This window comes from Nonomuraea sp. H19 (genome assembly GCF_052068215.1).
Taxonomy (GTDB): Bacteria; Actinomycetota; Actinomycetes; order Streptosporangiales; family Streptosporangiaceae; genus Nonomuraea.
Genome location: NZ_JBQHCV010000020.1, coordinates 1 through 55,270, shown reverse-complemented (window position 1 = coordinate 55,270; position 55,270 = coordinate 1). Strand labels below are relative to the sequence as shown.

The window sequence follows — 55,270 nt, the reverse complement described above, 5'->3', positions numbered from 1 at the left end:
GGTCTCGCCACCAGAAGCCGATCAGCGCGTACGACATGGCGCCCATGACCTCCCACGCCATCAGCAGCAGCACGAGGTCCGTGGCGGTGACGGTGACCAGCATCGCGCCCATGAAGATCAGCATCAGGCCGAAGAACCGGCCCGTGGACTCGCGGATCTCGCCCGCCGCGAAGACGAGGACCGCCAGCGCGATCACCGACACGGTGACCACCATGACCGCCGACAACCCGTCGACCGCTAGCCCCGCCTCAAAACCGGCGAACAGCTCGACGGTCATGACAGGACGCTCGATCGCGACCAGGATGGCCACGAGCACGGTCACCAAGGCGACGAGAAGTGCGATCGCAGGAGCGGCCCGGCGCACGAGGATCAGCGCACCACCGCAAACGATCGGAAGCGCCGGCAGCAGCACGACGAGGAAGCTCATCCCTTCAGGTCCTTCGCCTCGTCGGTCATGTCCACCTCCCGCGCCCGGAAGAGCGCGGTGACGACGGCGAAGCCCATGGCCATCTCCAGGGCCATCACGGTGATCGCCACCAGGACGAGGACCTGACCGTCGGCGGTCTCGGGAGCCAGGAAGTACCAGAACGCCCCACCGGCCACGATCAGACCATTGATCATCAGCTCCAGGCCCATCATCAGCATCACGATCGACTGCTGGGACAGCGCGCCGTACAGACCGACCGCGAACAGCGCGGCGGCCAGCAGAAGAAAGGCTTCGAGCGTCATCCGGAATCCTCGCGGGGATCGGGAGAGCCGCACGAACCGTGTCCGGCGTGGTGGTCGGCAGCGGGCAGAACCGGGCCCATGCCCATGCCCATCCCGGAGCCCGGTCCTGGGTCGAGGGGGCGACGGCGCTTCAGGTCCTCTCCGTAGCGGTCGTACCGCCCCCGATGAGTGGCGAGCACAACGGTAGAGATCATTGTCGCGAGGATGGCCACGCCGATGACCATCATGACGAGCATCTTCGGCCCCATGATCGCCAGCCCGAGCGCGTGCGTGGGATCTCCCGGGGGCTCGCCCCTGCGCTGCGGCCAGGAAGTGCGGAAGATCCCGACCGCCAGCAGGACGAAGACCGCCCCTGAGATGATCACGGCTCCGCGGTTGTTGTGAACCATCTTCATCGGCATGAGTCCCGCCGGATTCATCATGTACATGATCATGAAGACCGCCATGATCAGCATCTCCATGACCATCATCAGAATGATCAGGACGCCGAGATACTCGAGGTCGATGAGCAGGAACACCACCCCGACCGCCAGCAGGGAGGCGAGCAGGGCGAAGGTCGCCCGCGCCATCGAATCGACGACGAACACCGCGATCCCCGCGGCCACGGAGACGACGGCCAGGATCCAGAAGGCGACGGCCATCACAACACCACGATGCCAACGATCAGCAACTGAAGGAGCGACAGCGGAATCAGCACCAGCCAGGACACCTGGGTGAAGCGATCCATCCTGATGGCCGGCACGCGATGCCGTACCCAGACCAGCAGCCCGAGCACGGCCGTCGTCTTGATCAGCACCCACAGCCAACTCGGCAGCACCGGGCCCGCGCCACCACCGAGAAACAGCGGTACGGCCGCCGCGGCGGCCACCACCAGAAGCGCATAGCGTCCCGCCTGGAAGATCAGACGATCAGGCCCCGACAACTCGGCACGCACGCCGCCCGCGAGGTCACTGCCGATCGGCTGGCTCATCGGACCCCAGAACGCCATCGCCAGCGCGGAGATCAGATAGATCAGAAAGGCAAGCGGCATCCACACCGCGAACCAGAGCCCCTGCTGACTCTGCACCGCATCGCTCATCCGCAGCGATCCCGCACCGAGTGCCACAGTGATCAGCGCGAACATGTGCGGCAGCTCGTAGGCCAGCCCCTGTGCCACGAACCGGTAGGCGCCGACCAGCGGATACACCGAGTTGGCCGACCATCCGGCGAGCCAGAGCGACCCCCAGACGCATACCTCCATGGCGTTGAACCAGACGATGCCCACGGCAAGATCCGCCACAGGGGCATCGCCCAGCGGGATCACGATCCCGGCCAGCACCGGAGCGACGATCAGGCTGATGACGCCGATCCGCAGGAGGAGCGCGTCGGGCAGGAGCGTACGCCGGCGCTGCTGGACCAGCAGCCGGATCGTCTCGCCGAACGGGGCGCTCGCCCGGCCCCCACCCAGCGTCGCGTCGAGACAGGCGGCGGCGAGCCCGAGGGCGGCGAGTGCCAGCGGAAGGGCGAGAACTGCGGCGTCAAGCATGGGCGACCGCCGGATCCGGATCGAGGCTGGCGATGATCAGCCTCGCCGCAGCCAGCTCGGCGCCGACGAGAAGCCCCGGATGCAGGGCGTTCCTGACCGGGGGTGCACCGTCGAGGGGCGTGTCGTCCTCGAGGGAATCGATCGCCGCCCACGTCCAGGTCAGCCATTCCTCCAGCCTGGACACCGCGTCGCCGTCCTCGGTCGATCCGACGTAGCGCAACATCCAGCGCAGGGTTCTGGAACGACGCACCTGTCTTTCGAAGCTCCGGTACGGCGCGGCGAGCGCGGCGCGCGGCGCGTCGGCGAGCAGGCGATCCCTCAGCGTCCTGGCGCGCCTCGCGGCAGTGGACCACCCGGAGACCGACAGCAGCCGGCCGAGGCTGTCGAGGTGGGCGGCGGCCCGCCGGCGCCCTGCCTCGGCACGCGTCACCGGATGCCCGGCCGCCGCCCTGTCCCAGGGCTCCGCCCAGTACGACTCGCCGCTCCCCAGCCACCTGACCGTGGCCTCCTGGATCACGTCGCCTTGCAGGACGCTCTCCACCACCAGTCCGCACGGCCAGTCCGACAAGATCGGCCCCATGGGCACGTGCAGGCGATCCAGGCTCAGCCCGTCACGGTCGGCGCCACGATCCGCCATGGGCAGGCCGCCGGGATTGCCCATGTGGTGCTCGTGGTGACCGCCCCCATGCGCGTCATGTTCCGGATATGAACCATGTCCGTGATGGGGCGGTGAATGGCGCTCTCCACCGGGCGACCACGGCTCGTCCGCGCGAGCAGCGGCATCCCTCCACTGCGCGTCCTTGTCGGCCAGGTGCACGACCGCACGATCCAGGAACTGGCCGATCGACTCTGGAGAAGCGTCGCCGGGAAGATCGACTCGCGCGCGCGGCCCTGGCATGTCGTCCCAGACCTTCCGGATGGCCTCTTCGAACTCTTCGCTCGGACCGCCGCAGACGACCAGGAGGTTGGCCTCTCCCGCCGGGTCGCCGGGCCGCCACCGTCGCCGCGCGATCTCGGCCTCGCTGAGCAGCCGGGTCCGCGTGCCGTGCTCAGCGGAGACGACGAGTGGCCGCGGATGGCCCGCAGCCCGCCTTAACAGCCACTCGGTCAGACCCACCGGAAGGCCCCTTCCCGCCAGGCATAGACCACGCCGACCATCAGGAGGCCGAGGAAGATGAACATCTCCACCAGAGCCACGGTGCCCACCTCGGCGACGACGAGCGCCCAGGGGTACATGAAGACCATTTCCATGTCGAAGGCCAGGAAGACCAGGGTGACCGCGTACCAGCGCACGTGGTAACGAGAAAGGGCATGTTCTCGAGGCCGGGCTCCGGACAGGAACGGACCCGCGCCGAGCGTTCCCCGGGGACTGATGACCAAGGAGACCAGATAGATCGCGAGCACACCGACAGCGAGCAGGGCCATCAGGCTGAGAACGGCCGCCCAAGCTGCCATGGATCTTCCCCCAGAAAGACTACTAAGATCCGTAGTTCCCTCTATGGCTTCCGGCAATCATTCAAACGGGAAACCCCTCTACGGTATCTCCTCGGGCTCCAGGCCTATGAGGAGATTGAAGGCGCCGGTCAACAGGTTCAGCGAGACCAGGCCGACGATCTCAGCCAGCACCCGGTCACTCCATCCGAGGGCACGCAGCTCGGCCACATCCTCATCAGTGATGGACGAGGGCTCAGCCAGCACGCGGACAGCCAAAGCGATCAAGGCGGCCTCGCGCGCATCGGTGGAGGTGCCCTGCCGCGCCAGCGCGATGTCGGCTTCGCTCAGGCCCGCCGCCTGCGCGGCTTTGGTGTGCGCCGACAGGCACGTCCCGCAGCCGATCCACTCCTGCACGGCCAAGGAGATCTTCTCGCTCAGTGAGCGGGGGATCTTCACCCGTTTCATCGCGCGGGAGAAGTCCAGGTAGCCCTGGAGCAGGGCGGGCGAATGGGCCATCGTGGCCACCATGTCGCCCACTCCGCCATGCCGGGCGACGATGTCGCTCAGCAGCTCACGGGACTTTTCGGGGGCGCCTGCCGGATCCAGCGCTTGAAGTCGCCTCATGGTTCCTCCTCGTTCTCCGGCAAACAATATACCCCCCATGGGTATTAAGGAACCCGGATCATTCAGCCCTCGAGAGCCGCACTCCCCGTCGTCCGCACGGATGGGCCTGACCGCCCGGGCGCCGCTCGCGCCCGGACGGTCATGGCATCAGAGCCGATCGAGGATCTTCTGCAGCTGCCCCACCTCGGCTTGCTGGGTTGTCTCGATGGTCTTGGCCAGCTCCTTGGCCTGCGGGTTCGACCCGTTGGCCTGCTCGGTGCGGGCCATCTCGATCGCCCCGTTGTGGTGGGCGATCATATGCTGGACGAACAGCTTGTCGAACTGCTTGCCCTTGGCGGCTTCGAGCTTCTTCATGTCCTCTTCAGACATGACTCCCGGCATGTCGTGACCCATGGCATCCTCGGGCGCGGGCTTGCCCCACTCCGTCAGCCAGTCCTCCATGGTCTGGATCTCCGGCTCCTGAGCCGCCTTGATCTTGGTGGCAAGCTCCTTGACCTCCGGGTCGCTCGCGCGCGTCGGCGCGAGGTCGGCCATCTCGACCGCCTGCTCGTGGTGCGGGATCATCATCTGCGCGAACATGACGTCCGCGTCATTGAAGGCGGCTGACGGCTGCGCACTGCTCGTGGTGGCGGCAGGCGCGCTGCTGCTGCCCATCCCCTCGTGTCCGGCCATGGAGTCGCCGTTGCCCCCGCAGGCGGTCAGCAGAGCGAGCGCGCCCGCGGCGACGGTGAAGGAGATCTTGCGGTTGATACGCATGGTTGTTTGGTCTCTCGATTTGTCGGAACTGTCGGCCTTTTTGCGGACAGCCTCGGAGCCCGTCCGCACGGGTCATCGGCCTATATGCGCAAGATCGAGAGACTCGCCAGGGTCAGGGACGTGGGCTTGGGCGGAGGCCGGGCAACCTGCCGGGCAGGTGGCCGCACCGCCCCGCCCTCACCGAGTCGTCGCCCCGCTCTGATCGAGGCGGCCATGAGCAGCACGATCACGAGCGAGGTCAATATGGCCAGGCACACGCTGGTCGGATCCAACCCCGGCATCCCGTGCTCGGGAACGAATGCCAGGATCCCCGCCGGAAGGGAGGGAAGTGTCTTTTCGGCGACGACCATGCCGTGTGCATCGGACGGGTAGCCGGCGTGCCCGCCGTCCAGATGTCCGAGGGTGTGCATGCCGTAGACACCCAGGGCGAGGACGATGAGCAGGAGGCCACGCGCGAACCGCAACGCAAGTCGTCGCGGCACGACTCCCATCGGCCCTCCCTCGGTGATCGGCATGTCACGAGACCCATCAGTGTACTAAGGAGCCTCGTAGCACCGGCGCAAGCCGGCCGGATGCCGCCATGCAGAGGTACGACACCCGGCGCTCGGCCGTTCACCAAGAAGCCACATTTCTCGCCAGGCGCCCGGGTCAGACGGCGGTCAGCTCGTAGCTCGCCTCCTCGACCGCCCCGCGGACGAGCGTCTCGTCAATGGCCTCGTCCCCCGTCACGGTCACCTTGCCGGTGGCCAGATCCACGTCGACGGCCGTCACGCCGGCAATCTTGCCGACTTCGGACTTCACGGTGCCCACGCAGTGGCCGCAGGTCATCCCGCTCACGGTGTACGTAGCGCTGGTCATCTCGACCCCCTCGAAATAAATACCCCGGATGGGTATTGGTCGCCTGCACCATACGCCGAAAATCCCACACGAGCAGCGCCCACCCCGTAGGGGTATGTGAGATCTATTTCACGTCGGCGCAAATACCCCCTCGGGGTATGGTGCATCGCATGAGAGAGCTGAACTCAATCGCAGTCGTCGGAGCGTCGCTGGCCGGTCTCCGTGCCGTCCAGGCGCTGCGGCGGGAAGGCTTCGGCGGCACGATCACGCTGATCGGCGCGGAACGGCATCTCCCGTACAACCGCCCGCCGCTGTCGAAGAGCATGCTGAAGGGAGACGACGAGGTCACGCTTCCCGGCGCGGAAGAGCTCGGTGACCAATGGCTGAAGGGCCGCCACGCGGTCCGGCTCGACACCGCAGACCGGCTGATCACCCTGGACGACGGCTCGGAGATCCGCTACGACGGGCTCGTCATCGCCACCGGCGCCCGCCCTCGGCGCCTGCCCGAACGCCCCGAAGGCGTGCACACCCTGCGCACGATCGAAGATTCACTGGCCCTGCGCGCCGAACTGGCCGCCGGACCCGGCAGCGTGGTGGTCATCGGTGGCGGCTTCATCGGTGGCGAGGTCGCCTCGACCGCCCGCTCCCTCGGGCTCCCGGTCACCCTCGTCGACGCGGCCCCGTACCCGATGGAGAGCGTCGTGGGCGCCGAGGCGGCGCGCTGGCTCGCCGGCCACCACCGGGACAACGGCGTGGAGCTCGTCAGCGAGACCCGCGTGACCGGATTCGACGGAACCGGGAGGGTGACGGGAGTGCGGCTGAGCAACGGCCGGACGCTGCCCGCGAGCCTGGTCATCGCCGGTACGGGCGTGGTGCCGAACACCGACTGGCTGGAGGGCAGCGGGCTGACGTTGAGCGACGGCGTGGTCTGCGACGAGCGCCTGTTCGCCCTCGGCGCGGCGGACGTGGTGGCCGCCGGTGACGTCGCCCGCTGGCCGCACGGCCTGTACGGCGGCGCGCTGGTCCGCGTCGAGCACTGGTCGAACGCCAACGACCAGGGCACCGTCGCAGCGCTCAATCTGCTGGCCGGCCCCGAGAACGCCAAGCCCTTCGCCGACCTCCCCGCCTTCGCCACCCACGTGCACGGCGCCCGCATCCAGACGGCCGGCCTGCCGCACCTCGCCGACACCAGCCGCATCGTCGCCGGGTCGCCGGAGGAGGGCCGGTTCGCCGTCGCCTTCGCCAGGGACGAGGTGCTCATCGGTGCGGTCGGGGTGAACTCGCCCAAGGACCTGATCAGGATCAAGCGCGCCATCGTGGCGGGCGACAGCCTGGACTCCCTGGCATAACCGGGCAGCCGGCGGCCCTGGTGCGGCTGGCGACGGGACAAGTGCCGGCTTTCGCCTCCAGCTCTGCTACGAAAAAAGATAGTAGGAGGACGGCTGCGCACAGGGGCGGAGAGCTCCTGACATCAGCGACATCGTCACGTTTCAGTGCGGGCGGCGCAGCCCGGTCAGAGTGACTGCGACGAGGCGGCGGGCAGCGGCTTCGGATGGCAGACTGCCGGCTGCGGACAGGGCGTGAAGGCAGTAGCTCGCGAGTTCTTGGGGGGCGACGTCGTCGCGCAGGCCGCCGGCTGCGGCGACCTCCGTCAGCAAGTCTCGGAACAGGTCGATGAGCTGCTGCTGCGCATGGGCGACGTGGTCACCTCGGTGCAGGAGCGCGGCGAGTTCTTCGGTTCCGTGTCGTCCACGGTAGTGGCAGATGAGGGCGTAGTGCTCGAGCACCGCCTCAAGCCGCTCGCCGGCGTCGCCAGGCTGGTCCCGAAGTTCGGTGAGCTGTTCAAGGTGGCTGGTGACGTGACGCTCGTGGTGGGCGGCCAGGATCGCTTCGACGTCCGGGAAGTACTTGTACAGCGTCGCGCGCCCGATGCCGACCTTCTCGGCGATCTGCGTCATCGTCACCGACATCAACCCGTGCTCGCTCACCAGCGCCCAGGTCGTCTCCAGGATCGCCTCGCGCACGGTGTGACGGTGCGCCTCGATGGTCTCGCTCCACAGCTTCGGCACCAGCTGAGTGTACATGACGCCTATGGTGCGACACTGTGCTTTCATATAGACATTGCGTCTCGCAAAACGTTAATGTTCCGAGCACCCCGCCGACCACGCATACCGGAGGAATCTCATGGCTGACGCACCCCACTCCCCTGGGGCCGACCGTGGATCACCTCTTCCGCCCAGGGCGCCACGCTGGGTGAAGGTGTCCGCCATCGTCGTCGGCATCCTGATCCTGCTGGCCGTGATCGTGAAGCTCACCGGCCTCGGAGGCGATCACGGCCCCGGCCGGCACATGGGTGCCGGCGGCACACCGCCGGCCGACGTCATGGAAATCCATTCCTCCGCTGGTGGCGACTTGGGCCACGCGGCATCGGAGGTCAGCAGCTGATGCTCATGCCTCCGCTCATCCGCAAGATCGTGCTCACCGCACACGTCGCCACCTCGGCCGGCTGGGTCGGCGCGGTCCTCGCCTACCTTGCGCTCGACATCACCGCCGGCAGCAGCCAGGACGTTCACACGGTGCGTGGTGCGTACGCCGGGATGGGGGTGATAGTCGTGTACGTCATCGTCCCGCTGGCCCTGGCGTCGTTGATCATCGGGATTGTCAACGCGCTGGGCACTTCATGGGGCCTGTTCCGGCACTACTGGGTGCTGGTAAAACTGCTGCTCACCGTCTTCGCCACCACCATCTTGCTGATAGAGACGCAAACCGTGAGCTACCTGGCTCAAGCCGCTACGTCCAATGCCGATCCCCGAGAGCTGCCCGGCACGCTGCCCCACTCCGTCGGAGGACTGGTGGTGTTGCTCATCGTCGTGGTCCTCTCGGTGTTCAAACCGCGGGGGGTGACCCGGTACGGGTGGCGTAAGCAGAACGAGCAGCGGCGCACCCGGTCTACGGTGCCCGTCGGATAGCCGCAGCGGCTCCGTCGGCTTCGGCCGAGCCGACCGACCTATTCCGCACGAAACGGTGATCTGGCGACGCAGCGCGAGAATATCGACGCTTTTGCCCCGAATCACCTATCGGCAGGAGCCGCAGTGTGGCGCCATGACCTGGGCGGGTGACGATGGCCGGCAGGCGCAACAACAGTCTCTCTTTCCGGCCTCGGGTCAACACCGCCGTGCTCGCCGTCGAGTATCGCGACATGATGAGGAGCAGGCCCAACTCGGATGGTTCCAAGGGACTTCCTGGTATGCGGATTGACGCGGAGCAGGGTGCTTCGAGGCCGTTCGCGCGGTCGAGTCCGGTCGACCAGCGGTGCTCGTGGAGCTCGATGGCACCTCCGCTGCTTCGACGCGCGGGGGCGACCTCTGGCTTAGGTGCTGCCCGGCTACCGCGGCACCTTCATCATCGAGCCCGCTGATGAATCCTCTCCACAAGCTCTGCGGCCCGGGCCTTGATGAACGCGACCCCCTCTGCGCCCCAATCGTGGGGCTTGGTGTCCACGACGCAGATGGTGCCCAGGATCTCCGTCCGGTCGATCAACGGGGCGCCCAGGTAGGCGCGAATCCCGATCTCGTCCACCACCGGATTGTTGGCGAAGAGGTGATAGTCCATCACTTCGTCCAACGCCATCGCATGTTTCCTCGTCACCACGTACATGCAGTAACCGTGGTCGCAGGCCATTGTCCGGAACGGATCCGTCTCGGGGTCGACGCCCCGGTCGCGCGACGAAGGATACAACCCGGCGAAATACTGCCGTTCTGGGCCGATGATGTTGACCATGGCGAATGGTGCCTCTAGCTCGTGGGCCAGGCCCCGGGCGAACTCGTCGAACTCAGGATCAGGCTCCTCCCGGATGCCCAGTTCCTGGAGCCGGGCAGCGCGGCGGGGCGCTTCCTCGTCCATGGGAGTCACAAGGCGGAAGGCGGGAAGGCTCATCACAGGCTCCTGTCTGCTTACCTGACCGTTCCTGTCGTGGATTGCGGCCATCCGCTCGGAGGATAGCAAGGCGATCACGGAACCGCGGCGGCGGCGAACGGACCGGTGGGGCCGGTCAACCTCCACGACCTCGGTTGTTGCCTGCTGCAGGTTGCGCAGCGGACCGGCGCCTCGACGATCTCGGCCCGGACTTCTACGGCCTGCACATCGGCCCTCAACGCAGAACCCGCAGCCTCATCCGCCAACTCGAACGCAGTACTGGTGCCGACGCCGTTCTTGCCTGGGGCTTGCCGCGGGCTGCAGGCCAGCCACTGACTCCCGCATCAACCGCAGGTGCTGCCCCCCTGCTGATCACACGCCGTATCGCCTCAAATACCGGATGGCCGATATTGTTCTGATTGACTCAGTATGGTGACCCCTATTGACCGATCACCCTTGCACCAAGGACGCCCGATGTCTGCGCCTCTCCTGCCTCCCACCGCCCCCGAACGCCAAGACGCCGGAAGCCGTGGCAGGCCACGCGGCCGCGGTAAACGTCGTCCAACCAACGTTCATGCGTTCCATCTGGGCATCTCCATCCTTCCAGCAGGCCTTATGGCGTGCCTGGGGCTGATCGCGGTGACGGTGCTGATTGTGGCGGAACCCTCGTCGCGGCAGGCTTGGCCGACACTGGCCGTCATTGCGGGGGGAGCGGTGGCCATCATGTGCGTCGCGGTCGTCGCGGCGGACAAGGCGACTCAGCGGGAGCGACAGATATCGGGTCGTTCGGCCTCCCGCCTCAATGACTTGGAGCCGCGACTCGGCGACCTGGGGTTTTCGGTGTCGCGCAGCCGGCAAGAACTGCACGGCCTGGCAGAGCGGATCGCGGCCGGCGACGTTCCCGCACGACGCGGCGTCGACTTCCGGCCGGTGGCGACCGGAGACCCCATCGCGCACCTTGCGCAAGAATTCCAGAAAGCTCAGAACGAGGCCTGGAACGCTGTGATCAACGCAGCGAGCCGGAAACCCAGTGGCCGTCCCGCGCAGCGAGTCGAGGTCTTCGTCAACCTTGCCCTGCGGATGCAGTCACTGTCTCATCGGGCGATGCGAGGACTCGACGAGCTGGAGAACCAGGTCGAGGATCCGGAACTGCTCAAGGGCCTGTTCAGGGTCGATCACCTCACTACTCGCCTGCGCCGACAGGCCGAAAGCCTCGCTGTGATCGGTGGGGCCGTCTCGCGGCGCCAGTGGAGCAGGCCGGTGACCACGTACGAAGTTCTGCGCTCGGCCATCGCCGAGGTCGAGCACTACAGCCGGGTCAAAGTGATGCCACCGGTCGAGGGGGCCCTGGACGGCAGCGCGGCCGCGGACGTCATCCATCTGCTCGCCGAGCTTGTCGAGAACGCCACCAAGTTCTCGCCGCCGCACACGCAGGTACTCCTCCGCGCAGAAGCCGTAACTGCCGGCTTGGCCATCGAGATCGAGGACCGCGGCCTCGGCATTCCCCGAGAGACCCAGCGTCGGCTGAACGACCTTCTCACCGCTCCGGAACGAATCGACGTCGACGAACTGGTGCAGGACGGCCGTATCGGACTGCTCGTGGTATCCGCCCTCTCACATCGGCACAAAGTCGTTGTCAGGCTGCAGACCAACCTCTACGGCGGCACCCAGGCCATCGTCGTGATCCCGAATGAGTTGATCGGTTCAGAGACGCAGGAGACCGGCGCACGACAGGCAACGTCACCCGAGCCCGCCGGACCCACGCCCGCCCTGTCGGCCAGTACGCCAGGCTCGCTTTTCTCGCCGATGCCTTCCTCCGGTTCCAGAAAGAACACCCCAGTGCGTAGCCGCCATGATGCCGGTGCCCGCCCTGACGGCCCGTCCGAGGCTTGGAGGAAGCAGAGCGCTGGCACGCCGGCCCGGCAAGCGGAGGAACGGAACGACCTCGGTCCTCCAAGAGGTGCCGGCCGACGCCCGGAACTGCCGAAACGTCGCCCTCAGGCGAACATGGCAGCCGAGCTTCTCAACGCTCCCGCACCCCTGGATGACGATACGGACCCGGGCCTCGATCACGGGCTGATGGCGTCATTCATGAAGGGGATGCGCAGTGGCCAGGACGAAGACCGGTAAGACGGGACCGGTAACACCGGTCTGTAGAACATTACAAGCCTAGAAGGAGCGTCCCTTTGAGCACCGTCTCTTCAAACAAGACTCCGGATCTTGCCTGGCTATTGAAGGGTCTGTCCCAGGAGGTCCCTGCCATTCGTGGCAGTGTGCTGCTGTCCTCGGACGGACTGATGAAAGCCACCCACGGCCTGGACCGCGACAGCTCAGAATATCTCGCGGCACTCGCCTCCGGACTTTTTTCCATGGCACGGAGCGCCTGTGCCAAATTCGATGGCGGCAACGAAGTCCGCCAGGTCGTTACCGAACTCAAGTCCAGCCGGCTGTTCATCTCGTGGGCCGGCCACAACTCGGTTATCGCGGTGCTGGCGGGGGGAGACGCCGACCCGGCCGTCGTTGGTCTTGAGATGGCTCGGCTGATCAAAGCCGTCCGTCCCTTCCTGGACACAGCGATCCGCCCGCCGGCGACTGGTTCTGGTGACAGGAACCGATGAACATAGCCGGTGACGACGAAGTATGGCTTGATGACGAAGCCGGCCCCCTGATACGCCCATACACAGTGAACGCGGGCCGCACCCGCCCGACCGTGGAACTGGATCTGCTCTCATTAGTGGTCACCACGGGACGGGCCGGCCCGGACGTGGATCCGGAACATCTCAAGGTTCTCGAACTGTGCCACACTCCGGTCTCGGTCACCGAGGTGGCGGCGTACATACGACTTCCTGTGATGGTCACCAAGGTCCTCCTCGCGGATCTAGTGGACTGCGGAGCCATAGCTACCTGGGCCTCGTCTTCTTCGTCCAGCCACGTCACCGACCGAGTTCTCTTGGAGAAGCTGCTCGATGGTTTACAACGAATCTGAGGTTTTCCCCACCCAGGTGAAGATTCTGATCGCTGGTGGATTCGGCGTCGGAAAGACGACCTTCGTCGGCGCGGCGAGCGAGATCGAGCCGCTCAATACGGAAGAACTCATTACTGCGGCCAGCATGGGTATCGACAACCTAAGCAGGACAGAGGACAAGTCCACAACCACAGTTGCATTTGACTTCGGCCGTATCACCATCCACCAGCATAATATTGTGCTCTACCTGTTCGGAACGCCTGGGCAGGAGCGCTTCTGGTTCATGTGGGACGAGCTGTCCGCGGGAGCACTCGGTGCCATTGTGCTGGCCGATACCCGTCGGCTGCAGGAATGTTTCGCCGCCGTTGACTTCTTCGAGAATCGGGGCATCCCATTCCTCGTCGCGGTCAACGAATTCGATGACGCGTTCCCCTATGAACCGGCAGAGGTGCGAGCCGCACTCGAGCTCGACTCGCGCACGCCGATCATGTTGTGCGACGCACGGAATACCCGTTCCGCGATGTCGGTACTCCGGTCACTGATCCAGCATCTGCTCGCCGCAGCGCCTTCCCATTCCACCTAATCAATTTCCGCATAGTTTATGGCAGACCTGTGGGCTTGATCCGGTTTGACGCATATGAGTGCGTTACACATCAAGGCCCGCCGACAGCCACCGACGAACCATCGGCGGGCATCATCGACTCGCAAAGCGTCAAGGGCGCCGACATTGTGGCCCGCGACACCCGCGGCCACGACGCGAACAAGAAGATCAACGGCCGCAAGCGGTGCCTATCTGGATCTGCAGAGCCAACTGGCCAACTCCGCGGACGCGGTGACCGAGCCGAGGCGTTCGAGCTGGGCGGGTCGATGCCGTCGCCGATCGCCGCCAGGCTCTCCCACGGAGAGGCGTAGGAGCCCGACGGCGTGGCCCTCCCGGCCACGTTCGTGCCGGTCTGACCACCGCCATGGTCGGTCACCGCGGCCGATCAGCCCCAAGCGCCACCCGGACTCCGGGCGTCGTTCAAGACCATCACCCGGCACGTCGACGATTACGCCGTCCAAGCTCGACTTCCTCGGGCGTGGTGAAACTTGCCACAAACCTACAGAAACCCCATGACCAAAGATCACTAGCCGAGGGAGTCTCATAACGGCGCAGGCAAACCGCTAGGCCGACAGCGTGAGGCGGTTCCAGCGGACGCGCTGCGTATCGGTGGGAGCGCAGATGATCAGGGGTGCCCCCGTGCGGAGGGCACCCTGATCACCGGTCGATGAAAGTCATGGTGTCGATGCCACCAGCAAGGGCGGGGAGAGGTAAGGGAAACCTGTGCGGAGCGTCCCCGTGGCGGAGTTGGGGTCGAGGCCCATCGCGATCGGTGTGTTGAGCACCAACCCGAACATGACTTCCGGCGTGCAGTCGGTCAGGCTGCGGCCGTTACGCCTGTTGGGAGTGAACTCCGCCGTGGTTCCGATCTCGTATCGCAGAATGTCGGGAAAGAGCAGGTCGCGAACGTGGCGACCATAGCCAGCGGGGTTCTGGTGGGTGCCCATGACTCCGACCACGTCCGCGACCAGCTTTTCTACGAGCGCCCCGTAGATGACGCGATCCTCGCGCGGCTGGGTGGTGTTGTATTCGCTGGAGCGTTCGGTGTCGTCCGGATTGAAGATGGTGTTGACCAGTGGCTGGGCGCATCGATTGATCTGGCGCCAACCGCCCGCGTCGGTCGGCAGGACGCTCGTCCCCCAGAAGCCGATGGAGGTCGTCTCGAACGCGGCGTCCGGGACCTCGAGCACGATGGCGCTGACGTTGGTGCCGCTGAAGACGTTCTGCGGGTTGTCGCGGTCCCAGCCGTCCAGGTTGAGCGGGCTGCCCGTGGTGACGGCCTTCACGACGGCGCCGACGACCGAGCCTTCGATGAAGAAGGGGTCCCCGGCCAGCCCTGCCCAGACGCGTACTCCAGCCTCACCGAGGATCTCCTCTTCGGTCCGTCCCGTGGCCACGGTCACCCCGGTGGCGTCGCGGTTCCGCGCGTCCGGTCCGTCGAGCCTGCGAATCTCGATCGACTGCCTGCCATCGGCTTCGCGGGCGCCGAAAGTGGCCCGGTAGGTGATGTCCTCGACCGCGTCGCCATCCGCATCAATCTTGAACTCGTAGAGCGCTTCTGGATGGAAGCCGTCAGACCCGGAGAGTGGGTTCACATTGATGACGAAGACGGTTCCCGATGTCCCTCGGAAAAGATAGACATCGCTGATGTCAAGGCGCTTGTCCTGGCGGGCAAGTGGTGAGTCGAGATGGTGAGACATGGAGCTCCTTAGAAGCTAATGATTGGTATCATGGGTGCGAGATGATCTGCGTCCACCAGATGACCTTGCCGATGCCAGATGAGGCCACCTCGAAGCCCCAATCCTTTGCAAGGGCGTCCACAATGGTCAGCCCGCGATATTGCTCATCGTCATATGCGGCTCGGATCAACAGGGGTGGGCGAGAGTCAGGATCAGAGATATCGAAACGCAGCGTGTCCCCGGACAGGTTGATGCGAAAGGTTATGAAGCCCGCTCTTCGCAGCTCGGGATGTACGTGCTTGGCGGCGTTGGTGGCTACTTCGGAGGTGATCAACTTTGCGTCGTCGATGATTTCCGCTTGCACTCCCCAGAGCGACAGAGCGTTTTCCGCCATTCGACGTGCGACGATCGGCCTGAAGCCGTCCAGGTGCCATTCGCAGGACGTCGTCCATTCCTTTATTCCCTGGATCATCTGCCACCACTGAATTCGGAACACTCAATCGTTTGTTATGGCGAATCGATGTTATGGCGATTGAGGGCGGTTCTTCCGGTTTCTATCTGCACAGTGATGCGGTCAGCCGGTTTCATACTGCTGAGTCAGCCCGGTGTGAATACCTTCCGTCAGGGGAGCTGCCGCGGGTTAGGCGGTGTCCTGCTGCGACAGGATGGCTGGATCCAATATGCGGAAGGCCAGCACAATGTCGTGCCGCGCGGAAGGCGCATTCAGCAAAGACCGGGAAAGAATGCCTTCAACGCGGATCAGGCGCTTGCGCGCGGCTGGCACGGTTAGTCCCAGCATCGACGCGGTCGTGTCCAGCCGGGCATTGCTCCTCAGCCAGGTCTGTAAGGTCTCGAGAAGACGCGGGTCACCCTCGCGGAGCGGGGTGAGATACGACTCCGCCCAGTGGAATACTGCAGGAGCGCCGAGGAGCGCGTCCAGCGTCACTTCGCCGGGTTCGTCGCTGTCGGGCCGTGACGGTGGCTGAGCAAGGAGGCGCAGCGCGAGCTGGGTTTCCGCCTGAGTTGCGAGATCGCTCAAATCGCAGCCCAGGAGTCGCTCGATGTGGCGCAGCCGGGCGGACAGCGTGTTGCGGTGGATCTTCAACTGACGCGTCGCTGCGCTGGAGAAGGTGAGCCAGGACGTGAGGGTCCCCTTCAACTCCTCGGCGTCGGGATCCTGGCGGCGTTCGGGCCGATAATCCAGCAGGCGGCGCAGCGATCTAGCCGCCCATCGGCGGCCTCCCGCACCCATCAGCGATGCTATGTCCTCGCGCGAACTGAATGTCGCACACCGTGCGTCGATTCCCCTGGCGACCGCGAGGGCATGAAACGCCTGTTGGTACCCTGCCGCCACGTCGCGCAGGTTCACGAATCGCCCGGCTCCGACGTAGGACCCCGGGTTGCTCGCCACCAGGGCACGCAACGCCTGGTCCAACGGGTTGTCCGCCTCTTCTGAGTCGGCCGGGGCCAGGATGATGAGGTGGCGGGCATAGACGGGACAGGACACGATCCACGCGCGGCCCTCGGTGACCTCGGCGCACCTCCTGGCGTAATTACCTCTGCGGTTCGCCGGGCACTCCACGATGTAAACGCGGGTGAGATCGGGAAGCCGCGCCCCCAAAGCCCCGGCGACGCGTCTTGCCGCCTGGACGTGGCCGAGCATGAGCAGATGCAGGACCGCCTCGCGGCTGTGCGACTCCGCCAACTCGACCTGGCGAGAGTGTCGGCCGAGCTCTTCCATCCGCCACCGAAGCCACAGCAGGCCCGCGGTGTCGGAGACCAGGCTCCGCATCCCAGAGGGGAACGGTTCGTCCCTGGCGACGATGAGAACCGGGTTCGGCTCCTGACTGCCGATGGACATGATGTGGGCGACCTGCGTGCCCAGGCTGATGGCGGCGGACCGGGTCTGCCTGGTGACGACGCGGCGGATGTCCTTCTCCGCCCGGGAGAACATCTCCCCCGGGGGGCCGGGGAAGGCGTACAGCGGAGAACCGGAGGGGTCGACCAGCATCGCATGCCCGGAAATCTGCCGAGCCAGCCATTGCAGAAGACGGCTCAGGCCATCCGGCTGCAGCGCAATGCGCTGCATCGCCTTCAGTTGATCGGTGTGCTCATGGAGCTCGCGCCGCTGCTCCTGGCGGATAACAGGGTGGATTCGGGCACAGACGTGTAGCGCGTCATCCGACACGGTGAGCAGCGGGACGCCGTGTTCTCTGGCGGCCAGCAGCGATTCCGACAGGGCGTCATCTCCGACGGCTCCCGCAAGGATCACTCCGGCGGCGTTTCCTACGGCCGGCCAATCGATGCGCGGCCCGGCAGGCAGGACGAGCAGCACATCGTTCAGCGCGTGAAGCGGCGTTCCGGCTTCCGCGGCCGTCCACATCATCCCCTCGGCGACCGCCGCCACCGGCCTCCCGCCATACTGAACCACGTCCTCACGATCCACGAACCGCAGGCCCAAATCGGGCTGGCTCACCAAACCGCTGAGAGTCGGCATGCGTGCTCCTCTCCGGCGCCGGCAAAGGGGCCGGCTCGTGTGGTCGCGGCCCACACCGGGCAAGCCGCACCCAAGTGCTCAATCACACAAAAGTAGCGCTCGATTACAGCGAGCCGTGACGGTGGCTATCCCCGAAATCTCTTGACGAGATCCGCGCGGAGGCGTCGGAGCGGGGCCTGTCGGCGTGTGTCGCCGAGACGTTGCGATGCAAGCTCGACCGGGACCGGTTGAGAGAACCGGTGAACTGGCTACAGGAAGAACCTGGTCCGGTCCCCGAAGACGAGCGCGCGGCGGCGATCGAGGAACTGGAAGATCGAAGCCGAGCACGAGCGCCGCCGTGCCGGTGGAAGCAGAACGCAGCAGAGGTCCTCAACATCGCCGGGCTCGACGCCGACGCCGATTCCGGACGTCTGGGCCCAGAACGTACTAACAGGGTGTTAAGAGGTCGGAACTTTTCCGCGAAGAGCCGAGCATCTCCGGTTTGTACGACGAACTTCCCGTATTCTTAAGTGGTGACCACGATAGGACCGCCAGGAGCGCGTAGCGAGACCGAGGCCGGCATGGGCGACCTGTCCGCGCAGGTGGGCCGCATCGCCGCACCGCTGCGCCAGCAGGTGCTCGACGTGCTGCGCCAGGCCATTCTCACCTTCCACTTCGCCCCCGGCCAGCGGCTGATCGAGCGTGAGCTGATCGAGGAGATCGGTGTCTCGCGCACCACGATCCGCGAGGCGTTGCGCGAGCTGGCGGCCGAGGGGCTGGTCAAGACGATCCCGCAGAAGGGCGCCGTCGTGGTGGCACCGTCGCCTCAGGAGGCGGTCGAGCTCTACGAGTTGCGCGCCGCGCTGGAGGCGCTGGCCGTGCGCCGGTTCACCGAACTGGCCTCCGACGAGCAGGTGGCCGAGCTGCGCAAGGCACACGAAGAGCTGGCCGAGGCGGCAACCAAGGGCGGCGGCACGATGCGGGTGCTCAAGGCGAAGGACCGCTTCTACGACGTGCTGCTGCGCGGCTGCGGAAACCGCTCGGTGCACACCACGCTCGCCAGCGTGCAGGCGCGGCTGAGTCTGCTGCGCGCCACGTCGCTGGCGCAGCCGGGACGCATAACGCGTAGCGTCCAAGAACTGGCCACCATGATCGGCGCGATCGAGGCGCGTAACGCCGAGGCCGCCGTGCGGGCCTGCAACCACCACATCGAGCAGGCCAAACGGGCCGGTCTCGAAGGCCTGGCCGCGCCCGGCGGAGTGCCGTTGAGCGGCGCGGCGAAGTGACCGTGCCCTGCCGCGACGGCGTGGTCGTGGTCAGCCGAAATTTCGCCGTAACAAGTCATTGATTGTATGACGAAACACCCGTAGCCTCGTGCCGTGGAGCACGAACCCTCGTGGGCGAAGAGGCACGAAGCCCGCCTTGAGTCGGCCGCCATGCTGGCCGACCTTCGGCAGCGTGTCCTTCAGGCGGTGCGCGAGGACATCTACACCTACCGGCTGAGGCCGGGGCAGCGGCTCGACAGAAACGCGGTCGCGGCCCGCACCGGGGTCTCCGGGCGGACGGTGCGCGAGGCGCTACGGGATCTCTCCGAAGAGGGGTGGCTGACGTCTCCGGACGACGACCCGGTCGTCCGGGCGCCCTCGCGCGACGAGGCCGCCGAAGTCGACGAGGTGCGGCGCGCGCTCGAAGAGGTCATGGTCTACCGGTTCGTGGCACAGGCCTCCGATTCCCAGGTTCGGGCCCTCCACCACGCGCTGGCCGAGTTCGAGGCGACCGCCGGACGGCCCGCGGACCCCGCGGCGCTGATGCGCGCGCGCGACCACTTCTACGGCGTGATCCTGCGGGCCGCCGGCGCGATGAGCACCTTGAACGTGCTGGTCAAGCTGCGGGCGCAGATCATCCTGCTGATGTGCGCCGCGCTGTGTCTGCCTGGCCGGCCCCAGGCCGCGGCGGCCGAGCTGCGGGAGATCTACGAGGCGCTGGCGGACCGAGACGCGGACCGGGCCGCCGAGGCCTGCGCGACGCACCTGGCCCGGTCCTACGAAGCGGCGTTCCAGGCGATCGAGGCCACCGGCATCCCCTCGCACAGCTAGCTCGCCTCACATCACGTAGCCGCCGTTCGGGGACAGGGTCTGTCCCGTGTAGAACGCCGATTCGTCACTCGCCAGGAACAAGATCGTGTGCGCGATCTCGTCCGCGGAGGCGGCCCGGCGTAGCACCCCCAGCTCGACGACGGCTCGGCGAACCTGGACATCCTGCGGCAGCATGGGCGTGTCCGTCGCCCCAGGCGCCACCGCGTTGACGCGAATCCCGTCGGCCGCCACCAGCGCGGCCACCGCGCGGGTCATCCCCAGCACGCCGGCCTTGGACGCCGGGTACATCGCCGGCAGGGGGAAGTTGGCCAGCGCTCCCACGCTGGAGATGTTGACGATGGAACCGCCCGGCGGACTGTTGCCACGCATGACGCGCACGGCGGCTCGTACCGAGTAGAACGTGCCGGCCAGGTTCACCGCGATGACGTCCGTGAAGTTTTCATCCGTGAGGTCACAGATGTCGGCCTGCGCGCCGGAGATGCCCGCGGCGTTCACCGCGACGTCGAGCCGTTCGAACTCGGCGAGGGCGCGCTCGTACGCGGAGTCCACCTGACGGCTGTCCCGTATGTCGGCACCGACGGGGAGCACGCCGTCGCATCCGGCCACCGCTCTGGCCGTTCGTCCGGCGTCGAGGTCCACCGCGACGACCCGGGCGCCCTCGTCGGCGAAACGGCGGACCGTGGCCAGGCCGATGCCCGAGGCGGCGCCGGTGACGAGTGCGACCCTGCCGGCGAGGCGACCGCCGGTGGGCTCCCGGCGGCCGCCGCTCGATGACACGCTCACGCCGCGGAGCTTTCGAAGAACTTGGCGAGGTACGCCTCCGGCATCCACGGCTCGCCGTCCTTGACCTCGCCGAGATCGCTCGGGGTCGCGCCGTCCGGCAGGTAGTCGGCCAGGTTGTCCTTGGTGATCAACGACGGCTCGCGGGTGATCGTGCCGACCTTGGGGCCTGCTCCCTGGAGCACCATCATCCCGGCGGTGAACCAGGCCTTCGCCTGCTGCGTGCCGTTGCCTCCCGTGCCGGCGCTCTGGTATCCGCCCGCCTCCAGCTTCTTCCAGTAGGCCAGCGAGGAGGCGGACGCCCCGGCGTCGACCACCTTGGGCGTGTCCCGCCCGGTCGACTCGAAGGCGGCGTAGACACCGGAGCCCATCACGCCGAGCTGCGCGACCATGCTGATCTGCTGCGGGTGGCTGGACAGGAACTTCAGCAGCTCGGCCTTGGCCACGGGCGGCACGAAGGCGCCGTTGACCTCGCCGAGCACCTTCATGTGGGGGCAGGCGGCGAGGACGTCCTTGACCGCCTTGTAGCCGATCGTCTCCGTTGACAGGCCCTGGAAACCGCGGACGACCACGACGTCGCCCTTGCCACCGAGCTGCTTGGCGACCAAGGCCGTCGGCTCGGCGACGTTCAGATAGGCGTTCTCGGTCACGTTGACGGCGTACTTGGAGCGGATGGTCGAAGACAGCGCGACCGTCACGACGCCCTTCTTACCGGCCGCGTCGACCGCGGCGATCATCGCGTCGCCCGAGAGCGGCGTGACGTAGATGACGTCGACGCCGGAGCCGGCCAGCTCGTTGAAGCCGCGAATCTGCTCGGCCGGGGTCATCGTCGCCGGGTCGGTCATGATCCTCTTGACCAGGTCCCCCTGGACCAGGCCCTTGGCCTTCGCCGCGGCGAAGCTCGCGTCCATCTGCTTGACGACCGCCGCCGCGAACGCGTTGGAGGCCGGCAGGTACGACAGGCCCACCTTGGCGGGGCGGCTCAGCGGCTTCTTGTCCCGCCACGCGCTCGCGAGCACCTCCTCGCCATAGGCGTTGTAGGCCTTCTGGAGCTCCGCGGGCAGCGCCTTGACGGCGCCGTCAGGATCGTTGGGTGCGATGGTCGGCACCTGGCCGCAGCCACCGGACGCATTGCCCTTGACCTCCGTCGTGCCGCCGCTGACGGTGCCGCTCGATCCGCCGCAACCGGCGAGCAGCGCTGTGAGAGCGATCCCGATGGATGACGCCGCGACGCGCGTGCGGGCGCTCCGATGGACAGACACCTTCATGGAAGTACCTTTCGGGGGGTTGGTGGTGACGCAGATGAAGATCAGACTTGGTCGCGGAGCCGTCGCTCCCGGCCGTAGACGGCCATCGCGGCGAGGATGACAACGCCGTTCAGGATCTGCTGGTCCGCCTCTCCGAAGCCCAGCCCGACGAGCACGGTGGAGACGACGGTGAGCAGCAGCACCCCGACAGTGGTGCGCGTGTAGCTGCCGGGCCCGCCGAACGCGGTCCCCCCGAGAACCACCGCGGCGATGCTCTGGAAGAGGTAGGGGTTGCCCAGCCGGTTGTCGACGTTTCCGGCGAAGCCCGCGAGAAGGACGCCGGCCAGGACCGCGAGCGCCGCGGAGACGGCGTACACGGTGACCCAGATCTTCCGCGTGCTGATGTGCGCAAGCCTTGCGGCGATCGGGCCGGTACCCGTGGCCAGGAGCCGGCGACCGGGCAGGGTCCGGTGCAGCGAGACGGAGACCACGGCGATCGCGAGCACCCAGATGACCACGACCGGCGGCACCGGGATGCCGAAGGTCGACGACATGGGGGAGCTCAAGCGGGCCACCCCGGCAGGGGCGCCGGCGCCGTAGCCACCTCCGCTCAGGACAGCGGTCACTCCGACGGCGATCGAGCCCGCCGCGAGGGTGACGATGATCGGGTGGATGACGAAGCGGTGGCACACGTACCCGACGAGGCCGCCCATCGCGGCGCCGCAGGCGACGGCGACGGCCGGCACGACAACGACCGGCACGCCGGGAACGTCGCTGAACCGGGTCACGGCGACCGCACCCACGACGATGAACCCGGCGAGGGACAGGTCGATGCCTCGGATCAGCACGACCAGCGTCTGCCCGATCGACGCCAGGCCGGCCAGCGCGCAGAGGACGAGGACCGACCGGATGCTCGCCGGCTCCAGGAAGCCCGGCATCGAGAGCGCGCCCCAGGCGAACACGGCCGCGGTGAGCAGGAGCTGGACGAGCGGAAAACGCCGCTGCAGGGAGAGCAGCCGCTGTCCGGCCGAGGGGGTCGAGCGGACCGGAGAGGTCGCGGCGTCGACGCTGGGGGCGGCGCCGGCGAGCGAGCCCTGCTGGGTGGTCATCATGGCTTTTCCTTTTGTTCTGCCGCCGTGATCGCCCCGAAGAGCACCGCGCCGATGAGCAAGGCCCCGTAGATCACCTGCAGCCAGGTCTGCGAGACCTGCAACACCCCGAGCAGGCTCTGCAGCAGATAGATCGCGGCGGCACCCGCGAGCGCGTTGGCGATCCCGCCGCCCCCGCCCTGCAGCGGGATGCCGCCGAGCGCGACCGCGGCGATCGCGATCAGGGTGTACGCGGCGCTCGTGCCGGACTCGGCCGTGGAAACCAGGCCGATGAGCACCAGGCCTCCCACGGCGGCCATCGCGCCCCCCATGGCGTAGGCGAGGACGCGGACGGCGCCGACGGGCACGCCGCTGGTGAACGCCGTGACGTCGTTGCCGCCGACCGAGCGCAGGAGGCTGCCGTACGTGGTCAGCCGGGTGACCAGCAGCCAGACGACCGCCGGGATGGCCAGTGCGACCAGCCCGCCCGGAACCGGTCCCATCGACTCCGCGAAACCCGCCATCCAGGTGCCGGAGACGGTGATCGGGCTGGGCGCCAGCTTGAGGTCGAGTCCGGTGAGAACGAAGAACATCGAGAGGGTGACGACGATCGGCTGGAGCCGGCCGACGACGATGAGGAGACCGGTGAGAGTGCCGACCAGCGCGCCCCCGACCATGAGGACCGGCAGCGCGACGTAGCCGCCAAGGCCGTTGGGCTGGAGTTGGGTCGCGTAGAGCAGGCCGCTCAACGTCATCAGCGGGCTGATCGACAGGTCGATGCCCCCACGACCGCTCATGATCGAGGGCACGCTCGCCATCGCGGCGATGCCGAGCGGGGCCAGGGCGGCGAGCTGGGAGCCGACGCCGAAGCCGGGCTGCTTCGCGAGGTTGGCGACCAGCAGCACGACCGCCAGGACGACCGCGAACAGGTAGGTGTGCCGGGTGAACAGGGACCTGAGGCCGCGCCGGGGCGACGTGGCCGTCGCGACCGCATGATCGGTGGTGCTCACGCGGTCACCGCCGCTCCACCGAAGAAGGCGGCGACGAGTCGTTCCCTGCTCAGTTCCGCACGACGGAGCTCCGCGGCGAGCGAGCCTTCCCGGAACACCAGGACGCGGTCCATCAGCTCGACGTGCTCGTCGACCTCCGAGGAAAGCATGACGACGGTCAGCCCGAGCTGCGACAGCTCGCGCAGCAGCCGGTAGAGATCGCGTTTCGCGCCCACGTCGATGCCCCTTGTCGGGTCGTTGAGCAGCAGGACCTTGGGGCCGGCGGCCAGCCAGCGGGCGATGACGACCTTCTGCTGATTGCCGCCGCTCAGTGTGGTGATCGCGTCTGAGGCGCGGCCGTACTTGATGTTGAGCCGCTCGACGTAGTGACCGAACCGGTTCCGGGCGGAGCCTCCGGACAGCAGCCCCTTCCGGACGTCCTGCTCGGCGGTGGCGATCGCGAAGTTGTCCAGGATGGACATCCACGGCAGGATCGACTCCCCGCGCCGGTCCCGCGCGACGTACGCGATGCCGAGGTCCCGCGCTTTGCGGGGGTCGGTCACGCGGTGCTCCCGGTCCCCTTCGATCCGTACGACCCCTTCGGTGTCGCCGTGCCCGAGGAGGAGCCGGAGGAACTCGTCCTGGCCGTGGCCCTCCAGGCCGGCCAGCCCGACGATCTCGCCCTGGCGGAACACCGCATGGCACGGGGCGCCACGCGGATGCAGGCGGGAGCCCCGCACGCGCTGTACGACCGGGCGCTCGACGGTGTCGGCGGCGGCCGCGCGGACCGTGTCCTGGACGCGGTGCGCGCCACCCGTCATCAGCTGGATCATCTCGTCGTGGTCCCAGTCCGCGCCCAAGGTGGCCACCGTCTCGCCTGACCGCAGCACGGTGACGCGGTCGCCGATCTCGCGGATCTCGTCCATCCGGTGCGTGATGAGGACGATGCTCATGCCCTGCGCCGCTCGCTCCTTCACCAGGCCGAACAGCCGGGTGCGGGTGTCGTGGTCGAGCGCCGACGTCGCCTCGTCGAGGATCAGCACCTTGGGGTCGCGCAGCAGCGACCTGGCGATGCAGCAGGCCTGGCGGTCACTCAGCCGCAGCGCACCGAAGGGTGCGTCGAGGGGCGGCGGCGTGACGAGTAGCGCGGCGAGGACCTCCGCCGCCTTCTCGCGCCGGCCCGCGTCGCGCGACACCGGGCGCAGCAGGGCGTCCGCGCCGAGCCACAGGTTGTCCAGCACGGTCCTGTTCTCGACGCCGAGCACCTCCTGGAACACCGTGTCGATGCCCGCTCGCAGCGCCTGCCCCGGCGTACGCGGGGCGAATGGCCGACCGCCGGCCTCCATGGAACCGGCATCGGGCCGGTGCACTCCGCTAAGGATCTTGACCAGCGTGCTCTTCCCGGAGCCGTTCTCCCCCACGAGGGCGTGCACCTCGCCCGGGAGCAGGCGAAGCCCGGCGTCCCGGAGAGCGACCGTCGGGCCGAAGCGTTTACTCAGGGCGTCGGCCGCCAGGAAGTGGTCCGGCTGTGCCGTGATCGGGTGGGTCGCCACTGCCCCTCCTTACCTAGGGATCTGGGATCCCTCGCTGCAGGGGGATCAGAGCCTTCAGACGGTATTATCATCATCTGGTCATACAATCACACGCTAGCGTGTGCGAATCTCCCCGTCCAGATGCCAAAGAAAGCGACGGCCAGAGGGTTGCGCAGGGGCGTAATCATGGGCAAGCTCTTGTCATCTCGTCATACAAAGTCATCTCATGCCGGCCGAGCCAGCACAGAAGGAGCGCGCGTGTACCTCATCACCGGTGCCAGCGGGGGGCTGGCACAGACGGCAGCAGAACTGCTGCTTGAGTCGGTCCCCGCCGGCCAGGTCATCCTGACGACGCGGGCACCCGACAAGCTCAAGTCCTTCGCCGACCGTGGCGCCCACGTGCGGTACGCCGACTTCGCCGAGCCGGACAGCCTGGAGGGCGCCTTCGCGGGCGCGGAGCGGATGCTGCTCGTGTCCACCGCCCAGGTCGGGTCGCGCATCGGATTCCACCGCAACGCGATAGAGGCGGCCCGGCGCGCCGGCGTCCAATACCTCGCCTACACCTCGATCGTCGGCGCCGGCATCCAGGAGAACGACGCCGTCGTCTGCACCGAGCACCGCGCGACGGAGGCGTTGCTCCGCGACTCGGGGCTGCGGTGGAACGCACTGCGCGACTCCCAGTACGCGCAGGCGGTCGCCTACTTCGTCGCCCCGGGCGCCGTCGCCACCGGGACGATGATCGGGGCCTGGGGTGAGGGCACGGTCGGGTTCGTCGCCCGGGAGGACTGCGCGGCGGCCGCCGTCGGTGCGCTGCTCGGCAGGGGCGAGGATGATCGGGCCTACGAGGTCACCGGCCCGGAGAAGCTGACCTACCGGCAGGTCTGCGCCATGATCGCCGAGATCAGCGGCGCCGGCATCGCCTACGCCCCGATCAGCGACGACGAGCAGTACGCGATGTTCGACGCCATGGGTGTGCCCCGGGAGTACCAGGAGGACATGTCCTCCTCCCCGATCCCGTGGAACAGCGACGACATGGTGTCCTTCAGCCGCGCGATCCGCCTTGGGCACATGTCGTCCTTCAGCGACGCCGTCCAGATCTTGAGCGGGCGGGCCCCGCGCTCGATGCGCTCGGTGCTCGAGGAGGCCGCGCCGACCTGGCCGCCGACGATCGCCGCCGGGCCCGCTCCGGTCGGCAGCGTTGCGGAAGCAGCGCGATGACCGGCTCACCCGCCATCGAGAGCGCGACCTACCTCAGTGAGAAGGCGCTGCAGCGCTTCATCGACGTGCTCGGTGAGGACGGTGTCGTCCTCGGTGAGGGCCGCTTCCACGAGCAGTACCGCGACAAGTACTGGCACCGCGACGACGACACCTACGACCCGGCCGCGGTCCTGCTGCCTCGCAGCACCGAGGAGGTGCAGGCGGTCGTCCGGATCGCCAACGAGTTCCAGGTGCCGATCTGGACGTCCTCGCAGGGCCGCAACTACGGATACGGCGGCTCCTCGCCACGCGTCAAGGCGACCGTCGTGGTCAGCCTGACCCGGATGAACCGCGTCATCGAGATCAACCGCGACCTGGCGTACGCGGTGGTCGAGCCGGGAGTGCGGTGGTTCGACCTGTACGACGCCCTGAAGGAGTCGGGCAACGAGGACCTGATGGTGACCGTTCCCGACCTCGGCTGGGGCAGCGTGGTCGGCAACTCCCTCGACTGCGGTGTCACCTATCAGCCGTACGGCGCGGACTTCATGGCGCCGTGCGGGATGGAAGTCGTGCTGGCCAACGGCGAACTGCTGCGCACCGGCATGGGCGCCATCCCCGGCAACAAATCGTGGCACACCTACAAGCGCGGCCTCGGCCCGGTCCTCGACGGCCTGTTCGTACAGAGCAACTACGGCATCGTCACGAGGATGGGCTACTGGCTGATGCCACGGCCGCAGGCCTACGCGCCGTTCTGGCTCACGGTGCCGCGCGACCAGCACCTCGAGCAGGCCGTCGACATCATCCGCAAGCTGCGCCTCGACGGCACACTGCGCGGCGTACCGAGCATGTACAACACCGTGACCGTGGCGGCCCAGTTTCCCGGGGTGATGGGCCGGTTCGCCGGCGCCGAGGGGGCATTCAGCGAGGAGACCCTCGACGAAATGGCCGACGCGACCGGCATGGGCCGGTGGGCGTTGCGTGGCGCTCTTTGGGGCGATACGCCGATCGTCGAGTACCAACTGGACAAGATCCGCAAGGCCTGGTCCGCGATACCGGGAGGCAAGGTGCTCTTCGAGCGGACGTACGGCCCGGACGAGTACCACGAGATCAGCACCATCCCCGACAAGTGCCAGGCGGGTCTACCCGGCATCGAGCTGATCAAGGCGATCCCCGAGGGCGTCGCCCACATCGGCTTCTCCCCCGCCATCCCGCTCCTCGGGACCGACGTGCGCGAGGTCGTCGACCTCTTCGACCGCATCGTCAAGGAGAAGGTCGGCGTCAACGTCGCCGGCGGCCTGCTGATCATCAACGAGCGGACGGCGCTCTACGTCACCGGCCTCAACTACGACTACCGTGACGCGGAGCAGTGCCGCAGGGCCTACGACGCGGTGAAGGTGCTCGTGGCCGAGGCGGGCAAGCGCGGATACGGTGAATACCGCGCCCACCTGGACTTCATGGACCTGGCGTCGGCACAATACTCCTTCAACGACCACGCCTACCGGCGGTTCTGCGAGACCGTCAAGGACGCGGTCGACCCGAACGGCATCCTGTCCCCGGGCCGCCACGGAATCTGGCCGGAAAGGCTCCGCCACCTCGCCGATCGCGGCTGAGACGTCGACCTGCTCCTCGACCGGACGAGGAGCCGTGCGGGAAGCCGACCACCGTGCCGGTCGACACGCCGGTCCCGGAGCCGCGTGGCGGCCGGCGCCACGTCACACGGGCGGGGGGACATGTGGGGGTGACGTTCACGGGCGGAGGGTGTCCATCGCCGCGGAGTCGACGGTGAAGGCCACGTCGAGGCCGTATCGGGCGGCGACGTACAGGGAGTCGGTGAGCTCCAGCGGCTCGTCGTTCTGGTCGAGGATCAGGCGGTGCTCGACCAGCAGTGGCGCGCCGGGGTCCACGGCGAGCACGCCGGCCTCGCGCTCGCCCGCGACGGCTGCGCCGATGCGGGCGTGGCCGCGCGCCGGGGTGCGCCCGAGCGCGATCAAGGCGGCATGCAGGGAGCCTTGCTCGAGATCAGCCTCCAGCAGCCCTCGGAGGCTGCCGGGGAACAACGCCCGTTCAAGGGCGATCGGCAGGTCATCGGCCTGTCGGATGCGCTCCACTGCGATCACCCGGCCGCGCCTGCCCAGCCGCAGCCGGTCGGCCTCCTGCGGGGTGGCGGCGCGAGTGGTGGCCGACAACAGCCGGGAGGACGGTCGCTGCCCGCGCCGGCGGATCTCCTCGCTGAAGCGCACCAGGCTCTCGGCGCGGCGGCTGCCCGGCGGCGGGGCCACGAAGGTGCCCCTGCCCGGGTGCCGGACCACCAGGCCATCGGCGGCCAGGCGCTGCACGGCTGCGCGGGCGGTCATCCTGCTGACGGCGAACTCCTCGCTCAACTCGCTCTCCGAGGGCAGCGCGTCGCCCGGCCGCGCGGCGACCACGCGCTCGCGCAGCGCCTGCTCGATGACGAAGTAGCGGGGGGCGAAGTCCTCGGGCCGCCTGCCTGTCGCGTTCACGCCTCGACCATAACACTAGCCGTATATACAGCTATACTGATTCGGCTGATCAAGAGGAAAGGTGAGCATGAGGCCGGACATCGAGCACTCCATCCGCCAGATCTCCACGAGAGTCGCCTACGAGTCGCCGTACATGCGGCTGCGCGAGGACAGGATCGCCCGCCTGGACGGCTCCGAGGGCGTCTACACCTACGTCGACAAACCCGACTTCGCACTGGTCATCGCGGTTGAGAACGGCGGCTTCCACCTGGTGGAGCAGTACCGGTATCCGGTGCGCTCGCGGTCGTGGGAGTTCGTGCAGGGAGCGCTGCCCGACCTGGCCGCGGGCCACCCCGAGTCGGTGGCCCGGCGGGAGTTGCTGGAGGAGACCGGCATCACGGCCGGGGTCATGCGCCACCTGGGACGGCTCAACTGCGCTACGGGCATGTCGTCGCAGGGCTTCAATGTGTTCGTGGCCTTGGAGCTGTCGCACGGGGAGGCGGCGCCGGAGGTCGAGGAGCAGGACCTGCGCCGCCGGTGGTTCTCGCGGGCGGAGTTCGAAGGCATGATCCGCGACGGGGTGGTCACCGACAACTCCACACTGGCCGCGTACGCCTTGCTCCTCCTCCAGATGCCCCCCACCTGAGGCAGCCGACGGGGGAGGCCGAACCCGACGTCGTCTTGCCAGCGTCCCCCTGCGCCTCGGTGGCGATGACCCACGTCCCTTCCGTGCGAGTGCGTCGACGAATGCCCGGACGACGTCCTTCGGGTCACTGGCCCTCAGATCCCTCCTTCACAGCGCGATTGAACGCCGCCTCGATCCCGGCCGCGCGCTGGGCGACCATCGGGTACCACTCGGGGTGGGTGACGATGTGGGTCTCGCCACGAGCGAGCGCGGCCAGCACGATGTCACCCACGTCGGCCGGGTCGAGCCAGCGCAGTTCGGCGATCTGCTCGTCCCGGGAGATGTCGTTCTGCGTGAAGCTGCCACCCTCCGCCTCGGTGGGCCGGGTGCGCAGGCTGTGCGCGATGTTGGTGCGGACCGTCCCCGGCGCGAGCACCGCGGCGCCCACGTTGGACCCCTCCCGCTCCAGCTCGCACGCCAGCGCCTCGGTGAGCGCCATGACGGCGAACTTGGTGGTGGCGTACGCCCCCAGCCCGGGCATGTCGGCGACGAAGCCGCCCATGGAGGACGTGTTCACCAGGTACGCCGGCTCGCCGTGCCGCTTCAGCAACGGCAGGAAGGCGTGGACACCGTGGATGACGCCGTAGAGATTGACGTCGAGGATCCACTTCCAGTCCGCCAGGGTCATGTCCGCGATGGGCGACTCCGGGCCCACGCCGGCGTTGTTGAACACCAGGTGCACCTCGCCGAACCGGTCGACGACCTGTTCGGCCAGTGCCTGCACGCTGCCGGCGTCCGAGACGTCGGTGCGCACGGCCATGGCCCCGATCTCCCAAGCCGCCGCGCGCAGCGGGTCCTCCTCGATGTCGGCGATCACCACGTGGGCGCCGCGCTCCACCAGCCGCTGCGCGATGCCCCTGCCGATGCCCGACGCACCGCCGGTTACCACGGCGACCAGGCCGTTCACATCCGCGATCGCCGTCACGAGCGGTCCTCCGGGATCCGGTAGGCGCTGGGCCACACTCCGTGCCGCCCCGGCGAGAGGATCCCGTTCGGGTCCACGGCGTCCTTGATCCTCTCGACGAAGCGCCGGTAGGCATGGTCGTTGAAGGAGTACTGGTCGGCCGCGAGGTCCATGAAGTCCAGGTGCGCGCGGTACTCGCCGTACCCGAGCGCGCCCACCTCGCGGACCAGCATCTTCGCGGTGTCCACCGCCGCACGTACCTGCTGCTCGTCGCGCGTGTCGAAGCTGAGGCTGCTGACCACGATGGCGCTGCGGTCGTTGATGGGGAAGATCGCGCACACGAAGTTCGTCCGGGCCCGCTCGGTGACGAGCCGCCGGATCACATCGACGACCCGGCGCACCTCGCCTCCGGTGAGCGGTACGACGGGCGAGAAGCCGATGTGCCCGACGAAGTCGGGGACGACTCCCATCAGGTCCATGCTCGGGATCCCGGCCTGGACCTTCTCCATGAACGTGGTCAGTTCGCCCCACTCGTCCCGCCGGAAGGTGCGGTTGTGGTCGACCCGCGACCCTTCGATGGCCGCCCACGCCTCCCGGACGCGCCGCAGTTGGTGCTCGACGACGGGGAGGTCTCCCCACAGCGCGGTGCGCAGTCCCCATCGCCCGATGCCGGTCCGCGCGGCCATCCCGTCGAGGGCCTCGTCGCTCATCGGGCCCTCGGCGCCTATGAACTCGCCGAGGAGCTCGGGGAACTGCGCGGCCATCGTGATCGTGTTCTGCAGGTTCGGCACGCCGCGGATCACGCCGTCGAGGCGGAGCTCGCGGATGATGTCCACCGCCTGCGCCAGCTGATCGTCCCGGGGGACGGTGAGGTAGATCGGGGCGTACGCCTCCGGACGGCGCTGGAGCCACACGCCCGCGCGCGTCACGATGCCGTAGTTGGACTGGATGAACAGCGGATCGAGCACCGGCCCGAGACCGCGTGGGTAGACGTGCCAGGACGGGTTGCCCGGTACGGCGCCCATGCCGGTGCGCAGCAGCTCCCCGTCGGCGAGGACGACCTCCATCCCGCAGATCTTCTGGAAGTCCGAGCCGTTCGGGCCGTAGGTGACCCCGTTGTCGAGGGAGTTGCCGATCACGCTGCCCCAGCCGAGGTCCGGGATGGAGCACCACAGGTCGCCGTTGCCGGAGGCGTCGAGCGCGTCGTACAGATCGAACCACCGGACCCCCGGCTCGACCACGGCGTACGCCAGCTCCCGGTTGACCTCCAGCACCCGGTTCATCCGGCGGAAGCTGAGCAGCAGGGAGCCCCGGACCCGGGGTGACGGGCCGCCGTAGCCGTTGTTGCGTCCCTGGGAGCTGGTCCACACCGGGATGCGATGCTCGTTCGCGACTCGTACGATCTCCCGCACCTGCTCGGTGGAGCTGGGGAACACCACGGCGGAGGAGTCGTAGGTGCGGTCGCCCTGGAACCAGTAGGGATCCCGGTAGGCGTCCCGCTCGGCATCGGACAGCAGCAGCGCGTCGGCCCCGACGATCTCGATCAGGCGGCGTACCGCGCCCTCCGGCAGGGCCTGCGCCTGCCCCACGGTGGCCGTCACGACAACTTCTCCAGCCACGCGACGACCGGCTTGACGGTGCTGGCCGAGTTGGCCTCCAGGATCAGCCCGTGGCCGTTGCCGACGATGCCGGCGTCCCGCAGAGCCAGCAGCTCGGCGTCCGCGCCCACGGCGAGCAGGAACTCGACCAGCGGCGGGGACTGGGGCGCGCTGCCGGACGCGCTGCCGGTCACGACGGCGACCGGGGTGCCGCTCAGACCGGGAATGCGATAGCGGGAGGGGTACGCCTTCAACGGGCCGGGGGACTCGATCGCCGGCTCGGTCGTCAGCTCGGCGTACGTGAGGCCGTAGGTGATTTCGCCCAGCCCGGGGATGTCGGCGTACGGCGGCCCCATGGGCTCGACCGCGACGATCCCCTTGACCAGCTCGGGCCGCCGGTTCGCGGCCAGCCAACCGCCCGGGCTCCCCGCGGAGTGGGTGACCAGCACGGCCGGGCCGATCCGGTCGAGCAGTGCGGCGAGCCGTTCGCCGTCCAGCCGCTGCCCCTCGGCGAAGTCGGCCATGAAGAAGCCCATCGCCGACGTGAGCTGGCGGAACTCCTCGCCCTCGAACGTGCGGTCCCACGGCCACTGGGTCTGCGTCTCGGCGGCGTCGGCGGGCGCGAACAGGAAACTCGCGAACTCCAGCGGCAACGGCGGTGCGACCGGTCCCAGAACGTCCGGGTGGTGCGGCGAGCGCCCGTGGCCTGGCCGGTCGACCACGTACACGGCGTATCCGGCCCGGACCAGGTCGTAGGCCCAGCCCTGCCGGCCGTCGGGCGTGCCGAGCCAGTCGGTGCCCTGCCCGCCGCCGCCGTGGACGAGGACGAGCGGGTACGGGCGGGTGACCTCGACGGGAGCCATCCACTCGACGTAGAGCGGGCCGCGCGGCAGGGTGCCGTGCGGTGTGGAGATCTGCTCCCCCGGGATCCAGAAGAACCCGGTGCGGATCGTGATCGGCTCGACTCTGTCGTCGAGGTGGGGCGGTGTCTTGCTCACGGTGCGTCCTCTCGCGGAGTCAGCGCGCCTCAGGTGACGGGATCTCCAGCAGCAGGCAGGCGGTGTTACGGAACGCCTGCTCCCGCAGCATCGGGTTGCGATGGGTGACGAGCGAGGTCATGTCACGGAAAATCCGGTCGAACCGCTCGCCCTGCCGCATGGACCCCGACCCGATGACGCGCAGCAGGTCGTGTTCGAGCGTTTCCCAGAGCTGGACGATGATCTCGCGGACCACGCAGGCCAGGCTCCAGTCGTCGAGGAAGGTGTACTCGCGGCTGCCGTCGACGGTGGCGCGGCAGTACTCCAGGTGCTTGGCGATGACCCCGTCCAGAGCCAGCTCGGCGGTCTTGATCTTCGTCCACGCCGCGCCATAGTGGCGCTGGTAGTCCACGTCGTACAGCCGTGGCTGGACCGGCGGCAACGGGGTCTTGCGCGTGCGCATGAGCCGTTCGAACTCGTCGAGGGCGTGGTAGAGCCCGCCCACGGCCAGGCTGGCCAGGGACACCGTGAAGGTGAGCAGTCCACGCCCGGCGTACATGGGGTTGCCGTGCAGCTCGGAGCCGACCGTTCCGTCCTTCACCGGGATGTCGATCATGTTGGCGTCCTCGATGACGAGGTCGGCCTCCACGAAGGCGTCGGTGAACCGGATGCTCTCGGAGCCCGTGGCCTTGAGGCCGGTCGAGTCACCCCAGTTGTGCAGGCGCTCGAAGGCCTTCTCCGGGGCGAGGAACATACCCATCACCGGAGCCGAGCCGTCCTGCTGCTCGACCATGCATTGGCCGAGGTACCACGTCGAGTAGGGGATGCCGGAGCAGTAGTCCACGACACCGTTGAGGATGTAGCCGCCCTCGGTTCTCCGCGCCTTGACCGTCGGTGCGGACACCGACGCGGCCCGGAAGTCGCCATTGCCGAACGCCCGGTCCTGCACCTCCTTGGGGTACCAGGAGGCGACGTGCAGAGCGTGGTTCGCGGCGAGCGCGAAGCACCACGCACTGCCCATGTCACCCCGGGCGAGCTCCTTGCACACCTCGAAGAACGTCTGGGGCGAGGTCTCGAGGCCGCCGTACGTCTTCGGCACGAACATGTCGTAGAACCGGTTCGCGAGAAACTTCTCGTGGATGTCCGGGGGGATGTGGGTCAGCCGCTCCGCCTCCTCCTGACGGGCGAGGAGTTCCTCCCGCATCGCCCTCGCTCGCTCGACGAGCTCCTGCTCCGAGGGCGCGGCCAGGTCGCGCGGCGCGGCGGCGGGTGCTGTGGTCATGCCATCTCCTATTCGCCCGAGGGCACATGTGATTGCCGGGTCGGCTTCCGAGGTTCGATCGAGTCACGCCATGCCGGCGTTCGCGCCGCGGCGCAGTTGGTCCTGGCGGCGCATCTCCAGCGGGCGCTGCGCGTGGTTCCGGAGTGCGGCGACGACCCTGGCCACATCGCCTGTCTCGTAGCCCTCGACGAGCTCGAGGTGGTCGTCGAGCAGGGAGCTGGAGGCGTAGCTTCCCCGGTCGAGGGCGCGCAGGTTCAGCCCAGGCAGTCCCAGGCGGCGGTAGGTGTCCAGCAGGATCGCCGACCCCGCGAGCTCCACCATGTACTCGTGGAAGCGCTCGTTGGCGCGCACCCAGCCCTCGGGGTCGGTGAACCGGCCGTTCTGGACGAAGCCGATGGTGTCCTCCATGAGCTCGCGCAGCCGCGCCTTCTGGCCGGAGGTCACCTTGCCGACGGTCTGCTCCGCCACGCCGATCTCGATGGCCAGCTTGGCCTTGTAGACCTCATCGATGATCGAGTCCGGGACGGGCGCGATGAGGTAGTTCCCTTTGTCGCGCCGGATGAGCCCCTCGTCGGCCAGCGCCACCAGAGCGCGGTGGATGACGTTCGCCTCCACCCCGAGCTGCTCGGCCCACCGGCCGGTGTCGATGATCTCTTCAAGGTCGCTGCCCGCGTCCAGCGCGCGGGCGCGGACCTCGCGCAGGACCGAGGCCTCCGGCGCCGTCTGCATCCGGCCGAAGCGGCCGCGGAAGTAGGCGAGCGGATGGCCGGGGTACGACGTCGCCTCCTCGACGTGGGCGAGGAACACGTAGTGGGTGCCCGCCTCCACCTGCTCGGCGACCCGGCAGATGAGATGCGCTATGGCGCCGACCAGCAACGGCGAGCCGTTCGACGCCGTCTCGGTGGGCACCCCGTCGTACTTGTCGGGGACGCGGGAGGCGAAGCGCGTGGCCAGGTCAACGTGGTCCTCGGCGAGGACGTTGACCGCGAAGGCCCCGCTGTCGCGCACCGCGGCGGCGGTCGCCGAGTTCCGGTTGAGGCAGGTGAGCAGCATCGGCGGGTCGTCGGTGAGAGAGCTGACCGCGCTCGCGGTGCTGCCGTACCGGATGCCGTCGCGTACGGTCGTGATCACGGTGACGCCGGTGGCGAACCGCCCGATGACGTCGCGGAACTCACGCGAGGTGACCACGCGGGGTCCGGCCTGCGTGACGGGTGACGGCGTGGCCATCGCTACCAACTCCCCTGGAGGCCCGCCGGGCAGGCTCCGTGTGAACTCGGGTGTGAACTCTGTGGCATGGACTGTATGACAATCGTACGAAGCAGTAAAGAGCACGTTGCCGCTTTGCTACAGGCAATCGGACTAGGCGAGGGGGCATGTGACTGCTTATAGTATTGTCATACAAAAACTTGAGAGGGGAGCTCGATGACCACGAGCCTTTACGCCGCAGCAGCATCCGCACCCGCCCACCCTGCGGCCGAGGGCACGGTCGACCACCTCCTCGGGGTGGCGACCCGTCTTCGCCCCGCTCTGCGGGCCGCGCAGGCAGAACACGAGGCGCTTGGCGGCTACTCGGAGGTGATCCACAAGCAGCTCCTCGACGCCGGCTTCTACCGCATGCTCCAGCCGGAGCGGCACGGCGGCCTGGAGCTGTCCCTGGAGGACTTCCTCCGGGTCGGCATCGAGATCTCCCGCGGTGACCCGGGCGTCGGCTGGTCGTTCATCCTCGGCGCCGGACACGCGTGGCACGTCGCCTCGTTCTTTCCCGAACAGGCCCAGGCGGAGCTCTTCGCGGGCGATCTCATCGCGCCCGGTCGCACGATCCCGCGCGGCAGGGCGGTCCGCGCCGGCCACGGCTATCGGCTCTCCGGCACGTGGGACTACTGCTCCGGCTCGATGTGGAGCACCCACGCGATGCTCGTCGCGCCGACCTTCACCGACCAGGGCGAGGCGCTCGGCCTGCGAGCGTTCATCGTCCCCCGGGGCGAATACGAGATCCTCGACGACTGGGGCGGCGATCGCATCCTGGGCATGCGGGCCTCCAGCTCCAACTCCATCCGGGTCGACGACGCGATGGTCCCCGAGCACCTCAGCGTCGTCTACGACTTCAAGGACCACGTTCTCGGCGCCCACGGCACGATCGGCTACCAGCAGCACCGCAACCCGATCTACCTGGGCCGGACCATCGCCTTCTTCAACTGCGAGCTCGTCGCCACCCAGATCGGCGCGGCCTGGGCGGCCCTCGACGTGTTCGACGAGCTGATGACCGAGCGCCCCACCAGCTTCCCGCCGTTCATGCCGCGGACCGATTCCGCCGAATACCACCGCTGGTACGGCAAGATGCTCGCGCAGATCGACGCCGCCGAGACTCTGCTGCTCGGCGCGATGCGCCAGTACACCGAGCTGGGGCGGCGCTGGGAACGCACGGGCCAGGAGTTCACGCCCGAGGACGACGCCCGGCTGCGCGGCGTGATCCTGCAAGCCGCCCAGCTCGCCAACGAGGCGGTCGATCTGGCCTTCTCCACGGCCGGGTCCAGCGCGGCGCGGCTCGGCTCGCCGATGGAGAAGTACTACCGGGACGTGGCGATGTTCAAGACGCACATCGCCGCCAAGTGGGACGTCACGTACGGAGCGCTGTCGCGTTACCACTTCGGGCAGCCGCTGACGTTCTGAGGAGGCGACGGCCTTACTGGTCCGTCGTCTCCTTCAGGTTCTCCAGGGCATTGGCGGCGGTGCGCCGCATGTGCTTGGCGTAGACCTCGGCCGCGGTGTCCGCGTCCCGCTCCCGGATGGCCGCGACGATGTCGCGCAGCTCCTGGGTAGCCTCGGCGTGGCTCGTCGACATGGCCTTGACCCGCAGCACCCGCACCTTGGCCTGGACGCCTTCCACGAGCTGCCTCAGCACCTCGCTGCCGGCGCCCTCCAGCAGGATGTGGTTGAAGTGGTCCTTCGCTTTCAGGATCTTGCGTAGCTCGACGGGATCCTCCGAGGCGACCTCGGCGAACCGCTCCGCCGCCGCCTCGAGGGCGTGCACCCGCGGGCGGGACGCCTTCTCGACGAACCGCCGTACCAGCAGGCTCTCCAACGCGATCCGGACTTCGTAGAGATCGCGGGCATCGTCCGGGGTGGGCGCCGCGACCACGGCGCCCCTCTGTGGCACGACCGCGATCAGGCCCTCGGAGGTCAGCTCCCGAAGTGCCTCACGGACGGTCGTGCGGGAGACGTTGAGCTGCTCGACCAGCTCCCGCTCGACCAGACGCTGGCCCGGCTGGAGACGGAAATCCAGGATGGCCTCTCGCAGGGCGGTGATGACCTGCTCACGCAACGGTGCGGCGACCCGGCCGACCGGGCTCGTGGTCCAGGCCGAGGCGAGCGAGTTCGAGTTCGCGGACATGAGCATCCCACCTTGCCTGGTCACATTAATGTCATACGATCATACACAGCGGTCCTGCGCATTGAGCAGGAGCGAGGCGGCGATCGTCTGTCAGAAGACGAACACGCCCGAGAGGTCCTCAAGCCGTTCGGACCGCTCGAGCGTGGTGTTGATGTCGTCGAGCCGGTAGGAGGCGGTGATGATCGGCGCCGGGTCCAGCGCGCCGCGTTCCAGCAGCCGGATGTACGCCGGCAGGTCGCGCCGCATGCGGACGTTGCCGTTCTGCGTGCTGATCACCCGCCGGCTGTGCACCGCCAGCGGTATCTGCGGCAGCGTGACCTCCCCGGCGGCATCCTTCAGGCCGGACAGCACCACGGTGCCGGCCCGCCGGGAGATCTCCAGCGCCAATCGCTGGGCCGCGGCGGGCCCGGCGGCCTCGATCACCTTGTCGGCTCCTCGCCCCTGGGTGAGGCCTCGCACGGCCTCCAGCGCGTCCTCCGGGCGGACCGCCTGCGTGGCGCCGACCGACGTCGCCACCCGGCGGCGCTCCTCCTTCGGGTCGACCGCGACCACCTCACGGGCCCCGGCCAGGCGCGCCGCCTGGACCGCCCAGAGACCCACGTGTCCCGCGCCGACGACGGCGACCACTTCGTCGGGTCGCACGCGTGCGACGTTGAGTACGGCCCCGACCCCGGTGGTGATGCCGCACCCGAGGAGCGAGAGCACCTGCCACGGCAGGTCCGTCTCGACCGGGAAGGCCTGGTTCTGCGAGACGTTCATGATCTCGGCGTACCCGCCCACGCACCCGGCCGCGTTCACCAGGAGGCCGTCGGAGGTCCGCGCCACGTCCGGGTAGACGCCGCCGATGTCGAACAGCTCCGAGCACTGGTCCGGGCGGCCGATGCCGCAGTAGAAGCAGTGGCCGCACTCGGGCGTGCCCGGTACGACGACGCGCTGCCCCACCTCGATCCCGCGGACCAGGCTGCCGACCTCGACGACCTCACCGGTCGAGGCGTGACCCAGGATCGTCGGCGGGACCTTGCCGAGGCGGCCGTGGAAACTGGTCACGTCGGTCGAGCAGAACGGCGTCGCCTTCGTGCGTACCAGCACCCGGGTCGGCGCGAGATCGAGCAGTTCCACCGTCTCCACCGTGAAGGGGCGTTCGAAGCCTCGCAGCACGGCCGCGCGCATCGCCGTCATCGGACCGTCTCCGATCCCGTCCGGTGCCGCTCCAGGATCGCGTGGTCGGTCACCGAGACGTCCCAGAGACCCGCTCCGCCGCCGCGCCGGTTGGTGTTCTGCACGCTGGCGCCGCCATCGGCGGAGAGGATCGCGCCGGTGACGTAGCCGGCCTCGTCGCTGAGCAGCCACGCCACGGCCGCGGCCACCTCGTCGGGCCGGCCGGCGCGCCTCAGTGGCGAGGTGGCCGCGCGCCGGCGCATGTCCGCCATCCCCGCCTCGCCGAAGATCGGCGTGGGCACGATGCCCGGAGCGACGGCGTTCACCCGTACCCCGATGGGCCCTCCGTAGACGGCGGCGCCGTGCACCAGTCCCACCGTGCCGTGCTTGGAGGTGGTGTACGCCAGCAGGTCGTTGCTGCCGCGCAGGCCGGCGATGGAGGAGGTGATGACGATGGACCCGACGCTGCCGCGCTCGAGGTAGTGGCGGAACGCCGCCCGTACGCCGAGGAAGGGCCCCCGCAGGTTGACGGCCATCACCTTGTCCCACTCCTCGACGGACACGTCGACGAGGTCGGCCAGGGAGCCGGCGATCCCGGCGTTGAGATGGTGCAGGTCCACCCCGCCGAACGCGGCGACGGCAGCCTCCATGTACGCCTCGACGCCGGCCTCGGTGGTCACGTCCGCGCCGACGCCGATGGCCCGGCCGGGCACCGCGTCGGCGACCTCCTTGACGGCACTCTCGTCGAGGTCCACGGCGACCACCTTCACCCCCTCCTCGGTGAGCCGCCGCACCGTGGCCCGCCCGAGGCCGCCCGCGGCGCCGGTGACGACGGCGACCTTCCCCGCCAGTCCGCGCAGTGTCATGTCATTCGCCTCATGTCTGTCGAAAACCAGGATCCGTGCTGAGGTCCAGGATCGCCTCGCGCAGCAGGGCGACGACCTGCTCGCGCAGCGGGGCCGCCACGCGTCCCACGGGCTTGGCGTGCCAGGCCTGTAGGAGCGGGGCGGCCGGCGTTTTCATCGGCCCATCAGCTCCGCACGCAGCACCGGCAGGGCCTGCAGCGCGCTCTGCATGCCCATGACGCCGGCGATCTCCATGACCTCCAGCAGCTCGCCGATGGTGGCGCCGTAACCGAGGGCGTTGTCCATGTGCGCCTTCCACCCCTCCACGTAGAGATGGGTGGAGGCGCAGTCGAAGGCCGTGTAGATGAACTCCTTGACCTTGGGCTCCAGGCACCCGTGCTGCCACGACACCGACGAGAAGTCCGTGTAGGCCTCGAACATCTCCGGGTCGAGTTCGAGGATCTCGTCCCAGAACTCGTGCCAGTAGCCGCGGTTGGCCGTGAACCGCTCCTTCAGCTCGGTCTGGTACTCGTCGAGTTCGCCGGGCCCGTGGCGCAGACCGCGCTCCTCGAGGAGCTCCGCGAGCAACGGCACGCCGATGTTCATCGCATGGATCCCGACGGTCGTCGTGAGCTCGATGACCTCGACGATCTCGCCGGGGGTCGCACCGAGCTCGAGCGCCCGGCGGATGTGCCGGCGCACGCCGGGGGCGTACATGTGCGTGGCCGCCGCGTCGACCGCCAGATAGACCAGCTCGCGGGTCTTCGGGTCGAGGTGGCCCTTCCGCTGCGGCACACTGGCCAGCCGCACGTACGCCGCGAGAAGCCGCGGCGCGAGCTCGAGGACCGCCTCCCACGACTCGTCCCACTCGCCGTGCAGCTCGATGACGGCGTCCCTGAGCTCCTGTGACGGCCCACTCGTGCTCATTTCGTCACCGGCTGCCGGTCGGCGGTCCGCTCGAACGTCCACCGTGCTATCTCGGTGTGGTCGGCGGTCTCCGGCAGGTCCTCCAGGGCGCGCTCCCAGACGGCCACGGCGCTCTCCGCGAGCGGGCCGGCGACGCCGAGCCGGCGAGCCAGATGGACGGCGATGCGCATGTCCTTGACCATGAGGTTCATGCCGAAGCCTGAGTCGTAGGTGCCCGGCAGCACGAAGTTCGGGAACTTGTTGTCGGTCGACCCGCTGCGGCCGCTGGCCGCGTTGATCAGCTCGACCATGATCGCGGGGTCGAGCCCGAACCGCTCGCCGGCCAGCACTCCCTCCGCGGTTGCCAGCAGGTGCGTGGCCGAGAGCAGGTTGTTGATGGCCTTGAGCGCGTGCCCGGCACCCACCGGGCCGGCGCGCCGGACGGTGCCCATGGTCTCCAGCAGCGCGGCGAGCCGATCGACGTCGCCGGCCGCGCCACCGACCATGATCGTGAGCGTGCCGTTCTGGGCGCCCTCGACCCCTCCGGAGACCGGTGCGTCCACAAGGGTGATGTCCCGGTTCGCGAGGCCGTTCGCCAGACGTCTGGTGGACAGCGGGTCGGAGGAGCTCATGTCCAGGACCGTGCTGCCCGCTGCCAGGGCCTCGCCGACCGCCGGGTCGCCGAGCACCGCCTCGACCGCCTGGCTGCTGGGCAGCATGAGGATGACGACGTCGGCGCCGCGGACCGCTTCGGCCGCGGTTTCGACGGTACGGGCGCCGCCGGCGGCCACCGCGGCACGGGCACCCGGACTCAGGTCGAACCCGGTCACGGCGTACCCGGCGCGGAGCAGGCGCAATGACATCGGCGCACCCATGTTGCCCAGGCCGATGAAGGCGACCGAGGATGGCTCAGACATCGCCTGTGACCTCACCGATCACCCGCTCGGCGACGCGGAAGGACTCCAGCGCCGCCGGGACGCCGACGTAGATGGCCGCTTGGAGGAGCACCTCCTGGATCTCCTCGACTGTCACCCCGTTCGTGAGGGCTCCCTTGACGTGGGCGCCGAGCTCGTGGTTGCGGTTGAGCGCGGTCAGCATGGCGAGGTTGAGCAGGCTGCGCGTACGCGGCTCCAGCCCGGAGCGGTTCCACACCACGCCCCAGCAATATTCGGTGACCAGCTCCTGGATCGGGCGCGAGAACTCGCTGGCCTGGGCCAGTGAGCGTTCGACGTGCTCGGCGCCGAGCACGGCCTTGCGCATCGCCAGACCGGCCTCGTAGGTGTCGCGGTGGGTGATGTCGGTCGTCATGGGCTCATTCCTCTTCGGAGACGGGCGCGGTGTACTGCTCCGCACTGACCTCCTCGGCCCAGGAGGTCGTCCCGAGCGAGATGGCCGTGTGGGTCATGAAGGAGTCGGGGGCGGCGCCGTGCCAGTGCCGCTCGCCGGGTGGGCACCACACGGTGTCCCCGGCGCGCAGCAGGCGGACGCCGCCCTGCTCGGTCGCGATGTAGCCGCTCCCGCCCAGCACCTGAAGGATCTGGCCGTGCTCGTGGACGTGCCAGTACGTGCGGGCGCCGGGCGTGAAGGCGACAGTGTTGATGGTCACGCCGTCGGTGGCTGGCATGGTGAGGTAGGCGTGCACCGTGCCGGTGAACCGCGAGCCGGTCTTGGCGCCTGGGCCGTGCTGGGTGGTTCCGTGGATGAGCTTCACGACCTGTCCTTCCCGGCGTCGTACGCGCCGTCGTGGATGCGGATTCGCCCCGAGACGTCGCCGATCGCGTCGACGACGGTGTTGCTGATGTCGTCGGCGTAGCCCAGCTGGAGGGCGAGACCGAAGGAGGCCAGCGGGGCGGAGGAGTTGGGGCTCGCGACGCCGAGCCCCGTGACGAGGTCGACGTAGGCGAGGACGTCCTTCATCATCAGCGCGTTGGTCAGGCCGCCCTTGAGGTAGTCACCGTTGACGATCTTCGGGAACCTGTTCAGCGTCGCGAAGTTCACGCCCGAGCTCGTGTTGAGCACCTCGAGCAGCACCCGCAGATCGAGCCCGGCCTTGCGCCCGGCGACCATCACTTCGGCCGTCGCCGAGAGCGCGACGGCGTTGAGGAAGTTGTTGAGCAGCTTGGCGGTGTGCCCGGCCCCGGCGGATCCACAGTGGAAGACGTTGGCGGAGAACGCGAGGAGCAGTGGACGCACCCGCTCGAGGGTCGCCGGGTCGCCGCCGACCATGAGGGTGAGCGTCCCCTTCTCCGCCGCCGCGGCACCGCCCGAGATGCCGGCGTCGACCAGGGTGGCGCCCCGTTCGGCGAGCTGCTCGTGCAGGCGCACGGTGGAGGCGGGGGCGGAGGTGCTGAGGTCGATCACCACCTGACCCGCACGGGCGTTGGCGAGCACTCCGTCCCCGCCCAGCACGACCGACTCGACGACCTTGCTCTCCGGCAGCGAGAGGAGGACGACGTCGCACGCCCGCGCGACCTCGGCGACGGACGCCGCCGCCGTGGCGCCGCACGCGGTGACGTTGTCCGTACGCGGGTCATGGCCGAGGACGTCGTATCCGGCCGCCCCCAGGCAACGGGCGATCCGCCCGCCCATGTTGCCGAGGCCGATGAAGCCCACCGGCGGGTTCGTGCTCGTCATGCCGCTGTTTCCCCTCCTGGGCCGCCGATCACCGCGACGAACTCCCCCATCGGGCCGTCGAGCCGACGGTGGCGGTCGAGGACGGCCGGGTCGTGGCCGGGGACGAGGATCGCGTCACGATCGGCGATGAGCTGGTTCATGTAGTCGAAGCCCCGATACATCGCCTCGAGGTCGGCGACGACGAGGAACGGCAGGTCGCGCTCGAGCTCCTCGTAGTAGTGCGTGGCGTCGGAGGCGAGCAGCACGAGGCCTTCGCTGGTGTTCACGGAGGATCGCCTGCCCCGGCGAGTGGCCGCCGAGCTCGATCATCTCCACACCCGGCGCGATCTGTTCGTGGCCGCGGTGGAACGCCATGCGGCCCTGCTCGCGGACCGCCCGCAGGTGGTCGATCTCGGTCTGCTCGATGGTGTGGTGGAACTGGAAGCGCCGCGCGCAGTCGCCGGTCCAGAAGTCGTACTCCGTCCGCGGCACGATCACCTTCGAGTCCGCGAACAGGTCCACGTTGCCCACGTGGTCGTAGTGGGCGTGGGTGAGGACCACGGTGGCCTCCGCCGGCTCGACGCCCAGGCGGCGGAACGCCTCTCCGGGATGGATGAGGTGGCCCCGCTGCCGGTTGCGCCCGCCGAGCTCGCTGTAGCCGGTGTCGACGACGAGAGTCCGGTGTTGGTTCCGCACGACCCAGACGTAGTAGTCCATCCCGATGGGCGCATCCGGCTCGCCGTACAGGTGGTAGTTGAGGAAGACCACGCCGCGGGTCGTCGTGCGGGACGCGTAGCGCACGATCAGGACCTCGTACGTGTCGTCGGCGGGCGGATCGCTCACAGCATCCTCGTATGATTGTCGGACAGGAAAGCCGCGAGCCACGCTAGCGCAGCCGAGCTCGCAGGCGCAATGTATGACAATCGGCTTCCAGGCTTGGCTGCTTCTCCGCCATCTCGCTCTTCCCGCTTCTCTAAGATCTGCACTTGGGAGCATGTTGACCCGACGGTCGTATCGTATGACAATCGTACGAACTCGACGGAGCCTTCGCTCCGGCATGACCTGAGGAGGAGAACCGAGCACATGACCTATCTCGTCGGCTCCCACCACGTGACACTGTCCGTGGCCGGTGCCCAGGAGGATGTGGACTTCCACACCAAGGTCCTGGGTATGCGCTTCATCAAGAAGACGGTGCTGTACGACGGTTCCGCGCCGATCTACCACTTCTACTACTCCAACGCGAACGGCGACCCGTCGTCCGTGGTGACGACGTTCCCGTTCGCCCAGGCCGGGGCGTACGGCAAGCGCGGCACCAACCAGGCGCGTGAGGTTCTCCTCTCGGTACCGGCCGGCTCGCTCGACTACTGGGCGAAGCGGCTGGGCGAGCACGACGTCGAGAACAAGCGCTTCGAGGCCTTCGGCCGTGGCCGGATCGCCTTCCACCACCCGTCCGGCCTCGAGTACGTCCTGGTCGGGAACGAGGACGACCCGCGCGAGGGCTTCACCGGCAGCGGCGTGTCCGCCGAGGCCGCGATCCACGGCATCCACGGCATCGGCATCCACGTGTACGACCAGGACCGCATGGTCGACTTCGCGAACGACGCGTTCTTCTCCCAGGAAAAGATCGAGGAGGAGGGCGACATCGCCTGCTTCCAGGTCGGGACGCAGGGATACGGCAACTTCGTCGAGCTGCGCGGGAACCGGACCGACGACCAGGGCACGTGGACCTTCGGCGCCGGCACCTATCACCACTTCGCCTGGAACCTCGACACGCTGGAGAACCAGGCCGCGGTGCGGTTCGACATCGAGGGCGCCGGCTACACCGACATCTCGGAGTTGAAGAACCGCACCTACTTCAAGTCCCACTACGTACGGACCCCGGGCGGGGCCTTGTTCGAGCTGGCGGTCACCGACGACGAGGGCGGCTGGGACTGCGACGAGCCGGCCGAGGAACTCGGCAAGAACTTCATGCTGCCGCCGCAGTTCGAGAGCGAGCGGGAGAGCATCCTCGCGCGACTGGAGCCGGTGACGACCGACTGACCTTCGTGCTCATGGCGTCCCTCAAGTCGTGGAGCGAGGGGCGCCGTGATCACGGAAGGGACCCCCAGCCCACCCCGCACCAGGAGCGAACAGTGAGCCTCACCTTCGAGAACGTCACGCTCGGGCAGCGCGTGCTTTTCGGGTACGGCCGTGCCGCCCGAAACCTCGGCGCGGAGGTCGACCGCCTGTGCGCCCGCCGGGTCATGGTGATCGCCGCGCCACCCGAGGCCGAGATCGCCGACCGTGTCACCACCGGCCTTCCGGTCGTGCTCCGGCACAGCGACGTACGGCCCCACGTGCCCGTGGAGAAGGCCGAGGCCGCCCGGGCCGCCGCGGCCGGATGCGGAGCCGACCTTCTCGTCTGCGTGGGCGGCGGGTCCACGACCGGGCTGGCCAAGGCGGTGGCGCTGACGACGCGGCTGCCGATCGTCGCCGTCCCCACGACGTACGCCGGGTCCGAGGCCACCAACGTCTGGGGGCTCACCGAGGCCTCCCGCAAGACCACGGGAGTGGACGACGCGGTCCTCCCGGTGACCGTGGTGTACGACTCCGAGCTGACCATGTCACTGCCGGTCGGCCTCTCGGTGGCCTCCGGGCTCAACGCCGCCGCGCACTGCGTCGACTCCATGTGGGCCCCGCGCACCAACCCCATCAATCAGGCCTTCGCAATGGAGGGCCTGCGCGCCGTGGTGGACGGGCTGCGCCGCATCGCCCGCCGGCCGGACGGCGTCGACGGGCGGGACGCCGCGCTGTACGGCTGCTACCTGTCCGGGGTGGCCTTCACCTCCGCGGGGTCGGGCCTGCACCACAAGATCTGTCATGTGCTGGGCGGGGCGTACGACCTGCCGCACGCGCAGACCCACGCCACCGTGCTCCCCTACGTGCTGGAGCTCAACGCGCGGGGCGCCCCGGACGCCGCGCGCCGCATCGCCACCGCCCTGGGCAGTGCCACGCCGGTGGCGGGCTTGAACGCGCTTCGCGAGGAACTCGACGCCCCGCGCGCGCTGGCCGACTACGGCATGCGACGCGAGGACATCCCCGAGGCGGCCCGGCTGGTGTTGCCGTACGTGCCGGCGGACAACCCCGTGCCGGTGGGGATCGAAGAGCTCACCGACATGCTCACGCGCGCCTGGGCCGGCGAGCCCGCGCAGGACCGGGAGGTCGACTGACATGGACACAACGGCTTTCACCGTCGCGCCCGCGAACCCGCACCTGGCCGCCCCGCCGGTGTCACACGGGGCGCGGCTGACCGAGGCAGGTCTGGTCGTCTACGCGGTGCACGGGCGGGGCCAGGGCCCGCGCTTCATGGTCGAGCAGGCCGACCGCGTCAACCTCCCGGGGGTGGCATGGGTGGCGCCGCAGGCGGACAGCGACACGTGGTATCCGCAGAGCTTCCTCGCGGCGATCGAGCAGAACCAGCCGCGACTTGACCACGCTCTCAACACGGTGCGGACCCACCTCGCCGACCTCGGCCGGATGGGCTGGGCGCCGCGGGACGTGGTCCTGTTCGGCTTCTCGCAGGGGGCCTGCCTGCTCGCGGAGTACCTGCTACGGGAGCAGCCGTCATGTGCCGGCGTCTTTCTCCACACCGGCGGATACCTCGGTCCGGAGGCCAGGCCCTGGGCTGCCGTCCCGGGAAGCGGCCTGCCCGGCACCGAGGCCGTGCTGCTGTGCGCCGAGGATGACGAGTTCGTCCCACTCGCCCGGGTTGAGAAGACCGCCGGCGCCCTGGCGTCCTTGGGCGCGCGGATCGAGCTGACCACGTACGACGACCCGCTGCACCACCTCAACGAGGACTCGATCGTGCGCCTTCGCCGGATGTTGCGAAAGCGCCTGCTCGAACGCGTCGAGGTCGTCACGGAGCCGGTCCCCGCCGAACTCGACGGTCCGGACCCCGAACGGCAGGAGGCTCACGGATGAGCACTGGCACGTACGCGTCACCCGCGCCCGCCGCCGGCCAGGCCGCACGCCGGCCCGTACGGCGTGGCCTCACGTTCTTCGGCCCGGCCTTCGTGGCCGCCGTCGCCTACGTCGACCCAGGCAACTTCGCCACGAACGTCCAGGCGGGGGCGCGCCACGGTTACCTGCTCGCGTGGGTGCTGGTGTCCGCCTGCCTGGTCGCCATGTTCGTGCAGTATCTGTCGGCCAAGACGGGTCTGGCCACCGGCCGTGACCTCCCGACGCTGTGCCGGGACACCTTCCGCCGCCCCGTCGTCCTCGGCCTGTGGGCGCAGGCCGAGGTCGTGGCCATGGCGACCGACCTCGCCGAGTTCGTCGGCGCGGCGATCGGACTCAACCTGCTCTTCGGGATCCCCATGCTCCCTGCGGCACTGATCACCGCGGTGGTCAGCTTCGCGATCCTCGCCCTCCAACGACGCGGCTACCGTCCCTTCGAGCTCGCCATCGTCTTCCTGCTCGGAGTGATCGCCTTCGGGTTCCTCTACACCCTCGTCGCCGCGGGTGGCCAGTCCGCTTCCGCCCTGGCGTCCGGGATGGTGCCCGCATTCGCCGGGATCGACTCCGTGGTACTGGCGATCGGCATCATCGGAGCAACCGTCATGCCACACGTCATCTACCTGCACTCCGCCCTCACCGCCGACCGCCCGACACCAGACGGGCCGGCCGAGCGACAGCGCGCCCTGCGGGTGCTTCGCGCCGACACCACATTGGGCCTCGGCATGGCGGGGCTCATCAACCTGTCCATGCTGTGCGTGGCGGCCGCCGTCTTCTACGGGGCAGGTGGGGGCTTCGACGGCAGCCTCGACGGCGCACACAAGGGTTTCGCCCAGCTCGTCGGCGGCGGTGCCGCACTGGCGTTCGCCGCGGCGCTTCTTGCCTCGGGGCTCTCCTCCTCCGGCGTGGGCACCTACTCCGGCCAGGTCATCATGCAGGGCTTCCTGCGCCGGCGCATCCCCCTGTTCGTCCGCCGCAGCATCACCATGGCGCCCGCGCTGGCGGTCATCGGCCTGGGCGTGCCACCGGACACCGTGCTGCTGCTCTCGCAGGTGGTGCTCTCGTTCGGGATCCCGTTCGCCCTGATCCCGCTCGTGCTGATCAGCCGCCGCCGCGATCTCATGGGCGATCTGGTCAACCGGCCCGTGACCACCTTTGTGGGCGCCGTGGCAGCAGCTCTCATCTCAGGCGTCAACATGTACCTGCTGCACCAGCTCATCCTCGCCTGAAGCGAGGCGCATCGGGGCGGCGGCGCGAGTCCGCGGCCCACGGTAAGCGCGCCGGCCGGCTCCCCCTATGGCCGGCCGGAAACGCGATCCTGAAGTGCATCGGCCATCGAGGCGCCCCCCGGCCAACGCAGAGAAGTGCCCTGCTCGAAGGCGTGGTCGTACGCGTCCGGCGTCAGGCCGGCACGGACGGCCTCGGTGATGCGGTCGACGTCGCCGCGTTCGGCCGCGGGGAGCGGCGTGCGGACCGCGTCGCGGGCCGCGGCGGCCGCGCCGAGCAGCCGGGCGGCTTGCGCATGGGCGCCCGCGAGCGCCTCGGCTCCGGCCAGGCCCTCGAAGGCGAGGGCGAGCGCGCGCGGGTCGCCGGTGCGGCCGGCGTGGTCGAGTCCCTCCCGGTGGAGTTTGCGGGCGGTGTCGGCGTCTCCGCGCTGTTCGGCGATGAAGCCGAGCTCGGCCAAGATGAACGCCACTCCGTGGTCGCTTTCCCACCTGCGGCACCAGTCGAGCCAGGCGTGAAAGTGGGTCTCGGCGTCGTCCAGCCTGCCTTGGCGGCGGGCCACGATCCCCAGGCCGACCTCGGCGAATTCCTCGCCACGCTGGTAGGCGTGCGCCGCGGCCAGCCGCCTGGCGCGTTCGTGGAGCTCCTCGGCGCGGTCGAGGTCGCCGGTGAGCACGGCGGTGCGGCCGAGGCGCGCCAGCATCTTGGACGCGTCGTTCCACAGTTCGAGGTCGTGAGCGAGCCGATGGCCTTCCTGGCGCAGGTGTTCGGCCGCACCGTAGTCGCCGGTCATCTCGGCCAGATCCCCGAGGATGTAGTCGGCCTGCAACCGGCCCCATCCGTCGCCGAGTTCCTCAAACAGTGCCTTCGCCTGCCGGGCGTCCGCGCGTGCCTGGTCCTGCCGGCCCTGGTAGAGGAGGGCTTCGGCGCGTACCGACAGCGCAGCGGCGGCACCCCAGCGGTCCCCCAGGGCGTCGAAGCCGGCATGCGCCCGGTCGGCGAGGTCGAGGGCCGCCGCGGGATCGCCGAACCCGGCCCTGCCCAACGCGAGGAACCACCAGGCGCGGGCCCGTCCTGCCGGATCCTCGACGGTTTCGTACAGCTTCAGCACGGCCTGGCTGTCGGTCTCGCACGTGTCGAGCAGGAGCTGCGACATGCCCGCCCGCCAGGCCCGGGCGGCCGCCTTCCGCTCCGGGGTGCCGCCGGCCGACAGCGCGAGGTCGAGCGAGCGGCGCGCCTCGGCGAACCGGCCGCGCAGGAACCAGAACCACGCCAGCGCGTTGACCAGCCGCAGCGCCGCATCGGCGAAGCCGCTCCGCACGGCGTGCGCGAGGGCGGCGCGGACGTTGGCGGCCTCGGCCTCCAGCCGTTCCAGCCATTGCCGCTGCCGGCGGCCCCGGAGCCGGGCGTCGGCGTGCTCGGCGAAGTCGGCGTAATAGGCGAGGTGGCGCTCGCGCGTTCGCGGGTCCTCGTCGTCGTCCGCCTCGGCCAGCCGCTCCGTGCCATAGGCCGCGACCGACTCCAGCAGCCGATAGCGGCCATTGTGCTGAACGACCAGCGACCGGTCGACCAGCCGTCCGAGCAGGTCGAGGACGTCGTCGCGGCGCACCGGCCCGTCGGCGCACACCGCCTCGGCGGCCTCCAGCGTGCAGCCGTCGGCGCATGCGGCCAGGCGGCGCAGCACGATCTGTTCCGGCTCGCTGAGCAGGCCCCAGCTCCAGTCGATGGTCGCGCGCAGCGTGCGCTGTCGTGCCGGCGCGGCGCGCAGGGTCGCCGTGAGCACCCGGAAGCGGTCGTCGAGCCGGGCGGCGAGGTCGGCCACCGGCATGAGGCGCACGCGGGCGGCGGCCATCTCCAGCGCGAGCGGGATGCCGTCGAGGCGGCGGCAGATCGTGGCGACGGCCTCCGCGTTGTCCGGTTGGAGGCGGAATTCGGGGGATGCGGCGGTGGCGCGGGCGACGAAGAGCCGCACCGCGTTCGACCGCTCCAGTTGCTCCGGTCGGTCCACGTCCGGGCCGGGCAGGTCCAAGGGCGCGACCGGCCACAGGCGTTCGCCGGCGACCGCGAGCGGCTCCTGGCTGGTCGCCAGGATCCGCAGGGCGGGCGCGGCGCGCAGCAGCCGTGCGGTCAGCTCGGCGACCGGCTCGACGACGTGCTCGCAATTGTCCAGCACCAGCAGCATGTCCCGGCCCGCGAGCGCGTCGGCGAGCTGGCCGGGCAGGGAGCGTGCGGGCGCGCGCAGGTCGTCCCGCAGGCCGAGCACCGCCGCGACGGTCTCGTGCACATCGGCCGCGGTATGTGCCGTGGCAAGCTCCACCAGCCAGGCGCCGTCCGGGAGTGTTTTGGTGCGGCGCACGGCCGCTTCCAATGCCAGCCGGGTCTTGCCGACCCCGCCGACCCCGGTCAGCGTGACCAGCCGCTCGGACGCCAGCAGCGTGTCGATCCTGCGCACCTCCTCGGTGCGGCCGATCAGGTCCGTCAGCGGCGCGGGCAGGTTGCCGCGCGGCCGGGCCTCGGGCGCTGCGGCGGGGGCGAGGGCCGCATCCTGCCGCAGAATGGCCTCGTGCAGCTCGGCCAGCGCGCGGCCGGGGTCGAGACCGAGGTCGTCGCGCAGCCGGTCGCGTAACTCGCCGAGACTGGCCAGCGCCTCGTCCTGCCGGCCCGCCAGGTAGAGGGCGCGGACATGCGCCGCCCGCAGCCGCTCGCGCAGCGGATGCGCGGCGACGAGTTCGCTCAGCTCGCCCGCCAGCAGCGTGTGCTCGCCGAGTTCGAGCCGCGCCTCGGCGAGCTCTTCGAGCGCGGCCAAGCGCTGCTCTTCAAGCCGCCGGGCTTCGGCGCGTACGAACTCCTCATCGGCGTGGCCGGCGAACGCCGTCGCGCCCCGCCACAGCCCTGCCGCCGCGCCGAGCAGTCGAGCCTTGGCGCGCGGGTCGCCGGTGACGGCCTGGGCGCGGCGCAGCAACGCCTCGAAGCGTCCGGCGTCGACCGCGTCGTCGTCCACCCGCAGCACGTACCCCGGCGCCTGGGAATCGATCAGGTCGCGGCCGCCCGGCTCGGCCTCTTCGAAGGTACGCCGCAGCAGGGAGACCTTGGACCGCAGCGTGCGGACATCGTTCACCGGGGGCGCGTCGCCCCACAGCGCGTCGATGAGCCGGTCCACCGAGACGGCCCGGCCCCGGTGCACCAGCAGCGCCGTCAGGAGGGTGCGGATCCTGGTCTCGCGAACCCGGACCTGCCGCCCGTCCGACGTCCATACCTCCAGGGGACCCAGCACTCCGAAGCGCACCCCGCCACGTTACCCACAACCTCGCCGCAACCTTTCCGGAGACCGATCGGAACCTCCCTCCCGCACAGTCGGACCATGACCAACACGCTGAACACCGATCTTGGCAACGCACCCGTCACCGTCATCGGCCTGGGCCTGATGGGCAAGGCCCTCGCCGCCGCCTTCGTCAAGGCCGGCCATCCGACGACGGTGTGGAACCGCACGCCCGGCAAGGCGGACGAGCTGATCGCCCAAGGAGCCGTGCTCGCGCCGTCCGCGGCCGACGCCCTCCGGGCGAGTTCCCTGGTCGTCGTCTGCCTCACTGACGCCGCCGCGGTACGCCAGACGCTCGGCCCGCACCGGGCCGACCTCGCCGGCCGGACCCTCGTCAACCTGACCTCCGGGACCTCCGACGAGGCCCGCGAGCTGTCGGCGTGGACCGGCGACTACCTCGACGGTGCCATCATGGCGATCCCCGACGTGATCGGCCACCCGGAAGCGTTCCTGCTGTTCAGCGGCTCGCCGGAGGCGTTCGAGCAGCACCGCGACAGCCTCAACCGGCTCGGCACCGCGACCTTCTTCGGCGCGGACCCTGGCCTGGCGTCCCTGTACGACGTAGCCCTGCTCGGAATCATGTGGGGCACGCTCAACGCATTCCTGCACGGAGCCGCGCTGCTGGGTGCGGCCAAGGTCGACGCGAGCACCTTCGCACCGTTCGCCAACCAGTGGGTCGCCAGCGTGACCGGGTTCATCAGCGCCTACGCCGACCAGATCGACCGCGGCGCCTACCCGGCCGAGGACGCCGCCTTGGAGACGCATCTGGCCACCATGAAATACCTGGTGCGCGAGAGCGCGGCCGCCGGCATCGACACCGACTGGCCCGCCCGCATCCAGGCCCTGACCGAGCGCGCCATCAACGCGGGCCAGGCCGGCACCAGCTACGCCAGCCTCATCGAGGTCTTCCGAGGCAAGGCCTAGCCGATGACGACCGGCCGCGCGGCCACAACCGGTTCACCGGCCGGACGGCGGCCCTTTGGGGGTGTGAAGGCGGTCCAGCACGGTCGCCGCATCAGGGGGTGGTCGCCCCACCAGGTGTTTCAGCATCCGCGAATAGACGGCCCGGCGTATGCGCTCCCTGAGGCCGTCGAGACGGAGGCGCTGCGGGTGCTTCACCTGAACCCGCTTCTTGACGACCTGAGGCTGGTGCGTCTGGACGTACTCCACGCGATTCCTCTGCTGCGAAACCGGTCTCCTCTGCTGCGTGGCCGGTCGTTTGAGCTGCCGAGCGGGTGCCCGGTTCGGCGCGGCGACCGGCGCCCGCTGAACCGGCCTTGGCGTAGGAGTGGAAGAAAGAGCCGAACGTGTTGGAGCCGGTTTCGCAGCAAGGGGTTGGATACTAGGACGAGCAGTTTGTGCGGCATGCCCAGCGGAATAGCCGACACCGGCGCCGAATCCCACGGCAGCGGCGAATGCGAGCGCCATATGGAGCGGCCCACGGGCTCGCTTGGGGTTGGATGGTGCACTACGGATGAACGCGGACGGTGGATAGTCACACATCTTCGGCCCCCCGAGATCATGAACTCCCTGTGAGTTGACGATCACCTACTGCTGATCGTTCCCAGATCTCGGCTCGCCTCCCAACTTGCTCCACCATGGCTCCATATGTTCTGCCAGCCTTGCCATCCGCGAGGCGACGAATCGGCGCGGAGTCGCGCCCAGGCGCTCATGAGCGCCGCACACTGCGGGTTCCGTTCCGCTCAAAAGGGTCGCCCCATGGGGAGATGTCCCCATGGGGCGATTACGCAAGCTGGACATAGCATCCAGCCTTGGCTAGACCTCCTTAGTCCTCCTGCTGCTGCTGCTGCTGCTGCTGTTGCTGTTGCTGTTGTTGCTGCTGCTGTTGCTGTTGCTGCTGTTGCTGCTGCTGCTGCTGCTGTTGCTGCTGCTGCTGTTGCTGCTGTTGCTGTTGTTGCTGCTGCTGCTGTTGCTGCTGGTGTCCCCTCCTAAAACACCTAGCGGGATTCCTGTGGAACCTGCAGGGATGAGTAGCAGGCTCTACGCGCTCTGTTGCGGCTGAAGCCGCCGGAGCGGCGATCGCGGACTGTGCGGGCATCGTCACTGGAGCGACGAGGGCAGCGGCTACCAGCGCACCCCCGGCTAGGGTTTCCTTGAACATGGAGACACTCCTCCATATTGTGATGAGCTTGCCCGATAACCAGAATGGCCGGGCTTAAGGAGCGCCGAATCGGTCCCGGGAACGCCGATCGGCGTATCGACCGGGGAGCCCATTGAATCGCGTTGCCTTACTGCGGTCGTTCAGCCGGCAATTCGCCATGGCAACACGCCAATGTGTTACTCCCAATAATCCACCTTAGCGAAGGCGCTCGGAGAGGTCACCCAGCCCCAGGCAAAGCCTGCTTTTCATTCGACGTGCAGCAGATGACGTCCTCGCGCAGGGGACTGCTCGAGATCACACACGCGCTCATCACCCGGAGCACGAGAGGGCTGAATACCGTAATGGGCTGCGCCTTCACCGATTGCTACGGCACGCATTCGACATGGGTCGCCCCATGGAGCTATGTCTCCATGGGGCGATTGCGCTAGCTGGACATAGCATCCAGCCTTTCTATGCCTCCTTAATCCTCCTGCTGTTGCTGCTGCTGTTGCTGTTGCTGCTGCTGCTGCTGTTGCTGTTGTTGCTGCTGTTGCTGTTGTTGCTGCTGTTGCTGTTGTTGCTGCTGTTGCTGTTGTTGCTGCTGTTGTTGCTGTTGTTGCTGCTGCTGCTGTTGCTGCTGCTGTTGTTGCTGTTGCTGTTGCTGCTGTTGCTGCTGCTGCTGCTGGCGCCTGCCCCGCAGGTTGTGATCGGAGGACTGCGGGTGATTCAGTCGCCGACATCTGGCTGGATTCGGGTGGAACCTGCACGGGTGTGCGACAGACATTGAGCGCTCTGTCGTCGTCTGAGCCGCCGGAGCGGCGACCGCGGACTGGGCCGGTATCGTCATCGGAGCGACGAGGGCAGCGGCGACCAGGGCGCCTCCGGCTAGAGTTTCCTTGAACATGGAGATACTCCAAACCGTGTGGTGTGGATTTGCCCGACGACCAGAATGGCCGGGCTCGAGAAGGGCCGGATCGGTTCCCAGGACCGCCGATCGGCGCATCGACCGGGGAGCCCATTGAATCGCGTTGCCTTACTGCGGTCGTTCAGCCGGCAATTCGCCATGGCAACCTGCCAATGGATACTCCCGACATAACACCCTAGTGAATGCGCCCCGGAGAGGTCACCCAGCTTCAGGCAAAGGCTGGCGTTTCATCGGTTTCACCTGCGCCGCCATCGTTTGCCGTATCTGTGGATTGAAGCGCGAACGCTTTCGCAGCGCGCGAATGGCAACGGCCCACGTCTAACCTCGATCTTTCTCGACCTTGAGCTGGTCGGCTGAGGGATTCGGCTGGAGGTCGTTTCCTCGCTGTGGTCAGCGTGG

58 protein-coding genes and 2 pseudogenes (1 of these 60 cut by a window edge) are annotated in these 55,270 nt (G+C 68.6%); 21 read left to right on the top strand and 39 right to left on the bottom strand.

What is annotated here, in order from left to right; genetic code table 11:
- The 10 genes from ACTMTI_RS36600 to ACTMTI_RS36555 form a co-directional block, all read right to left on the bottom strand.
- A protein-coding gene (locus ACTMTI_RS36600; RefSeq protein ID WP_441125271.1) for an NADH-quinone oxidoreductase subunit 5 family protein crosses the window boundary here: on the bottom strand, positions 1–427 show its 5' portion. The gene continues 1,385 nt to the left of window position 1, outside the view; only the first 427 of its 1,812 coding nucleotides appear in the window; the start codon lies at positions 425–427; its stop codon lies off the left edge, out of view.
- Complete coding sequence (gene nuoK, locus ACTMTI_RS36595) at positions 424–729, bottom strand: NADH-quinone oxidoreductase subunit NuoK (protein ID WP_441125270.1); 306 nt, start codon at positions 727–729, stop codon at positions 424–426. The genes ACTMTI_RS36600 and nuoK overlap by 4 nt, the downstream gene beginning before the upstream one ends.
- Positions 726–1,370, bottom strand: a complete 645-nt coding sequence (locus ACTMTI_RS36590; protein ID WP_441125269.1) for an NADH-quinone oxidoreductase subunit J — start codon at positions 1,368–1,370, stop codon at positions 726–728. The genes nuoK and ACTMTI_RS36590 overlap by 4 nt, the downstream gene beginning before the upstream one ends.
- A complete protein-coding gene (locus tag ACTMTI_RS36585) occupies positions 1,370–2,254 on the bottom strand; it encodes a complex I subunit 1 family protein (RefSeq protein ID WP_441125268.1) in 885 nt (294 codons plus the stop codon). Before ACTMTI_RS36585 ends, ACTMTI_RS36590 begins: the two co-directional genes overlap by 1 nt.
- Complete coding sequence (locus ACTMTI_RS36580) at positions 2,247–3,371, bottom strand: hypothetical protein (protein ID WP_441125267.1); 1,125 nt, start codon at positions 3,369–3,371, stop codon at positions 2,247–2,249. The genes ACTMTI_RS36585 and ACTMTI_RS36580 overlap by 8 nt, the downstream gene beginning before the upstream one ends.
- The gene (locus ACTMTI_RS36575) at positions 3,362–3,709 is read right to left on the bottom strand and encodes an NADH-quinone oxidoreductase subunit A (protein ID WP_441125266.1); all 348 of its coding nucleotides are present in this window, start codon (positions 3,707–3,709) and stop codon (positions 3,362–3,364) included. The genes ACTMTI_RS36580 and ACTMTI_RS36575 overlap by 10 nt, the downstream gene beginning before the upstream one ends.
- A 78-nt stretch (positions 3,710–3,787) precedes the next feature.
- On the bottom strand, positions 3,788–4,312 hold the full coding sequence (locus ACTMTI_RS36570; protein ID WP_441125265.1) for a carboxymuconolactone decarboxylase family protein: 525 nt from the start codon (positions 4,310–4,312) through the stop codon (positions 3,788–3,790).
- A gap of 147 nt (positions 4,313–4,459) precedes the next feature.
- Entirely contained in the window at positions 4,460–5,068 is a 609-nt protein-coding gene (locus ACTMTI_RS36565; RefSeq protein ID WP_441125264.1) for a DUF305 domain-containing protein, read from the bottom strand.
- Between the two features lie 80 nt (positions 5,069–5,148).
- Positions 5,149–5,550 carry a hypothetical protein gene (locus ACTMTI_RS36560; RefSeq protein ID WP_441125263.1) on the bottom strand — a complete coding sequence of 134 codons (402 nt, stop codon included), beginning with the start codon at positions 5,548–5,550 and terminating at the stop codon, positions 5,149–5,151.
- A gap of 166 nt (positions 5,551–5,716) precedes the next feature.
- Entirely contained in the window at positions 5,717–5,926 is a 210-nt protein-coding gene (locus ACTMTI_RS36555; protein WP_441125262.1) for a heavy-metal-associated domain-containing protein, read from the bottom strand.
- Positions 5,927–6,075: 149 nt separating this feature from the next.
- Here ACTMTI_RS36555 and ACTMTI_RS36550 point away from each other — a divergent pair, with 149 nt between their 5' ends.
- On the top strand, positions 6,076–7,254 hold the full coding sequence (locus ACTMTI_RS36550; protein WP_441125261.1) for an NAD(P)/FAD-dependent oxidoreductase: 1,179 nt from the start codon (positions 6,076–6,078) through the stop codon (positions 7,252–7,254).
- A 141-nt stretch (positions 7,255–7,395) separates the two neighbouring features.
- On the opposite strand, the gene ACTMTI_RS36545 is transcribed toward ACTMTI_RS36550, so the two are convergent.
- The gene (locus tag ACTMTI_RS36545) at positions 7,396–7,974 is read right to left on the bottom strand and encodes a TetR/AcrR family transcriptional regulator (protein ID WP_441125260.1); all 579 of its coding nucleotides are present in this window, start codon (positions 7,972–7,974) and stop codon (positions 7,396–7,398) included.
- A gap of 190 nt (positions 7,975–8,164) precedes the next feature.
- Here ACTMTI_RS36545 and ACTMTI_RS36540 point away from each other — a divergent pair, with 190 nt between their 5' ends.
- Entirely contained in the window at positions 8,165–8,350 is a 186-nt protein-coding gene (locus ACTMTI_RS36540; RefSeq protein ID WP_441125259.1) for a hypothetical protein, read from the top strand.
- Positions 8,350–8,874 carry a hypothetical protein gene (locus ACTMTI_RS36535; protein WP_441125258.1) on the top strand — a complete coding sequence of 175 codons (525 nt, stop codon included), beginning with the start codon at positions 8,350–8,352 and terminating at the stop codon, positions 8,872–8,874. Before ACTMTI_RS36540 ends, ACTMTI_RS36535 begins: the two co-directional genes overlap by 1 nt.
- A gap of 433 nt (positions 8,875–9,307) precedes the next feature.
- Here ACTMTI_RS36535 and ACTMTI_RS36530 read toward each other — a convergent pair whose 3' ends face one another.
- Positions 9,308–9,841, bottom strand: coding sequence for a GAF domain-containing protein (locus ACTMTI_RS36530; RefSeq protein ID WP_441125257.1), 534 nt, complete (start codon positions 9,839–9,841; stop codon positions 9,308–9,310).
- A 453-nt stretch (positions 9,842–10,294) separates the two neighbouring features.
- On the opposite strand from ACTMTI_RS36530, the gene ACTMTI_RS36525 reads away from it, so the two are divergent.
- The 5 genes and pseudogenes from ACTMTI_RS36525 to ACTMTI_RS36505 form a co-directional block, all read left to right on the top strand.
- A complete protein-coding gene (locus ACTMTI_RS36525; RefSeq protein ID WP_441125256.1) occupies positions 10,295–11,950 on the top strand; it encodes a sensor histidine kinase in 1,656 nt (551 codons plus the stop codon).
- Between the two features lie 56 nt (positions 11,951–12,006).
- Positions 12,007–12,438 (top strand): roadblock/LC7 domain-containing protein, encoded by a 432-nt coding sequence (locus ACTMTI_RS36520; RefSeq protein ID WP_441125255.1) that lies wholly within the window; start codon positions 12,007–12,009, stop codon positions 12,436–12,438.
- A complete protein-coding gene (locus ACTMTI_RS36515) occupies positions 12,435–12,806 on the top strand; it encodes a DUF742 domain-containing protein (protein ID WP_441125254.1) in 372 nt (123 codons plus the stop codon). The genes ACTMTI_RS36520 and ACTMTI_RS36515 overlap by 4 nt, the downstream gene beginning before the upstream one ends.
- Positions 12,787–13,368, top strand: a complete 582-nt coding sequence (locus ACTMTI_RS36510; RefSeq protein WP_441125253.1) for a GTP-binding protein — start codon at positions 12,787–12,789, stop codon at positions 13,366–13,368. Before ACTMTI_RS36515 ends, ACTMTI_RS36510 begins: the two co-directional genes overlap by 20 nt.
- A 98-nt stretch (positions 13,369–13,466) precedes the next feature.
- Positions 13,467–13,571: pseudogene (locus tag ACTMTI_RS36505) on the top strand (IS5-like element ISFal3A family transposase); the annotation flags it as partial.
- Between the two features lie 489 nt (positions 13,572–14,060).
- On the opposite strand, the gene ACTMTI_RS36500 reads toward ACTMTI_RS36505, so the two are convergent.
- The 3 genes from ACTMTI_RS36500 to ACTMTI_RS36490 form a co-directional block, all read right to left on the bottom strand.
- Positions 14,061–15,086, bottom strand: a complete 1,026-nt coding sequence (locus tag ACTMTI_RS36500) for a DUF4331 family protein (protein ID WP_441125252.1) — start codon at positions 15,084–15,086, stop codon at positions 14,061–14,063.
- Positions 15,087–15,114: 28 nt separating this feature from the next.
- Positions 15,115–15,561 carry an ATP-binding protein gene (locus tag ACTMTI_RS36495; RefSeq protein WP_441125251.1) on the bottom strand — a complete coding sequence of 149 codons (447 nt, stop codon included), beginning with the start codon at positions 15,559–15,561 and terminating at the stop codon, positions 15,115–15,117.
- A gap of 144 nt (positions 15,562–15,705) precedes the next feature.
- Positions 15,706–17,562: a helix-turn-helix domain-containing protein gene (locus tag ACTMTI_RS36490; protein ID WP_441125250.1), complete on the bottom strand. Its 1,857-nt coding sequence runs from the start codon at positions 17,560–17,562 to the stop codon at positions 15,706–15,708.
- 512 nt (positions 17,563–18,074) lie between these two features.
- On the opposite strand from ACTMTI_RS36490, the gene ACTMTI_RS36485 reads away from it, so the two are divergent.
- Together ACTMTI_RS36485 and ACTMTI_RS36480 are read left to right on the top strand one after the other, a co-directional pair.
- A complete protein-coding gene (locus ACTMTI_RS36485) occupies positions 18,075–18,827 on the top strand; it encodes a GntR family transcriptional regulator (RefSeq protein WP_441125249.1) in 753 nt (250 codons plus the stop codon).
- 93 nt (positions 18,828–18,920) lie between these two features.
- Entirely contained in the window at positions 18,921–19,637 is a 717-nt protein-coding gene (locus ACTMTI_RS36480) for a GntR family transcriptional regulator (RefSeq protein ID WP_441125248.1), read from the top strand.
- Positions 19,638–19,643: 6 nt separating this feature from the next.
- On the opposite strand, the gene ACTMTI_RS36475 is transcribed toward ACTMTI_RS36480, so the two are convergent.
- Genes ACTMTI_RS36475 through ACTMTI_RS36455 form a run of 5 tightly spaced genes read right to left on the bottom strand, consistent with a single transcriptional unit; the run spans position 19,644 to position 25,294 of the window.
- Positions 19,644–20,420 carry an SDR family NAD(P)-dependent oxidoreductase gene (locus ACTMTI_RS36475; protein WP_441125247.1) on the bottom strand — a complete coding sequence of 259 codons (777 nt, stop codon included), beginning with the start codon at positions 20,418–20,420 and terminating at the stop codon, positions 19,644–19,646.
- Positions 20,417–21,685: a substrate-binding domain-containing protein gene (locus ACTMTI_RS36470; RefSeq protein ID WP_441125246.1), complete on the bottom strand. Its 1,269-nt coding sequence runs from the start codon at positions 21,683–21,685 to the stop codon at positions 20,417–20,419. Before ACTMTI_RS36470 ends, ACTMTI_RS36475 begins: the two co-directional genes overlap by 4 nt.
- A gap of 41 nt (positions 21,686–21,726) precedes the next feature.
- Positions 21,727–22,776: an ABC transporter permease gene (locus ACTMTI_RS36465; RefSeq protein ID WP_441125245.1), complete on the bottom strand. Its 1,050-nt coding sequence runs from the start codon at positions 22,774–22,776 to the stop codon at positions 21,727–21,729.
- On the bottom strand, positions 22,773–23,762 hold the full coding sequence (locus ACTMTI_RS36460) for an ABC transporter permease subunit (protein WP_441125244.1): 990 nt from the start codon (positions 23,760–23,762) through the stop codon (positions 22,773–22,775). The genes ACTMTI_RS36465 and ACTMTI_RS36460 overlap by 4 nt, the downstream gene beginning before the upstream one ends.
- On the bottom strand, positions 23,759–25,294 hold the full coding sequence (locus tag ACTMTI_RS36455) for a sugar ABC transporter ATP-binding protein (protein ID WP_441125243.1): 1,536 nt from the start codon (positions 25,292–25,294) through the stop codon (positions 23,759–23,761). The genes ACTMTI_RS36460 and ACTMTI_RS36455 overlap by 4 nt, the downstream gene beginning before the upstream one ends.
- Positions 25,295–25,531: 237 nt before the next feature.
- Between ACTMTI_RS36455 and ACTMTI_RS36450 the strand changes: the two genes are divergently transcribed.
- Both ACTMTI_RS36450 and ACTMTI_RS36445 read left to right on the top strand, forming a co-directional pair.
- Positions 25,532–26,491, top strand: coding sequence for an NAD(P)H-binding protein (locus ACTMTI_RS36450; RefSeq protein WP_441125242.1), 960 nt, complete (start codon positions 25,532–25,534; stop codon positions 26,489–26,491).
- Positions 26,488–28,080, top strand: a complete 1,593-nt coding sequence (locus ACTMTI_RS36445; protein WP_441125241.1) for an FAD-binding oxidoreductase — start codon at positions 26,488–26,490, stop codon at positions 28,078–28,080. The genes ACTMTI_RS36450 and ACTMTI_RS36445 overlap by 4 nt, the downstream gene beginning before the upstream one ends.
- Before the next feature lie 135 nt (positions 28,081–28,215).
- On the opposite strand, the gene ACTMTI_RS36440 is transcribed toward ACTMTI_RS36445, so the two are convergent.
- The gene (locus tag ACTMTI_RS36440) at positions 28,216–28,971 is read right to left on the bottom strand and encodes a GntR family transcriptional regulator (protein ID WP_441125240.1); all 756 of its coding nucleotides are present in this window, start codon (positions 28,969–28,971) and stop codon (positions 28,216–28,218) included.
- Between the two features lie 67 nt (positions 28,972–29,038).
- Here ACTMTI_RS36440 and ACTMTI_RS36435 point away from each other — a divergent pair, with 67 nt between their 5' ends.
- Complete coding sequence (locus tag ACTMTI_RS36435) at positions 29,039–29,596, top strand: NUDIX domain-containing protein (protein ID WP_441125239.1); 558 nt, start codon at positions 29,039–29,041, stop codon at positions 29,594–29,596.
- Between the two features lie 124 nt (positions 29,597–29,720).
- Here ACTMTI_RS36435 and ACTMTI_RS36430 read toward each other — a convergent pair whose 3' ends face one another.
- The 5 genes from ACTMTI_RS36430 to ACTMTI_RS36410 form a co-directional block, all read right to left on the bottom strand.
- The gene (locus ACTMTI_RS36430) at positions 29,721–30,560 is read right to left on the bottom strand and encodes an SDR family NAD(P)-dependent oxidoreductase (protein ID WP_441125238.1); all 840 of its coding nucleotides are present in this window, start codon (positions 30,558–30,560) and stop codon (positions 29,721–29,723) included.
- Complete coding sequence (locus ACTMTI_RS36425) at positions 30,557–32,140, bottom strand: FAD-binding oxidoreductase (RefSeq protein WP_441125237.1); 1,584 nt, start codon at positions 32,138–32,140, stop codon at positions 30,557–30,559. Before ACTMTI_RS36425 ends, ACTMTI_RS36430 begins: the two co-directional genes overlap by 4 nt.
- Complete coding sequence (locus ACTMTI_RS36420; protein WP_441125236.1) at positions 32,137–33,135, bottom strand: alpha/beta fold hydrolase; 999 nt, start codon at positions 33,133–33,135, stop codon at positions 32,137–32,139. Before ACTMTI_RS36420 ends, ACTMTI_RS36425 begins: the two co-directional genes overlap by 4 nt.
- A gap of 19 nt (positions 33,136–33,154) precedes the next feature.
- Positions 33,155–34,396, bottom strand: a complete 1,242-nt coding sequence (locus tag ACTMTI_RS36415) for an acyl-CoA dehydrogenase family protein (protein ID WP_441125235.1) — start codon at positions 34,394–34,396, stop codon at positions 33,155–33,157.
- Positions 34,397–34,459: 63 nt separating this feature from the next.
- A complete protein-coding gene (locus ACTMTI_RS36410; RefSeq protein WP_441125234.1) occupies positions 34,460–35,623 on the bottom strand; it encodes a flavin reductase in 1,164 nt (387 codons plus the stop codon).
- A gap of 195 nt (positions 35,624–35,818) precedes the next feature.
- Between ACTMTI_RS36410 and ACTMTI_RS36405 the strand changes: the two genes are divergently transcribed.
- The gene (locus tag ACTMTI_RS36405; RefSeq protein ID WP_441125233.1) at positions 35,819–37,066 is read left to right on the top strand and encodes an acyl-CoA dehydrogenase family protein; all 1,248 of its coding nucleotides are present in this window, start codon (positions 35,819–35,821) and stop codon (positions 37,064–37,066) included.
- A 13-nt stretch (positions 37,067–37,079) separates the two neighbouring features.
- On the opposite strand, the gene ACTMTI_RS36400 is transcribed toward ACTMTI_RS36405, so the two are convergent.
- The 11 genes and pseudogenes from ACTMTI_RS36400 to ACTMTI_RS36350 all read right to left on the bottom strand — a co-directional run.
- Positions 37,080–37,787 carry a GntR family transcriptional regulator gene (locus ACTMTI_RS36400; protein ID WP_441125232.1) on the bottom strand — a complete coding sequence of 236 codons (708 nt, stop codon included), beginning with the start codon at positions 37,785–37,787 and terminating at the stop codon, positions 37,080–37,082.
- A 90-nt stretch (positions 37,788–37,877) separates the two neighbouring features.
- Entirely contained in the window at positions 37,878–38,966 is a 1,089-nt protein-coding gene (locus ACTMTI_RS36395; protein WP_441125231.1) for a zinc-binding dehydrogenase, read from the bottom strand.
- On the bottom strand, positions 38,963–39,811 hold the full coding sequence (locus ACTMTI_RS36390; RefSeq protein ID WP_441125230.1) for an SDR family NAD(P)-dependent oxidoreductase: 849 nt from the start codon (positions 39,809–39,811) through the stop codon (positions 38,963–38,965). Before ACTMTI_RS36390 ends, ACTMTI_RS36395 begins: the two co-directional genes overlap by 4 nt.
- A gap of 10 nt (positions 39,812–39,821) precedes the next feature.
- Positions 39,822–39,968, bottom strand: coding sequence for a hypothetical protein (locus ACTMTI_RS36385; protein ID WP_441125229.1), 147 nt, complete (start codon positions 39,966–39,968; stop codon positions 39,822–39,824).
- Positions 39,965–40,717: a carboxymuconolactone decarboxylase family protein gene (locus tag ACTMTI_RS36380; protein WP_441125228.1), complete on the bottom strand. Its 753-nt coding sequence runs from the start codon at positions 40,715–40,717 to the stop codon at positions 39,965–39,967. The genes ACTMTI_RS36385 and ACTMTI_RS36380 overlap by 4 nt, the downstream gene beginning before the upstream one ends.
- Positions 40,714–41,613, bottom strand: coding sequence for an NAD(P)-dependent oxidoreductase (locus ACTMTI_RS36375; protein WP_441125227.1), 900 nt, complete (start codon positions 41,611–41,613; stop codon positions 40,714–40,716). The genes ACTMTI_RS36380 and ACTMTI_RS36375 overlap by 4 nt, the downstream gene beginning before the upstream one ends.
- Entirely contained in the window at positions 41,606–42,004 is a 399-nt protein-coding gene (locus tag ACTMTI_RS36370; RefSeq protein ID WP_441125226.1) for a carboxymuconolactone decarboxylase family protein, read from the bottom strand. Before ACTMTI_RS36370 ends, ACTMTI_RS36375 begins: the two co-directional genes overlap by 8 nt.
- Before the next feature lie 4 nt (positions 42,005–42,008).
- On the bottom strand, positions 42,009–42,407 hold the full coding sequence (locus ACTMTI_RS36365) for a cupin domain-containing protein (RefSeq protein ID WP_441125225.1): 399 nt from the start codon (positions 42,405–42,407) through the stop codon (positions 42,009–42,011).
- Positions 42,404–43,330 carry an NAD(P)-dependent oxidoreductase gene (locus tag ACTMTI_RS36360; protein ID WP_441125224.1) on the bottom strand — a complete coding sequence of 309 codons (927 nt, stop codon included), beginning with the start codon at positions 43,328–43,330 and terminating at the stop codon, positions 42,404–42,406. The genes ACTMTI_RS36365 and ACTMTI_RS36360 overlap by 4 nt, the downstream gene beginning before the upstream one ends.
- A complete protein-coding gene (locus ACTMTI_RS36355) occupies positions 43,327–43,596 on the bottom strand; it encodes a hypothetical protein (protein WP_441125434.1) in 270 nt (89 codons plus the stop codon). Before ACTMTI_RS36355 ends, ACTMTI_RS36360 begins: the two co-directional genes overlap by 4 nt.
- Before the next feature lie 250 nt (positions 43,597–43,846).
- Positions 43,847–44,026, bottom strand: a pseudogene (locus ACTMTI_RS36350) (MBL fold metallo-hydrolase); the annotation flags it as partial.
- A 366-nt stretch (positions 44,027–44,392) separates the two neighbouring features.
- On the opposite strand from ACTMTI_RS36350, the gene ACTMTI_RS36345 reads away from it, so the two are divergent.
- From ACTMTI_RS36345 to ACTMTI_RS36330, 4 genes are all read left to right on the top strand, one after another.
- Positions 44,393–45,349: a hypothetical protein gene (locus ACTMTI_RS36345; RefSeq protein WP_441125223.1), complete on the top strand. Its 957-nt coding sequence runs from the start codon at positions 44,393–44,395 to the stop codon at positions 45,347–45,349.
- Positions 45,350–45,441: 92 nt separating this feature from the next.
- Positions 45,442–46,518, top strand: a complete 1,077-nt coding sequence (locus tag ACTMTI_RS36340; protein ID WP_441125222.1) for a maleylacetate reductase — start codon at positions 45,442–45,444, stop codon at positions 46,516–46,518.
- Between the two features lies 1 nt (position 46,519).
- The gene (locus ACTMTI_RS36335; RefSeq protein ID WP_441125221.1) at positions 46,520–47,269 is read left to right on the top strand and encodes an alpha/beta hydrolase; all 750 of its coding nucleotides are present in this window, start codon (positions 46,520–46,522) and stop codon (positions 47,267–47,269) included.
- On the top strand, positions 47,266–48,531 hold the full coding sequence (locus tag ACTMTI_RS36330; protein WP_441125220.1) for an Nramp family divalent metal transporter: 1,266 nt from the start codon (positions 47,266–47,268) through the stop codon (positions 48,529–48,531). The genes ACTMTI_RS36335 and ACTMTI_RS36330 overlap by 4 nt, the downstream gene beginning before the upstream one ends.
- Before the next feature lie 65 nt (positions 48,532–48,596).
- Here the strand turns inward: ACTMTI_RS36330 and ACTMTI_RS36325 are convergent, their stop codons facing one another.
- Complete coding sequence (locus tag ACTMTI_RS36325) at positions 48,597–51,812, bottom strand: BTAD domain-containing putative transcriptional regulator (protein ID WP_441125219.1); 3,216 nt, start codon at positions 51,810–51,812, stop codon at positions 48,597–48,599.
- A 75-nt stretch (positions 51,813–51,887) separates the two neighbouring features.
- Between ACTMTI_RS36325 and ACTMTI_RS36320 the strand changes: the two genes are divergently transcribed.
- A complete protein-coding gene (locus ACTMTI_RS36320; protein WP_441125218.1) occupies positions 51,888–52,769 on the top strand; it encodes an NAD(P)-dependent oxidoreductase in 882 nt (293 codons plus the stop codon).
- Between the two features lie 33 nt (positions 52,770–52,802).
- Here ACTMTI_RS36320 and ACTMTI_RS36315 read toward each other — a convergent pair whose 3' ends face one another.
- A complete protein-coding gene (locus ACTMTI_RS36315; RefSeq protein ID WP_441125217.1) occupies positions 52,803–53,015 on the bottom strand; it encodes a hypothetical protein in 213 nt (70 codons plus the stop codon).
- Positions 53,016–53,664: 649 nt separating this feature from the next.
- Between ACTMTI_RS36315 and ACTMTI_RS36310 the strand changes: the two genes are divergently transcribed.
- Both ACTMTI_RS36310 and ACTMTI_RS36305 read left to right on the top strand, forming a co-directional pair.
- Positions 53,665–53,868: a hypothetical protein gene (locus tag ACTMTI_RS36310; RefSeq protein WP_441125216.1), complete on the top strand. Its 204-nt coding sequence runs from the start codon at positions 53,665–53,667 to the stop codon at positions 53,866–53,868.
- A 574-nt stretch (positions 53,869–54,442) separates the two neighbouring features.
- Complete coding sequence (locus ACTMTI_RS36305; RefSeq protein WP_441125215.1) at positions 54,443–54,733, top strand: hypothetical protein; 291 nt, start codon at positions 54,443–54,445, stop codon at positions 54,731–54,733.
- Positions 54,734–55,270 lie beyond the last annotated feature (537 nt).

Excerpts from the sequence above, each read along its gene's own strand:
- nuoK (WP_441125270.1), bottom strand. The coding sequence starts at position 729 with ATGACGCTCGAAGCCTTTCTTCTGCTGGCCGCCGCGCTGTTCGCGGTC.
- ACTMTI_RS36590 (WP_441125269.1), bottom strand. The coding sequence starts at position 1,370 with ATGGCCGTCGCCTTCTGGATCCTGGCCGTCGTCTCCGTGGCCGCGGGG.
- ACTMTI_RS36585 (WP_441125268.1), bottom strand. The coding sequence starts at position 2,254 with ATGCTTGACGCCGCAGTTCTCGCCCTTCCGCTGGCACTCGCCGCCCTC.
- ACTMTI_RS36575 (WP_441125266.1), bottom strand. The coding sequence starts at position 3,709 with ATGGCAGCTTGGGCGGCCGTTCTCAGCCTGATGGCCCTGCTCGCTGTC.
- ACTMTI_RS36570 (WP_441125265.1), bottom strand. The coding sequence starts at position 4,312 with ATGAGGCGACTTCAAGCGCTGGATCCGGCAGGCGCCCCCGAAAAGTCC.
- ACTMTI_RS36565 (WP_441125264.1), bottom strand. The coding sequence starts at position 5,068 with ATGCGTATCAACCGCAAGATCTCCTTCACCGTCGCCGCGGGCGCGCTC.
- ACTMTI_RS36555 (WP_441125262.1), bottom strand. The coding sequence starts at position 5,926 with ATGACCAGCGCTACGTACACCGTGAGCGGGATGACCTGCGGCCACTGC.
- ACTMTI_RS36550 (WP_441125261.1), top strand. The coding sequence starts at position 6,076 with ATGAGAGAGCTGAACTCAATCGCAGTCGTCGGAGCGTCGCTGGCCGGT.
- ACTMTI_RS36535 (WP_441125258.1), top strand. The coding sequence starts at position 8,350 with ATGCTCATGCCTCCGCTCATCCGCAAGATCGTGCTCACCGCACACGTC.
- ACTMTI_RS36530 (WP_441125257.1), bottom strand. The coding sequence starts at position 9,841 with ATGAGCCTTCCCGCCTTCCGCCTTGTGACTCCCATGGACGAGGAAGCG.
- ACTMTI_RS36525 (WP_441125256.1), top strand. The coding sequence starts at position 10,295 with ATGTCTGCGCCTCTCCTGCCTCCCACCGCCCCCGAACGCCAAGACGCC.
- ACTMTI_RS36515 (WP_441125254.1), top strand. The coding sequence starts at position 12,435 with ATGAACATAGCCGGTGACGACGAAGTATGGCTTGATGACGAAGCCGGC.
- ACTMTI_RS36510 (WP_441125253.1), top strand. The coding sequence starts at position 12,787 with ATGGTTTACAACGAATCTGAGGTTTTCCCCACCCAGGTGAAGATTCTG.
- ACTMTI_RS36500 (WP_441125252.1), bottom strand. The coding sequence starts at position 15,086 with ATGTCTCACCATCTCGACTCACCACTTGCCCGCCAGGACAAGCGCCTT.
- ACTMTI_RS36490 (WP_441125250.1), bottom strand. The coding sequence starts at position 17,562 with ATGCCGACTCTCAGCGGTTTGGTGAGCCAGCCCGATTTGGGCCTGCGG.
- ACTMTI_RS36470 (WP_441125246.1), bottom strand. The coding sequence starts at position 21,685 with ATGAAGGTGTCTGTCCATCGGAGCGCCCGCACGCGCGTCGCGGCGTCA.
- ACTMTI_RS36465 (WP_441125245.1), bottom strand. The coding sequence starts at position 22,776 with ATGATGACCACCCAGCAGGGCTCGCTCGCCGGCGCCGCCCCCAGCGTC.
- ACTMTI_RS36445 (WP_441125241.1), top strand. The coding sequence starts at position 26,488 with ATGACCGGCTCACCCGCCATCGAGAGCGCGACCTACCTCAGTGAGAAG.
- ACTMTI_RS36435 (WP_441125239.1), top strand. The coding sequence starts at position 29,039 with ATGAGGCCGGACATCGAGCACTCCATCCGCCAGATCTCCACGAGAGTC.
- ACTMTI_RS36415 (WP_441125235.1), bottom strand. The coding sequence starts at position 34,396 with ATGACCACAGCACCCGCCGCCGCGCCGCGCGACCTGGCCGCGCCCTCG.
- ACTMTI_RS36410 (WP_441125234.1), bottom strand. The coding sequence starts at position 35,623 with ATGGCCACGCCGTCACCCGTCACGCAGGCCGGACCCCGCGTGGTCACC.
- ACTMTI_RS36405 (WP_441125233.1), top strand. The coding sequence starts at position 35,819 with ATGACCACGAGCCTTTACGCCGCAGCAGCATCCGCACCCGCCCACCCT.
- ACTMTI_RS36400 (WP_441125232.1), bottom strand. The coding sequence starts at position 37,787 with ATGTCCGCGAACTCGAACTCGCTCGCCTCGGCCTGGACCACGAGCCCG.
- ACTMTI_RS36395 (WP_441125231.1), bottom strand. The coding sequence starts at position 38,966 with ATGACGGCGATGCGCGCGGCCGTGCTGCGAGGCTTCGAACGCCCCTTC.
- ACTMTI_RS36390 (WP_441125230.1), bottom strand. The coding sequence starts at position 39,811 with ATGACACTGCGCGGACTGGCGGGGAAGGTCGCCGTCGTCACCGGCGCC.
- ACTMTI_RS36385 (WP_441125229.1), bottom strand. The coding sequence starts at position 39,968 with ATGAAAACGCCGGCCGCCCCGCTCCTACAGGCCTGGCACGCCAAGCCC.
- ACTMTI_RS36380 (WP_441125228.1), bottom strand. The coding sequence starts at position 40,717 with ATGAGCACGAGTGGGCCGTCACAGGAGCTCAGGGACGCCGTCATCGAG.
- ACTMTI_RS36375 (WP_441125227.1), bottom strand. The coding sequence starts at position 41,613 with ATGTCTGAGCCATCCTCGGTCGCCTTCATCGGCCTGGGCAACATGGGT.
- ACTMTI_RS36370 (WP_441125226.1), bottom strand. The coding sequence starts at position 42,004 with ATGACGACCGACATCACCCACCGCGACACCTACGAGGCCGGTCTGGCG.
- ACTMTI_RS36360 (WP_441125224.1), bottom strand. The coding sequence starts at position 43,330 with ATGACGAGCACGAACCCGCCGGTGGGCTTCATCGGCCTCGGCAACATG.
- ACTMTI_RS36345 (WP_441125223.1), top strand. The coding sequence starts at position 44,393 with ATGACCTATCTCGTCGGCTCCCACCACGTGACACTGTCCGTGGCCGGT.
- ACTMTI_RS36335 (WP_441125221.1), top strand. The coding sequence starts at position 46,520 with ATGGACACAACGGCTTTCACCGTCGCGCCCGCGAACCCGCACCTGGCC.
- ACTMTI_RS36330 (WP_441125220.1), top strand. The coding sequence starts at position 47,266 with ATGAGCACTGGCACGTACGCGTCACCCGCGCCCGCCGCCGGCCAGGCC.
- ACTMTI_RS36320 (WP_441125218.1), top strand. The coding sequence starts at position 51,888 with ATGACCAACACGCTGAACACCGATCTTGGCAACGCACCCGTCACCGTC.